The sequence below is a fragment of the Paraburkholderia bryophila genome, assembly GCF_003269035.1.
Lineage (GTDB): Bacteria > Pseudomonadota > Gammaproteobacteria > Burkholderiales > Burkholderiaceae > Paraburkholderia > Paraburkholderia bryophila.
On sequence record NZ_QLTK01000010.1, the window covers coordinates 57,672 to 115,342 of the forward strand.

The window sequence follows — 57,671 nt, forward strand, 5'->3', positions numbered from 1 at the left end:
GCTTTCGTAGCCCAATTCTCCAGCTCACCGTTCCACGCAGAGCGTAATTCCAAGTCGCGCGACTCACTTGAGAACTGTGGTCGCTGGAGAAACAGAGAGGGCGTGGCCGAGCGTAACATTGCAAGTGTCACGACTGATTCTCCGAGAAGCGAGGTCTTCGTAATATCGTAAGAATCTTGCTTGTCGCCAAAGAAAACTGTCGATTCGGCTATCGGGAATCCGATTGCATCTGCATGAGAATAAGGCTTTCCATTATTGCCCGTCGACGGCTGCCCCCAAGTCGGAAACGCCGAGTTGATCTTCCTACCAGTGACCTGGACTCTAACCTTCATTGCTGTAAAGGGATCATCAAGCAGGGCATAGCCAATCTTTAGTCCGTCGTCAGACTCCTTCTCTACAAGATGGAAAAGAGCTTCATCGATAATCGACACTATTTTGCTGGCTGATACTCCCTTTGGAAAGAGCGTCTTCCACAGATACCCCGATTTGTAGTGGACGTCGGCGGACATGGTAAGTTTCGCAGCATTCGACTGGAAAAGTTCCCGCGGAATTTTTAGCAAAATCACCCCATTTTGCAACTCTCGCGCAAAATACCAGAGCGTATCCCTGTCACCTCGGAATATAGTTCCGTGGACAACCTCCTTCCGGAGATCTTTGAACGACTGCCACCCTTCCGACGTGTGCAGCCCACCTTTGAGAACCTTCCGTACTTCAGTCGGATGCCCTTCCCGTCGGATAACCTGATCGGCGCGATCTCCATTCAGAATATGTTCGAGTCCAGCCGCGTCTAACGTGTACTCATCGTTAGGACCTAGTCTGTAGTTTCCTTTCGAATCCGGGAGAATAAGCCTCATCTTGTATACCGGAGCCTGCGGCGGCTGGGGCTTTCTTGGTGAAGACGGTCGCAGGGACGCTTTGACTTCTACGTGCCTAATTGTTTTTCGGCGAGAGATTTTGGCCATCGATCGTACGTGTTGGTAAACATAGAGCTCCACAGGTGCCTTTGCAAGGTGGCACCCAAGCCTTGGGCATGACGCCGTTTGACTACCAGCGCGAGCGGTGGGAACACTTATACCTAATCCGTGCGTTTGTATGTAGGCAATGCTTGCGCCCAACACACTCGTTGCCGGTCTCGAGCACTCACTACGTGTCAGACTACATCGAGCGGGCCATTCTTCGCCGGCGCCAGCATCGTTTCGCCCAAGACTATCTCTTCGAAAGGAACATTGAAGACGTGGTGAGCGAGTCGGGTATGGACCTCCGCCAGAAACGATTCCAGCGTTGCAGGATCGGTGATCTGGTCATTCGGGCCAATACTATGCTTCTGAGACACGGCATCGACAATCCGCCCGATCTCCCGCTCCATTCCATCTTTTTGGGCCCTGGCCAGGGCGGCGGCCAGGCGTGCACGCGAATGTGTGACATCGAAGTCTGGGGTCTCCAGCCACGATTGTGGGATATCAACCTCATCCGCAATGCTATCCGACCAGGTGGCGGGATTCAGCGGGTCAGAGACCAAAGCGATTCTTATGTTTGGCGAACCGCCCGATTCGGCCAAGACGAAACGCCAAGAGATTATGTTGTAAAGGGTGAAGTGACCAATGACCCGCCCATTTTCATCGCTGCCAACATAGATAAGGTTGAAGAATTCTCCGTAGCGCGTTTTGAGAGTATCAGCGTGAATCAGCGGCCTTGAATCAAGGAGTACCAGAGCGGAATCCGAGGCTGATTGTCCTGCCTCGTCGTCGGCAATTTTCGCGACATGTTCGCGCGCGACCATGTACGGTGATGATCTCAGCTCGTCATTGTTCACACGCGTGGCCCACAATACGAGACAGGCCTTGAGAAAGGAAGCACACTCGTATGCCCCGCCGAGAGGCATGGCAAAGTGCACGGTGCCCGGTCTACGCGAAGTGACCGTCGCCGAGGCTGCCGCGAGTTTCGTGCGCACATTATCTTCTGTGGTGTGCATCTGGGCAGCGATATGCGGAATGCAAGATTCAAGCTCCTCTCGCGATTGCGCGGTGATCTTGAGATTGAATTGCCCATTGCCGAGCGGGGTGACGACGAAAGGTTTTCCGACTAACGTCGGTGACCCATCACTGTTGATCCTTATGGTTTCGACACCCGCCTGGATGTGCCCCAAACCCGGGGCGGACTTACCGGTGCCCGACTCCAGTTGCAGCTGGTTCCGGAGGATGGCGATCTGGTCGCCCACTGCCGAGTCGATCGTGCCACCAAATTTCTGGTTGCATGCAGAACAGATAACACGCCTCGTCGTTTTCCTGCCGCCAAGCGCATTTAGCAGAATATGCTCGGGCTTGGTCTGCACGTTCAGCTCGTTGGGACAAAATATACAAGTGGACATGAGAAGGAAATTTGATAAAGGCGTGTTGTAGTCGACAATTGTATCCGCCGACTCCTTTCTACTGAAGTCGAACCAGACCGGTACCGTGGTAAACGCCGTTCAAGAATCTGAGCGACACAGTCCGCACCAAATGTCATGGACATCGTGTTGCGGCGGTTGGCCGGGCGTCATCTCGGGTAAGAAGCTCGCCGCGCGATGACGAAGCCCTGCTGACGTGCTATCACCGTCGACTCCAGCGAGGCCCTCGCCTGCCCTGCCGCGCCTAGCCGTTCTTGCATCAGCTGGCCCATTCACGCAGTAGTAGCACGTCCAGCGTCCACCAGAAACTGATCTGGTGCCTGAAAACCGTCTCTATAAAGGAACCACCCTTTCACATTGCGACTTCCTGGAGATCCCATGCACAAACCTGCTCCTGCCGCGTCTACCCGCTGTCCGCACGTCGACATCAAGCTACTTCGCGAACTGGACACGACGCTGGTGAACGAGGTCCACTAACGGGTAGTCAGGAAGCCACTGAAGAACGATTGCGCATTTGCGTCTAGCGTCGCAAGATCATAACCACCCTCCTGAACGATGACTGACGGCAATCCAATGTTGCCTAGCGCCTCGCCAAGCTTGCCGAATCCTTCCGTTGTCACGGCGACCATTGACTGAGGGTCATTTTCGTAGATGTCGAATCCTAGCGCGATGACTAGCGCGTCCGCCTGAAACTGGCTCACGACGCTCAGCGCTTTGTCGAGCTGATCGAAGAAAACTGATTCGGGTGAGTGATGGGGCATCGGAAAATTCGCGTTGTAGCCATGCCCTTCATTTGCTCCGCGTTCATCGTCAAATCCGGCCACGACCGGGTAGAAGTTCGTCGGATCGCCGTGGATGGACACGTACAGCACATCGCTGCGGTTGTAAAAGATTTCCTGCACTCCCTGGCCGTGGTGCATGTCGGTGTCGAGGATCGCCACCCGTGCATATTGCTTGCGCAATATCTCCGCTGCGACCGCTGCATTATTGATGTAGCAAAATCCACCCGCCGCTTCGGCGCGTGCGTGGTGACCAGGAGGACGTGAGAGCGCATACGTTTCGTGCGCACCTTCGAGAACGGCCTGCGCCGCGGCTGCAGCACATTGCGCAGACCAGTAGGCCGACTCATATGTGTGTGGGCCGACAGGACAACTTCCGTCTGCAAGATAGCGACCGGCTTTCCCGAGTATTCCGCGCAACGGATTGCCTTCGCGAATGAACACGTTGGACATGACCTCATCCCCCAGTCCGCGCCGGCGTCTTTCCAATCTCGGTGCGCCGATTCGAGGAATGCCAGGTAAGCTTCGCCATGAGCGGCGGTCAAAACCGATGTTCCGAAATCGGCCGGCTCACGGACCTCGAACTGCATCGCGCGGACGGCTTGTAGCAAACGAACGGCACGCTCCGGAATCTCTTGTGGCTCACGCATTTGGCCACGCGAGAAGTAGGCTCGCGGATGCCCGTTTGATGGCAGGCTCATGCATGCGGCCTGCCCCAATTACCAGCAAGCGCTGTGCGCCAAGGTGCACGGCCGGTGCAAGCGGCGCGCTCTGGCGCATCGAGCCGTCCCCGTACCAGCCTCCGTAGTCGTCATGCTTGATGTGGCAGGCGGGAAAAATAAAGGGGATGGCCGAAGAGGCCAGCAAGTGGTCGTGGTTCAACTGCGAGGGAACACCATGTCGCTGGGTGCGCATCCAAGGCGTGATCGCCTCGCGGGCGTGGTAGAAGGTCACGTGCTCGCCGGTACTATAACTGGAGGCCGTGAGCGCCAGCGCATGTAGATGGCCGGCCGCCAGCATATCGGGCAGACGCTCCATGGGGACGAGACGCCGCACCAACTCGGCAAGCGGTGCATTGTTGAGCAAGGACCGGGGCTTGACGCGCTGCCAGTGCGCCAGTACCCAACCCAGCGACAGCACGGTGAGCCACTGGGCTCCGCTACACATCAATCCGAGCGAGTCTGTCCGGTACACCTGCTCAGCATGAACATTGCTCCACACCTGGCACAGCAAGCCGACCGCATCACTGAAAGCGTCAGCACGACAAGCCAGTGCTGCACTGTTGATGGCACCCGCCGAGGTGCCAATGAAGATATCAAACGGATTGGCGCGCGCTCCGGCTGAACCTGGTGCATCGCGCCGCAGGCAGTCCAACGCCTTTAGAACGCCAACCTGGTAGGCAGCGCGGGCGCCGCCGCCACTAAGCACCAAGGCGGTTAGGGGAGTGTTCATCATGTTGAAGATATCCCAAGGTTATAAACGACATCTCCGATAGGGTCCCGATGTGCGTACATTCGAATTCATTGGCGGTTGCACACTGGTGCGTAGTTCGGCCGCCCTGTCCTGCTCGATGCCCGTGCGTCCTCTGTAGTCAAAGTAGTTCCGACCGCTTGATGTGACGGACACCACCTTGAACAATCCAAGGCCGTTGACGATGCAGCCGTTAAACGACTCCTGCGAAGTACCGGAGATTCCGATTCCCTGATGGCGTACCCGGGCAAGAAGGCCGTGGTTGGATTGCAGAAAATTTCTGCGATGGGATCGGCGACGGTTGCCTGCCCTGCTCGCGACCGCGTGTAGTCGCGCTACCCACTGACCTCACCTGATTCGGCATTGAGGCGCCTGTCGAGTTTCTCCAGAAGCTCTGATTGCATTTCGTGCATCCACCGCTAATCGTCCGCGATGATGTCAGACCGCAGCGCCGTCACAAGGCAATGCATCAGTAGAACATCCGCGAAAAATCCGATTCCGGCCCACGCAATCGCCATGGCGACCTCCCGGGGCGACAAGCCCCCTTTTACCCTCTTGCTTGCCGAGCAGGCCCACCGCAGGACGGCACCATGCGGGGAGCGCACGCCGGGACGGAACCGCCGCCTCACAGCGTAGTCGGCGAAGGCTGGCGGTTGGACGTCCCGATGGAACCGTTTTTTCATGTCACGAGATATGGATGCTCCGTCAATTGCCCGTCGCCCGCCTCGATACTTTCGGGCACGGCACTCGCAAGAATCATTTCATCGGCGTTCGGCGAAGCCTGACTCCGCTTGGGTTTGAACACCGGGTCGCCCTTGCGGATCTCTGCCCCGCTGAACGCGCATCGCCCCGATGTGGGAGCTGCGACCATGCGCCATTCTTGCTCGCCGCAGTGGCCACGACACGCGTCGCTCCAGTCGACCACTAGGCGGTCGGTCTTCGGCCGTTCGAGCAGCGAAATGCGACACTCCTTCACAAAACACTGCGTGCTCTCTGTGTTCCCTTCACACATCACTGATCCCCGTCGGGTCGGGTTATGTCGCGATAAGTTCGGCAAGGCGATAAAAATTCCTAGATGATAAGGATTCCTTATGCAATCAGTGCCTTTTTCATATCACGCGTCACTTCGGGAAAATGTCCACCGGGATTTGACTCCTGCACCCTTATCCCGACACCGCCGGGCGCGGCGGATCTCCCGCACGTTCTATCCAGCCGCCACCCAGCTCTCGATACAAGTCCACGAGGTTTGTCGCCCGATTCAACCGCGCCGAAATCAGCAATTGCTGCGCGGTGTACAAATCGTCCTGCGCAGTCAGCACCGGAAGATAGCTGTCCACGCCATTGCGATAGCGCAGATCCGACAGTTCCAGCCGGCGCGCCTGCGACTTGGTGAACGATTCGAGCGCTGCAATCTGCTGATCGTACGTCCCGCGCGCAGCCAGACCATCCGCCACTTCGCGGAACGCGGTCTGAATCGTCTTCTCGTAGTTCGCGATTTCGATGCGCTTCTGGATCTGAGCCAGATCCAGGTTGGCCAGATTCGTCCCGCCGTCGAAGATGGGAATCGAGATCTGCGGTGCGAACGACCAAGCTGCCGAACCCGGCTTGAACAAAGAGCCGAGCGTCGGCGACAAGGTCCCCAAGCTACCCGTCAGCGAAATCTTCGGGAAAAACGCCGCACGCGCCGCACCGATGTTCGCGTTCGCCGCGAGCAACGAATGCTCCGCCGACGCAATATCCGGACGCCGCGCAAGCAGGTCCGAAGGCAGCCCGGCGGGGATATCGGTGAGCAGGTTCTGACTGTCGAGAGGCAAACCGGCCGGCAGATCGGCAGGCAACGGTTCGCCGACCAAGAGCACGAGCGCATTCTCGGCCTGCGCCCGTAGACGCATTTGCGACTGCAGATTGGCAGTGGCCTGTTGCTGAACGCCCTGAGCCTGACGAACATCGAGTTCGGTACCCACGCCGTTATCGAATTCCAGCTTCGTGATCCGGTACGACTCATCCGCCGTCTTCAGCGTATTGCGCGTAACGGTAAGCAAATCGTCATCCGAGAGCATGGTCAGGTACTGGTCGGCGACGAGCGGCTCACTCGATATCTTAGAGGGCCCGACGGAGCCTAAAGGCGAAGACCTACCTGTTGCCGAGGAACTGAGATTCTGAAACCCCATGTTGCAATTTGTGTCCGCCGTAGCAGTGACTTGTTCCTGCGGCGATACGGGTTCTCAAGATGTTTGTCGGTTTAACCTCATTGCGCGGACGGGCGTGGCATTGAGTTCTCGTTGCCAAAAGCACTTCAAACTGACAATCCGCTCGGCAGCTCGAACCGAGTCAACAGGCCGCAGCCCGTCTGCGTTAAGTCGCAGCGGCACTCGGCCAGTTATCGCGATGTTGTGATGCAACGAAAATCGACCGCGCGCTTTCACCTCGTTGAGCGGTGTCACCTAGGGTAGCTCCGCCGAAATACGACATTTGCCAAAGCGAAACAAGTGGTGACTTTCTTGAACGCGCGCCGCGGTATTGGAATACTCCACTTCCCAATACCGCATCGATATGGTCAACAAAATCCGGGTGATTCCAGGCATTCTCCCAGTATTCCTCCCCTCTCGCCGAAAACATGTTCGCCCGCATATCTGCCACAGGGGCGAGCTGCAGGCCCCAGTGATACCAAGCTAGACCTCGGGCGATGAATGTGCTCAATTTCGCGAGTTTGTCGCCGTCGAACGGCAGCGTCATGCCTTCTTGCCACCCTGTTTCGAGATTCCAGAAAAAGCGCGGACGGGAGCCATTAGCCAGTGCCGCCCGCAGCGCGTCGTTCTTCGACAGCCGAGGTTTCACTTGATTGAGAATCATGTCACCCACGCCCTTCTGCAAGCCACCCATCGGCATCACCGATAGTATGTAGAGCTCCAGTTGCGATTTAGCGTTATTGCATGCCTCACACGCCGGAACCTTCGGTTGATTTCCGCGATCGGCCACTCCGAAAAACTGTCGCGCGATCACATGGTCGGCTGTACTCGACGTTTTTTCGAGACCGCAATATACACAGGTCTTGCCGCGATATTTCTTGCTCATGTGTATCGACTCGCATCTCGTGTAATGGTCGGCGCTCCACCGCGGCATCGTGATGGCGCCGCAGTCGCGCCCGGCTACGCGTCAGGCGCCCTGCATTTTCCGAAGAACCGCAGCTTGAGCTATCAGTATGCCCCTCAGCAGCCCACCGCAATCGTCAGTGTCCGCCTCCCCGCGACTGAAAATAAGCATGCCGTTCCTGGCCTCCACGACGATGGTCGAGGCGTTTTCCTGTGGCAATGGGGGCGCCGGAGATGTTTCGGTCCTAACGACGCCATGTGCATCCGCCCTTCTGGTTTGCTCACGATGCCCTCGGGGCAGGCGCCGCACTGATCAGAATATGGCATTGCAGTCGCGAGCTCCCGGTCTTGAGCGGTGACGACGCAAGCCAGAATACGCTTCTTTAAGCTTGCGTGGCATCTCTTTGCGGCAACAGTTCTTGCGAAAGCGTGTTAAACATTTGGTCTGCACCCCATGCCTGAGCAGCGGTGAACGCCAATTGCCTTTTCTGCAAGCTAGTCAACGCTGCAACTGGCTTGTATGCGATGTCGTGTCCTGCTTCACTCCACGCGTGTTGGAACAGCGTCTTTATCTGAAGCTCAAAAAACTTCGGCATTAGTTTCGCCTCTGCTTCTTCGTTCGGATACACGTCATCCGGCACAGCCAGAATATAGTGCTTACCTACGTAACCGAACTCGCTCTCGGAGTCTGGCAAAACGTCTCGGGCCTCGATCGGAAAAAAATATTTATCGATGACAGACGACACTGCGGCGACATCGTCAAGATAGAAAGTAATTACGCGGGCGCCAATCTGATCCTGAATTTGCTGAAACGGCCGCTGATATTTCCTGACCTCACCGGACAGTTTCGTAGCTTTAGCAAAGAACCGGTCCGGACTCTTTGCTCGAGCCGAAACTCTATCGATCCGAGGCAGATCTCTGATTGCGTCGGTCAAAAAATCGCCAAGGCGCCCCGCCAGGGGTGCAAGGACGCGCTCGTATCGCATACGGTACTCGGCGAGTAACTCATCGTCCGTCACTTAGACCTCCTCAGCCGTTCATCGATAATCTTGCCGGAAGTCGAGTAGGTAACGACCGATGGATCATCGTCCGAGACAGCTTCCTCGAAACAATCTTCGAATTTGGAAACTTGCGCGGACAGCATCGCACCATTGTCCAACTCGACCGACTTATACGCAATGTGGCGGCCGAACTCACCGTGGTCAAATCTGAACTTGCTCTGCAATGTCCGAGCAGGATTCACCGCCGACGTTACAGCCCTCTTCGAAGCCTCCGACAAATTCAAGACATCGCAAAATTCCGCGATCGTCATGACGCGCCGACCGTTGATATTCCTTGCAAGTTGCGCCGCCATGGATATTTCATGGCGCACTTCAGCACTGTTAGTACTCGAAAGCGCTTGACGCAAAGCCATAGCAAGGCGCTTTGTTCCTTGCGCCGAGGTCGACCTAAAATCCGACTTCAGAAAGTCTACGATCCAATAGTCTGCGACCGCCTTCGCACCACTATTGATCTGCCGATCTACCGCATGTCCGCTCCACAAATCGTCGCCGTCGTCCCCACCTTTATACATCACGGCTTTATAGGCATGCGAACTCTTTAGGAACACCTGCTCCACGAACGACACGGTCAAGGCTCCCTGCGCTTTTTCCGCCACGACGCCCTCATCTGCCGGGAATCTGGCAATGACGACTTTGTGGTCGTCAGGTTTGCCCAAGCAGACAAACAACAGTGCCATCCCGGATTGACCGCCGGTCGCGCGCTGAAGGCGATTGGCTAAACTTGAAGCGGCATCCATCCGCCGGGTAGTCAGTATGCGCATGATTTCTGAGCGCGCACCGTTTTGTTGCTCCCCGTCCTCCGGCACAAACATGATTGGTATGTTGCACTCTCCCTCGGCTTGACTGTAGATGCCGTCAAGCATGCGACAGAGCTTCCCGTCATTTATCGGAATCTCCGTGCCGGTGACATCAGCTACGTCAGGCCGATTTTTACCAGGATAAGTCAAAAAACTGAATACCCTCGCGATCTCCATGCCGCCCCCGTTACTTTCTTATGAAGAACGTAATCGTCTACCCTGGGCGAATTTTTGGCAATAAGTACCGAACTCTACGCATCGAGTAAATTTTGGTCACCTCCATGCGAAGTTACGCGCGGAAGGCGCAGCGGGCGGGTTAGCGCCTCGAATACGGATACGTGGTCAATGCACCGTTACGGCACAAATTGCCGCGATCTCTGCGGCTATGCCGTTTGTATAGCACTTTGCGGCGCTGATATCCGAACGCTCGAACCCCTCTTCGCCTGTTTCGCCGCGACGAAGTTACCGTCAATCAGTCTGACGGCAAATTTGGGTTGTACCCCTGCAACAACAGCTGGCATTGCTCGCGGAAAATCGTCCGGGATTTTTGTGATGGGTCGTCCCTGAATCCGACCTGGTTATTGTCCCCGGTCTGCGAATCCAGATAACCTCAAATCAACACTTCTACGTCCGAGAGAACGGGCGAAAGCGACAACTGAACGTCCCCGAGATTCGTGGCTCTTCCTGTGCTCGAATCTACAAGGCACATTAAGTACCTGACTTTCAGACTGAACCCTCGGGGCGACTATGTGGTAGGGCGCCACATCAACTAGTTCCGGCGCGCGACTTGTCGGTCACCTCCCTCCGACGTAATCGGCGCTCGGCACCATGAACGTCGGTTCTATCGGTATATGCGGCAGCGCGCGCTGCCTGATCTGAGCCGGACGATTCCCAGTGCACACGTCAATGAAGACGAAGTCCCCCATTCATTCCGCACGATCGAGAAGAAAAGAATGAAGAAACTCTCGAGTGCCGGGGAGGATTGATAGAACCCGGTGGCCTGCGCCAGACGCTGGAGCCGCCTGCGCCTGCATCAGCTCCTCCTGGTCAGCAGGCCGCGCAGCGGTAACAAAATGACCGATTGCGAATGCATATGCTCACGTAAGCATATCCTCATCATGATTGAGGATATCCTCCAGTGAGGATATCTTTACTTGAGAGTAGTCAGGGTATGCTTAATTGAGGGAAGAAGGATATGCCTTCGGCCCCGCCAGTCAAAACTGGCGTTCCTTCAACCATTCGTACTCAATGGTTCCGATAGACGTTCGGATCGCGGCTCTGTCTTCGCCACCGCGCTGGACTTTCTCAATCCTACCCCGTGGTAGTCCAGTTGTCCCTAGCGTGCCACCGGTCAGACCCGTCCACGCTAGCGGTCACTGGCCGAAGTCTTTTCAATCGAAAAGTTGGCTCTTACGTCGGTCGGCTCGTGCTCGGCGACGCTGTGACATGGCATGTATAGCACTAAATCGAGCATCACGGCGATCAAACTAACTCGGCGAAAACAACAAAAAATGCTCTCTTCAAAATCTCTGTTGCTAGTGCAGAATTTCTTAAAAGATGCCGAAAAATTCGTGGTTGTGCTGAACCAACACTAATGCTCGCAGCAGCTTGGTATTCATCGACGGCGTGTGAGGAGAAAGCATCCCGGCAGTTAACAACGGCATCCGATCACTCGGCGTCGCAGTTAACTTCAATGGCGACTCTCAACGTCCGGGAAACTGAAAAACCGAAAACCGAAAAGCGATTGCGTGCACAACGTCATTTGACGCGACCTTGCAAAAATAAGGCTAATTTCCTACATTGATTCTTACGCTCGATTGAGCGGACGCGCATCTGACATCTGTCGCCGGAACCTTGAAATTCCGTCGGACCCCTTTTTATGAGAGGGTAGTCTGCACGGAGGTCGGGATGCTACAGGTGCGTAAGGTAGTCGAAGACGTGCTGAAACGGCTATTCGCCATCAGCCGCGTCGCACTCGTCAGATATAGGCGCGGAATCTCCATCTATGGCGGCCAGGCATGCCAGCAGAAATGCGGCAGTAAACCGTTTCCGGTTTATCTTCCGATTGATCTGGCCGGCAGTCTCCGTAATCCCGAGTCTTTCAAGACGAAGGGCGAGCCCCTTGTAACTGAGCCCTCGCTTAATCATCGCCGAAACGATGACGTCTCTCGCCCTGCTTTCCCACTCGCCGTACGCCGCCTCGCCGAGCGCGCGATCAGTAGTCGCCATCTAAAGACTTCCTTCCTTCTTGCTCAGCCAAAGCGCCTGCTGCGCTGCTTGACCAATTTTCCCACAACACAGATCGGTCGTATACGACCGATTGCGCGTTCATGGACCTCGCGCATTCCTACACGTCTATATCTCACCATTTTTGTGTAGGACGACATGCTGGACAAGGCCCAACTCACCGATTTGTTCGACCGGCTCGGCACACCCGCCGCCGGGCGGGAGCTCATTCTCAACGCACGGATTCAGTCGCCAGTCCGGCAGGTGATGTCGCGCGGAGGGAATGTCATCACCATCCTGGCCAGCCGGAAAATGGAATGTGAGATTCGCACTGAAAGCCGGCACATCGAATTCGCCGTCGCCGTGACCAAAGAGCATTCCGCAGACGTGCTTGAGTACTACGCACAGCCGTGTGAACTCAAGCTAAAACTGCTGAACGACGCCACCGGTGAAATCCGGACTGTCGCGCACATCCCCGACTATCTCACCATCGCCAACGACGGCTTCACCCTGGAGGAGTGGAAATCCGAGGCTAAACTGGACCGCTTGGCCGAGAAATATCCCTACCGCTATGTGAAGGAGAACAACGGCCAATGGTACGCGCCGCAAATCGAAAAGCAGGTTGCGGAGCTTGGAATCCGCTACAGACTCTGCAGCGAGGAGTTGATCCCGCGCCGGCGAGTTGAGAATCTTCTATATCTAGCCGACTATTTCCTCCCGGGCGCCGAACCGTGCTCCGAAGACACGCTCATCCGATTGAGCACCGCACTTCGGGAACATGGTTCGCTGTCTTTCTTTGAACTACTCGCATCTCCTTACAAGTTCAACGCTGACTTTCTTAATCAGGCGATTGCGGACAACCTCGCAGTCACCGACCTCGATCACGAATCGCTAGCGGAAAAGCGGCAATTCCGACTGTATCGGGATACAGCGTTGCGTGACTTCACGAAGGCCGCCGTACGCTCGGCGGGCCTACCGGGCGAAGACAGCTTCGCATTGAATATCGCCGAAGGCTCAAAATTTCTGTTCGAAGGCCAAGAGCTAACAATGGTCATCGTTGGCGAGGAATTCGTTGTTTGCAACAGGCAGGACGGTTCCAACCTTCAGTTGACTCGGGAATGGATTGAAAACGCTCACGAAAACAAACAGATCAGGGCTGCAAACGGAGAAGAAAAAGCATCCACCGATTTAAGCCGCTTCTCGAAAGAGGACCTTGATCTTGCACTTAGACGCCAGGCGCTTCTCGAATCGCCGTCCGGAGAGTTGAACGTTTCGCCGCGAACAATGCGACGGTGGGTGGCTCGGAAGTTAGTCGCCCTTGCAAACGGCGACAACGAAATACTGGCGTTGGTTCCACATACCGCAGCGAGGGGCAATCGAACACCGCGCCTAAGTGCACAGCAAATTCAAATGATGGACCACGTCATCGACACCGAGTGGCGTAATAGCGCCGCCATCAACTTTAGAGCGTGCTACCGGATGATGGAAGTCGCGTTCGCCGAAGCTGGTGAGACGCCGCCGTCATATCCCACTTTGATCGCCCGAATCAAGGCCCTCAAGACGAACGACGACGTGCGAACGCGTCAAGGTAAGCGAATTGCCTATCAAGAAAACACGTTTATCGATGTTCTGTACTACGACAGTCCAGCACACGGCAGTCGGCCGCTCCAGTACGTCCACATCGATCATACGCAACTCGATATCGAAGTGGTCTCGAGCAAAACGGGCAAGCCGTTCGGGCGCCCGTGGCTGTCTTTGGCAATCGATGCCTGGTCCAGACGCATCGTAGCGATTTACCTCACCTTCGATTCGCCGTCATATTGCTCATCGATGATGGTCGTTCGGGACATAGTACGGCGATTTGGTCGACTTCCGGAATTCATAGTCGTCGATAACGGGAGCGACTTCTTATCTGATGCCTTTAAGTCCTTTCTGCGAGCGATGGGTACGCATTTGCGTTTCCGCCCAGTTGGTAATCCCAGGCATGGCGCAGTATTGGAGCGATTGTTTGGTCGCCTGAATACCGAATACATCCACAATCTCGACGGAAACACCAAAGCGACGAAGAACGTGCGTATGGTCACCGGATCGCATTTGCCCAAGAAACTGGCCGAATGGACACTCCGCGACCTCTACTACGGCATCCAGCATTGGGCTTTCGAATTTTACGATCAGCAGCAGCATCCGGCGCTCGACGAGTCTCCGAAGGAAGCATTCCTGCGTGGGGTGCGCGAGAACGGGAAAAGAGCACAACGACGGATCATCTTCAACCAAGATTTTCTTATTGCAACGTGCCCGCCGGTAGACCGCTCCGGCGTCAGGCAAATCCACGCCCAACGTGGTGTCAAGGTAGACAACCGGTTCTATTGGAATGACGTCTTTAAAACCGCGAAGATTGCGGGAGAAAGTTTACCCGTCCGATACGACCCATGGGATGCGTCCTCTGTCTACGTTCGACTGAAGGACAGATGGATTCGCGCTATTTGCAGAAACCTTCACGGTCTTGGACAGTTGACGGACGTGGAGCAGCGCGCGCTCACGGCCGAGTTCAATCACCGTAGCAACACGGTTGCAGGTGATGAAAAGTCCGCACAACGGCTTCGAGAGTTCATGCAGGTCTTCAAGCCGAAGGGCGCCCTCGCAGTCGAGTTCGAGCGTCAGTCCGAAAACAAGAGCCTCTACAACGATCTACGGTTCGCAAGCATCGAACCCGTTCTCGCGATGCGCCGTGGCGATCTCATCGAGCCCGTGCCCACGCCTTCGAAACCCGCGGCGCCGCCAGACTCAGCGACAGTTCCCGATTCCACAGTTCTGCCGACACCCGAAGTGTCTGGCAATCGTTCCAATGTCAAAGACTTCGACGATTTCGAAGACTTTTGAGGTGTCGAAATGCAAACAGATAAACGGATTCTCCAGCATCGTGCAGGCGAAAACATTCATGCCTTATCGTCCAAACGGATCAAGCACACCCGCGTGGGTGACATCATGACGGAGCTCGACACTCTTATCTATCCAGGAAGCCAGGACAGCATTCTGCTCGTATGCGGTCCCGCCGGAGCGGGCAAGACGACACTGGCAAAGCATATGGTCAACGCTGCGCTAGAGAGGGCGCGCACAGCAATGGAAATGAATCAGGGAGTCATTCCGGCGATCTACGTTGAGGCACCGTCGTCAGGTGAAAATAACTTCTCCTGGCGCTTGTTTTATCAGCGCATCCTCGCCCAACTTGGCGATGACCTAGACTCTCCAAAAATGGCGTACGGAGTCGATCCCGAGTCAGGTCGCGCGATCAGGCCTCGAGGATCAGTCGGCAACACTCTTGCTGCGTTGCGTGCTGCTGTAGAGCGAGGCCTTAAAGCGCGCCAAGTCGAATTTCTTGTTATCGACGAAGCCGCTCACATCATCCGCCAAACGCGAGGTCGTGGCCGACTGGAGATTCAGCTCGATACACTGAAGTCTCTAGCCAACAACAGCGACACCCAGATGATCATGATTGGGTCTTACGACCTCTATCAGTTGGTCTCACTTTCGGGTCAACTCGCACGCCGGACGCACGTACTTCACTTCGAGCGGTACAGAGAAGACCGGCCGGAAGATGTCCAGGCATTTGATCGTTGCGTTCTTGCATTTGAAAAAACCCTGCCAGACCTTTGGGGCGGCCAACTTTCGCGCCACTCGGCGGCGCTCCTCCACAATACGCTGGGATGCATCGGAACGCTCAGCGGCGTGCTAAAGCGGGCAGCGAAGCTAGCAGAGGCAGGTGGAGCTTGGTCGTCGGAGCATTTGGAGCGAGCACTGCTCACCGAAGCGCAACGAGAGCGCATCCTTGATGAAATACTCGACGGCGAGTCTGCTATTGAGCCAAGTCTGATGCGGGTTTTATCCGCGACGAGACGGCACGAATCCAAGTCAAAAGGAAGGACCGTATGAACGACACTGTCCGCATTCGACGATCCTTGCTTCATGCCCTGGAACCCATTGCGGTAGGAACACCGGACGCCGAGAGCCTCCTAAGCTATATCTATCGTCTGGCGATGTCACATTGCGTGTCTGTGCGAGAACTGATAAACAGAGTCACGGAAAGAATGGGCTGGGAGCAGCGAGCCAGATACTCGGTTCAATGGCACAACTTCAATCCGCATTCGACAGGTGAAGTTGCTGAAAAATGGTCGAGCGGATTGTCTGCATTGACGAGCGTCGAGCGGCTCGATAAGTTGACTCTGCTGCCATGGCGCAAAGTCATTTCACAACAAGGGCTTACTGCCAAACCATCCCGTTGGTGTTCGCAGTGTTTCGCCCAAGATCGCTCGGACGGCCGCGACCCATATTTTAGACTCGCGTGGGATCTTGGTGACGTCGACGTTTGTCCAAGGCACGCGACGAGACTTACAGATGTTTGCCCCGACTGTGGTCGCACCAATGTCCGTAACACTATGACGTATGTGGTCCCTGGATGGTGTTCCTCCTGCGGTGCATTTTTGGGTGATGCAAAAGACCTCACGTTGGCAAACTCAGCCGACGTCTGGAAGTCGTCCCAGATCGGCTCCATGCTGGCAACACACGCGAGGCTCCATTCGGCCCTTGGCCCCGAACCCATGATAAGCGGCATTGTGCGACTCGTTTCAAATCTTGATGGCGGGAATAATGCGGCTTTCGCCCGCCGCATCGGTCTTGCCAAAACCACCGTTCACTATTGGCTACAACAAGGCGGCATTCCCTCCATGGCCGGCCATTTGCGCATTGCATCGCAAACCGGCGTGACGCTCGTGGAGCTATTGACCGGGCAAGTCGGAGACGAACCCAGGACATCAGCGGAGATTCCCGCATTGGCGACGCTTTTCCCTGATCGCAAGCAGCGAGCGTCACCACGGACTCATAACGTGGAGCAGATCAATATGCAACTCAAAGCATTAATCCGATCGAATGTCCCAGTTAGCGCGGCCGAAGCTGCGAGGCGACTGAATGTGCACCATCGCCAGCTGTACGTGTTTGCGGATCAAGCAGCCCGTTCGCTGTCCCATAAGTGGACACAGCATAGACAACATCGGGGCATAGAAAGCGCAGAAAGGGCAAGGAAGCTCATCGAGCCGGCTCTGAAAGCCATCGCAGCTGAAGGAAAGTCTGCGAATCTACGTCTCTTGATGCATCGAATCCCCGTTGGAACCCCTGGTATCTTAAAACACGCGATCGCTCTAATAAAAGAGGCAAAACTTAGTACAGGCTCGGATGAGCAAATCCACTCCGAAGACTAATCCCAAATAGATCATCGGTATCCGACGCTTTCGGAGATTTTTGGTTGCCGGAAGGGTTAGCGCTTACAGTTCGAGGAAGGTAGTAGCAAAATGACCATGCCTATTCGAGTCCTCCGTTCTGCTCTTAATCCGCTGCTTCCGCTTGGCGTCGGGGAGCGAGATACCGAGAGCCTGCATAGCTATTTTTTTCGATTAGCACTTTCTCACTGCGTTTCTGCCCCTGAGTTGAAACGGACTGTCACCGCAAAGATGAATTGGCAGATGCCGGGAAAATATCGCTGGAACGATTGCAACTTGAACGGCATGGGGAGTGCGGCCGAGCGCTGGTCTCAGGGACTATCGGAATTGACATGCATTGCGCATCTGGACATGCTTACGCTGCTTCCGTGGCGCAACGTGATCGCTCAAAAGAGCCTATCGTCCACATCGTCACGCTGGTGCTCGGTCTGTTTTGCACAGGATCGCGCGGATGGACGAACGCCGTACCTTCGACTTGCGTGGGATATCAGCGAAGTCACGGTTTGTCCGATACATGAGACACGGTTAACCAACGTCTGTCCAAATTGCGGGCGAAGCAATACAAGAAACAGCACTTCATATGTCGTACCTGGCTGGTGTTGTTCCTGTGGAGATTTTCTCGGGAACTTGGCCGGAGCAGTATCGGTGAGCGCCGCAGAAATTTGGAAGGCGTGTCAAATCGGAGCGATGCTTGCAGCACAATCCAGATTGTCTTCAACACCGACGCGCGACACTTTCATTAAAGGCCTTTTCAATCTTGTCATTTATCTCGATGATGGAAAAAGCGCGGTATTTGCGCGCCGCATTGGCCTCAACAGATCGACCGTGCATTATTGGCTCAAGGAAGGTGGCATTCCCACTATCGCGGCACATTTGCGTATCGCATCGCAAACAGGGCTATCGCTCCAATCCCTATTGACCGGTAAAACTACGGCAGCGCAATCCGCTCCAATCCCGCCGACACAGCTGACGACGCTCTTTCAAGGTCACCGAAAGCGCGCATCACCGAGAAGCCTTGATGTGGGCCAGATCAACGATCAGCTCGAGGCGTTTATCCAATCCGGTGCCTCGCTCAGTGTTGGAGAAGCTGCCCGACGATTGAACGTTCACCCCCGGCAGCTGTATGAGTTTGCGAACCGGAACGCTCGTATCATAGGACAAACGTGGAATCGTCAGCAAAGGAGCCGAGGCGAGGAGAGCCGCAAGAGGGCGGCCGGATTCATCGAAGCAGCCCTTCTCGAGATACTTGCCGAAGACAAAGGCGTGAGCTTGCGTGAGCTGAGGCGCCGTATTCCCAGGGATGTTCTCGGGAGCGTTCGCAATATTTTCACACTGCTCGAAGAGGTGAAAGCGAAACTCGGGACGAGATAGGGCCGTTCAGCATCCACGCTGAACGACGGAGGTCGTGTCAGTACGTTATCGCGTGCATGCGTCTCGGCGGCAAGGGTCGAATACTGCACTCAATTCCTGGCAAGCTGACAACACGTTGAGGTTGTGACCATCGGTAGACTGTAGTTAGTACGACTCTAAAACGGATCCACCATGAGTATCGAAGAGTTCTCGAACATCGAGCATCAAATGGTCCTCGACGCAGAGGAGCGTTACGGTGATTTTTTTACGACCACAAGGGAGATTTCTTTGCTCTTGTCCAACATCATGACGTGGCCTACCAAGGACTGTGACATCTTCATTCGGTTCTTTTCACAGATGAAGAAGTCTCACATGCTCAGTCTGATCGCCTTGGTTCGGCAACACCGTATTCAGGCGAAGATGACGCTAAGATACTTTTTGGAGTCGACCGTACATGCCGCATATTCACTGGTTCATGTCGATACCAACAACTATTTCGACGTAATCGGTGGCAAGAAACACGACCCTCAAAAGGCCTCCCGAGTGGCATATGTGTGGCTCGAAGATAGCTTTCGATCTCACTCCGATGAGATCAAGCGGATGAAAGATTCAATCAATCAGCAGACGGCGCACGCAAACGTTTACAACAGCTTCCACAACTTCCATTATGTTGGCGGCGAGAATGCCTCCATCTACACAAGCTTCTTCGACTTCGATGACGATCATTGGCTCAAGGTGGATCTCTGGGAGTGCGCGCAGGCCGGGTTGATTGCAACGGACCTTATCTTGGCCATCCGAAAGCAACATGGTGGCTTCTTCCCCTCTAGGGAGACGGACAAGCTACCGAAAATGATCGAGGCGGCCGACCGGCTGTTGACCCAACTCGGCGAGGGAGAGAAAGATCCGCAATGACCTGCGAGATCGCCAGTCGCATCCCGTCCCGCTATCGTGCAGACGAATTCATCAATCGCTTGGTCTCGATGGATATTGACGTCACTGGAGACCTGACTAGGAATGAGTCAGACGGAAAGCGGCATAGGTGTAAAGACGCGGCAAGAACTGACAATGGGGCACCGCGTCCGGAAGCGCCTTCGATCCGCAATTCGAACGTCGCTGGTGGAATTACTATGGCACGTCCGGAGGAGACAGAAAAATTCCGCAACGCAGTCTCAGTTACTTACACTCGATCGCCGGACGCCGCGAAACTTTCGCCACGGTCTAGGAACTGGTCTCCATCGCTTTGCCACGTTCATTGTAATCAATGTCGTAATCCGCCGATTCGTCAAATAGATTCCGGACGACGAAATCGTAACGCACTCTGGTCACGTCGATGACACGACTGGATTCTGCTACCCACGAAGCCGACGCAGGGTCGAAGAGGACAAGGTTGTCGCCGTCTCCTACCGTGCTTCTGAACAGTACTCCGTCGAACTCAAGCTGACGAAACACTTCAACGAGAAACTGGGTTACTGTGTAAGCGCTCCGGTTGCTCGGCGGAGCAGCTGTCGAAAAAACCTTCTCCATGGCAATAATGAGCTCCAGCATCTCCAGCTCTTGATCACTTTGCCAAAGCTTCGTAAGGTCGTGCGCTCTGAGGTCCACCACACGTTGTTCACGAGTCAATTCAAAACTGCCTAGCGACACTAGCTCACCCGGATGCGGGCGAATTTCAGCTGCTGCTGTCGCTGCATCGGAGGCGAGATACAGGTACGACACGCCGGGACGATTCGCTCGCCCAGCACTTGTGCTGCCAACCGGAGGTGCCCCAAGGTTCTTGTCCGAATGCGGCTCATAGAAGTAGCTCGGAGGAGCTCCGATCTCGTGGAAATTGGCAGCGCGTGTGCTTGCGCCCAATCTTGCCCTATGCCAACGTTTTCCAGCTGCCAATGTCTTCGCAACATAAGGAGCAACCGGCCTGATCACGGGAGTGTATTCCGCCTCAACAAGGAAGTGGTTTCGCTCCCGCAACGCCCGCCCTGCGCTCTCCAACACATCGCTTTCACCGCTGGAGACCGGCGTTTTCGGCATATACCCGTATATCTCTCGACCAAACGCCGTAAAGATCTGTATCTGCAGCTGGCGTTCGTTGACATCGTCCAGAAAGGAAAGCACAACATCTTCACGATCGACCGGATCTTGTGCCGGATTGATCTTCAGGATTGGATTCGGGTCAATGAAAAACAGGCTTTCCAGGCTGCCGTCACCGAGCTTGGAGTGGTATTGCCATTCACCGAAGTTGTATCTGACTAGAGCCTTGACTGCGAGCAGGAACTCGTCTATCCCGGTATGCACGCAGATAACGTCGGACGCGCCGCATAAGCTACACGTCGATCGCGTCCCGTGTCGCGTGACCAATTGCTTCAAAAGTTGCGCTGTACAGCAGTCGTAACATACAAAGTGCGCCGGTGCGGCAGGAATTGAAGTCACTATCTCTCCGTGATTTGCCGAATTTCAGCGGCAGATCTTATGAAAATGCGCTCTCTTGAACGCGCGTCAATGCATGTACCGACACGTGTAAACGTTCACCCGGTTCCGAACATTGTAGTGTCCACAGAACCACCCGGCGAGCCACTGCCTCAATATTGTTTGATCGTTCAAAGCTGCTCTCGGTTGCTTTTCTCGATTGACACGTCATGGCATGAGCGAACCGTGCCAACCATCGCTCTAAAGGATATCCGCGGCAGGCAATGCGTTGATGGGTAGTCTCCGGCTGATGATTGCATTCAGCGCGAACGATGCAATTGGACAGTGAATCGCTGTCCTATTGAGGAACGCATGCAGAGAATGAACCACTCACCGGTGCCACGGCGAATACATCGTTACAGACGGCAGGATTATAGCTACCCCTGCGAAAGCGTCATGTCTACCGATGGGGCGGATGCAACCAGGTCACGCAGATCGCACTCAAAATAAGTTGCCTTTAAAAGGCCGCTTATTTTATATAACAATTTCGAAAATCAGATCTGAAATAAAAGAAAGATTCCAAGGGCGGTAAAAATCGGCTTAACTGATGGTAACGTTCAATCATTGGGCCGGCCGCTTTCAGGCGTTCATCGCTGTATCAAACACACTCCCGCACTTAGGCGCCGCGCTATTAAATTATTTTTGGAGTTAGAATATCATGTCCACTGCGATTATTTCAATCGGCGGCGCAATTGTCAGCGTGATGGACCACGGGTACCGTCGATGGTTTTTTAATCGAAATGATAGGGTTATCCGAAATCCATGCTCGGGACAGGAAAACATTGAGTACCTGTATGTCACAACGGCGGAGGAATTACGGGACCGCCTCGATACCTTTGGATACAATCGCAGGTCACTCGAAGGTGAGTTTCGACAATATGAGAACAAAGTGGAACACTTCACCAACCTCCCATACCTCTGTGACAATCCGAAAGAAGCATTTAATCGCGCCCACTCAGTGGAATTCGCAACGATTGACGATTGGCTTGGAGCACTAGGAGCAGCGCGTGCGAAGAGTATATATGATTGCGACCAATACACCCTTCCACGCTTCCAGAAATACGAATCTTCGGACCCATTCGTTGACATCGAACTGTTGTCTGAATGCGTGACTAACTATGATCATTTTGACGACTCTCCTTCTATGTTGCCGACGCATAATCGGACCGGATTTCCTTGCGCGAGCCTGGAATGCATGGCAGTCGCCATGCTTGAAGTAGTATCCGACAATGCGGAGTGCATTCTGAATGTCACTGAACTCGTCAAGGGCGGCGATGTGTACTGTTTCGATGATCTCATTGCCGCCCGGAGCGAGCATGCACTCGCGAGCCGATGAGGTATCGGCTACAGGATGCTGACTGTCGGCCCGGGGCTCCATCGGTGACTAGGGAAGTATTTTTTATTTCACCGTTCGTCGATGAACAAGTTTGGGCAAACCACCGTTCCCGCGGGCATCCGGGCTGCGCTAGATGTCCAACCTGGGATGTGATGCAGGGTGGCACCCTGCGGGTCCGGCCGAAAACGAGGCCAATCGTGCACGCCAGGACCAGCAACGCCGCATAGATTTCTTCAAAGCGTCGTACGTCGGCTTGCTTGCCACGCCGGGGTGGACGCTATGTTTGTCTTGGTCGCCGTGACTAAGATCACCGATTGCGTCAGTCATTTCGATGGCTTCTCGACTGGCAATCGGATACGCAGATCCAAGAGACGAACACTCAATGCTAGAACGCCACCCATCATGTCTTGCACGCGCTTAGCTTCATATCGAAGGAGCGACATCAACTCGTCCAGATCGATGCGCTTCCCGTTATCGGGGTGGTCCCATTCTCGGTGTTTCGCCAGAGTAATCAATAGACAGCCTGACCGGCTGTTTTCGGCCGCCATGTATTTCTTGACCAACTGGTTGTAGATAGTGTCGCGCAGGTCCCTGGCTGACCTTCCATCTCCGAGCTTGAGTTCTATTACTGCTTCACAATCGGACGCGACGGAGCGCAGACGAATATCCGTCTCCTTCTCATCTGCCGTAACAGCCTCCTGATCGACCTTGTAGACCCCGTTCGCCAAGTGAATCAGTTCGCGCGCAATCTCACGACGCATCACCTTTTCGTCTGAGATGCCCGACCACGCCTCTCTCGGCGACACATCTCGCAGCAAGAGGTCGTCGAGGTCAGCCAATCGATCGTTCAACGTAGCGAACATCGCCTCATTCGTCGAGGCCGGGGCTTCGCCTGTCCTGTCCAGTGTAACGGCTTGTACCTCGTCTAATGCGACAGCATCGATTTCTTGCGCCCAATGCTCCTCTGCGACGGAGAGTATCCGGTCCCTAAAATGGGCGCACAACGGGTCATCCGCCATTTCGAGTTTCGCTGCCCAGCCGTCCTCACCTTCAGCGCCGAAAAGCGCTCCTACGATCTCATTTCGCGCACGTTCAGCATGATCCCGGCCGTCCGGCGAATAGCTACCCTCGTGATGAATATCGTCATCCGGGCGAACGTGACGATATGAAAGACGAAGCAAACGCAGGAGTAGGCGTGGAGTAAAGGTCGCGCACCGTAAATTGATTGCGTCATGGCGATCTCCGAAGAGAACGCTGAACCACGTGACTGCTTCGCTGCGCGGCCCCGGCTCAACATTGAGTAACCGCCGCTCTAGCTCGGCCACCCCGAGTTCGGGATCGATCCGCATTAGCGTTGCCAACCAAAGGAAGTTGAACTCAGTCGGAAGATTGTCTTGCAGACGCTGGCGCGCCATGGCTAGCAGGCGCAAGCGGATATCTTCATCGCCATGTTTCAGCATCACGTCAATTGCCTGCCGAAGTCTTTGGAGCAGGCCGGCGTGCTTGCCGGAGTCACCGGCATAGTCACCCTTCTCGTCTAACCAAGCTTGTAGCCGCGGAAGAAACAGCTTGGGGATCAAGGCAGGCGCGTAACTGACGCTTTGTAGCAGTATTGACTGAACGTCGCCCGGGCACTGCGTCAGCTCCCAAGAAAGCTCCTCCCCGACTATCGCGTCCACCGAATTTGGATGAGTCTTAACAACGCTCTCCAGCCAAGCAGGCAGACCGTTGAGTTCGATGAGAGCAAACCGCGCAGCAAGCTTTGCTTGCTCGTCGGTAAGTCTGAGAGTCCAGTCAGAATCCTCTGCTTCAGCATAGATCGCAGCGAGACCGAGCTGCCAACGAACAAGGTAAGTCCTGCGTTGGTCAGCCGCTCGTTCACTCACAAGCGTCGGAAGTTCCTCACGCCAAATATTCATCAAAATGCGACGCAATCGGTCCGCTGTTTCTTTGTCGAACTGCTCTTCGATAAGACGTCGGTTCCAGCCTGATGCTCGGCTGTCCGCGCCATCCTGGCTCATTGCACGCCAAAGATTCCAAGCTGTATGCCAGCTGCGTTCAGAAGAGAAAGCGCTCTCCGGGCGCTGGGAAACCTCGCGCCAGAATAGGATCCAACTTACACGGGCTTTGGCAGCTCGGCGCTCGCGCTGCGTTTTTTGCTCGGCCGCCTTCTTCTCCAACCGCTCAAGCTCTTTGTTCCGCTTTGGCGGCTTCATGCATTCATCAATTACGGCGAGAAGTTCCGGTTGCCCCGTAACGCGCGTCTTCAGCTCCAAAACATGGTCTTGCCACTGTTCTGGGTGCGGGCAAAGGCGCAGCGCTGCCTGCAGGAGTAAGGCCCTGTCAGCTGTCGGACGAGCTGTGTCACAGAGAGTTTCCTTAATCCATGGTAAATCTCGAACGACATCCAGCGCGATGGGACTGTCATGAAATATGACTTCTACGAGGCGTTCCCGTGCATCAGTGATAGCGTGAAGGGATTGAATCAAAGCGTCCGTCGTCCAGAACAGGCTAGCATTGTCTTCAGCATCAAGAAGAGTTAGTCGCTTTCTAAGCGCCTTGTGTGCGTCGTCGTTACCGCTTTCTCGATGGTGAAGTCGAAGAGCAAGAACGCTCGCACGAAGCCATTCACCTTTACTGCTCATTGCAAGCCCGCGCACGCAAACTGCAGCGAGAGTGCCGCTAAGATGCTGGCGATTGCTGACGATGTGCGGCCATTCCTTGCTCCATCTGAGCCCATCAGAAACAAGTCTCACTAGCCCGTCGCGGAGCGACTCAAGTTTTGACGGATCGAGTTCGGCGCGCTCAACCAAACGAGGTAGCTGCCAAGCCATGTTGTCAACACTGCGCTTACTTTTTTTCCATCGTCCCAATGTCTGACAGAATTGGATAACGGAAAAGTCTCGCGGGAACATCCTGACGACGGCTCCGCGCGCCACTTCTTCTGGCCAATGATCATTGTCAGTAGCGACCGCGTGTGCAATTTCCGGCAGCCGTGGATCCTCGAGCGCCACCATTGCTTCGAGCGCGATTACCCGTTCTAACGGATCCGCATTTGCATCACAAACGGATGCGTGAGCAATGTCGGCGCATTCGCCCATCCGTCCCGTTTCGATCAGAGAGAGTAGCGTGCATCGAACATCGGAATTTTCGACCCCTTTATCCCAGAGCTGGCTAACTTCACGCGCAAGTTCCGGTGATGCGAAGCGATGAATCTGGACATGGGGAACCTTCAGCCCGCGCCACCCGCCCTTGCCGTAGCGTTCAACATATGCTCGAAGTGCTTGATTTCGCTGCGTAGGGGTCAGCGATTCAGGATCGCCCTCATTGAGAAGAACTGCAGGTTCGTTGTCTCGCAACATCTCGAATATTGCGTTGTCCGTTATCGCTAGCCAGCCGGCCACGGGCCGTTTCGAGGGACGTACAATTAGCTTGCCTTTAGTCTCGGCAAAAAGCAGCCGCTGCATCGCCCGAAAAGGCATCCCTCGTTCGCGTAGAGCACGAAGCCTTTGCGCTGCAAGGTAATCCGCTACGGACCGGTGATGAAAACGGACACGTCCATAAGAGGCAAAACCGAACAAGGGCCTTTCAAGCAAGGCTTTTCGCTCATTAGGCTTCCAATCAGAGAGGATGATCGCTGGCTCAAGCGCGGCGTCACTATGGATCGCGTCAGCCGCCGCACTGTGCCGGATAGTTAGACGGCGCGTGACGAGCATCGCCAGTGCGAGCCGGCTGGCGCCCTCAAGTGCCCTATCCACGGAAAGCTCGGCAGCCTCCGACCTGTCGTCCCGCGGCTGCAACTTGATGCGCACATTGGCTGCCACTTGGTCGTGATGAGTCCGGATGCGCTTATGCTCTCGCCAGTCCGCGCATAGCTCGATCAAATCCTGGGGCCGTCGTGCGAACTCCTGTGCGTTCCTCCTCTGCAAGTCATTTAACAACGCCGCGGGGCTCTCGACACCTTGGACGCGGGCGAAGTCAACGATTTGCGCATCCGATAGTGGCATCAGCGCGACCGTGCGCCAATCAGCGACCTCCTCGTCCCCGTTGCTATTCTGTTGTTTCTTTTCAGTCCGCATCGCGATCTTCGCGAATGCTTCTTCGTTCGACTCCGTCGATGACACCGGAGGAACGGGCAGCAAATGGCGAACAAGCTCTTCATCGAATGCTATTGGCCGCGTTGTGATGACGATTCGGGCTCGGCCCAGTTGGCTACCAATGCCCTTCTTGAAACGCTTCAGCGCGCGCTCGAACGATCCCAAACTTAATTGCAATTCGTCAATCGAGTCCAAAAAAAAGGTCGCTACGTCGGATTGGGATGAAAGCCAAGCGTCAAGGCGAGCTTCCTCCTCGTCATCCAGAAGACTCCGCAACTCTCCCGTCGCAAGGCCAGCAAGCTCGACGAAAAAAGCCGGCTCGCCGGCGTCCGATAACAGACGAGCTTGACTACGACACTCAAAGGTCTTGCCGGCACCTGCCTCGGAGATAATCAGAACGCGCCGTGAGCGCAGGAGATCGTTCCAGGTGGCTCCCCGTGACCAGCCCAGACTAACCAAGAACGACTGCTGGTCCGCCTCGCTTAGTTTGCCTTCCGGGATGCTTTGGAAAATTCGTTCGATCATATTCCGGTTAGTTGGTCGCTCTATGAAGTCCCCTCTTGTGCCTCCATCCCTGGAAGCTCCCCGCGGCGGATTTGTCCCGCGCAAATTTGCGTGAAAGTGTACTCCCATCGCCTGGTGTATCTAACGGCTCAGCATGCCCGCTCAACGAAGCACCGCTCTATTGAACACATGCGTTCTCAGAACAGCGTTGCCCGCGTCTTGAGAATTCATCGTTTGCAATGCGCGACGCGCATTGATATTCCGCGCGAAGGCCGGACGTTTCGTGACCCGCTCTGGCCGACAGCTACGCACCCGTAGTGGCGGAGTTCGCCGCTAGACAAACGCGTGTGGGGACGCTGCTACGAGGCAAATCGAATGACGCCTCGCGGCTGTCCGCATGGACCTCAGCGGAATAGTTGACTAGTAGGTCACCAACTCCAGTTCCTTCAAGCGGATTCCCATGGCTGTCGGGGATAGGCCGAAAAAATGAGCGAGGGATTCGAACCGCCGACCGTTGAAAGCTGTCGCGCGCGCGACAGCGATAGGAAACGCAAGTGATCCTTGCTTCGACGCCATCAGATCAGGGACTCCCCCATAACCGGCGACGTGAAAGGCAGTGTCTTCGTTGAGCACGAGCGGAATATTCGCGAAGCGCTCCTGAAAGTAGTACTTCACCGTTGGCGCCGGTGCCAACCACACGGCTGCAAAATAGTCGGCTTCTTCCTCAATCAGATCACGCGGTCCCATATTCTCCCCAGTCACCGGCCGATCGCGGTGGCGCCTCATCTCCGGCCGGGACTCGTGCAGCACGAGATGACCAAGTTCATGCGCAGCGGTGAAGCGCTGGGTTTCGAATTTCAGCTCACTCGAAACCATTACGATCCCCTGCTCGGTGTCGATCATCCCCGCAGTCTGAAACTGGCGGCCGGTATGGGCGCCCGGCATGGATTCGCGAACCTCGTACGAGTATCCGTACTTCTCGATTGCAACATCGGGGGAGAACAATTGGGGATACGGCGGAAGCCCGCAACGATACCGAAGCTTGGCACCCTGGATGATCTCATGGTGCATGCCACGGACGATCTTCTCGATCTCAGCACGCCTATTCGCAGCAATCATGGGGCCTCCACAAAGGGAGTAGTTATGCCCAGAAGATAACATCTAATCTACATGTGGTGCCACAAATTAATTTAGACACCATATATAGTATTTAAATAGGTCTCGAACACCAATAATGGAGTTTCTTCATCGAATGCCTTGTTTTGTCGGCAGGGCTGAGGTTCGAAGGGAGGGGGTGTTACTTCTTGGCTAGTGCCGGCGACAAGAAGTGAAGTCGGCTTGATGCGGAAGGTCATACCAGAAAGATGCGGGCCGAAATGCAAAAACCGCGCTCACATGAGCGCGGTTTTAACATTCAAAGGGTCGCCGGGTCGGCGCCAGCGGTTGTACTGCGTCCTACCACTAGTTGCCGATAAAGCAAAACATGGCCGATTGTTCAATAAAGCGTAACGCGTCCAAATGGCCACTTTATGCTTAACGGCACATTCGAAGTCTCGAAACCCTTTTTGCGTTCATGGTGGGCCGGGTCGGATTCGAACCGACGATGTCCTTTCGGAGGCGGATTATGAGTCCGCTGCCTGCAACCAGCACGGCGTCCGGCCCAAGAAAAAGACCCGGTCTTGAAGGCCGGGCCGATTCATTGATTGGCCGACATACTACACGAAAAAGGGGCCTCCGCAACCGCTTCGCTATGGCGAAACAACCGGGAAGCCCCTTCAAACCGCTACATCGATTACGACACGCAACCAGCGCCGATCAATTCCCTTCGAGGAACGATTTCAGCTTGTCCGAACGGCTTGGATGACGCAGCTTGCGCAGCGCCTTCGCCTCGATCTGACGGATCCGTTCACGCGTCACGTCGAACTGCTTGCCGACTTCTTCGAGCGTGTGATCGGTGCTCATCTCGATACCGAAACGCATGCGTAGCACCTTCGCTTCGCGCGGCGTCAGCGAGTCGAGCACGTCTTTCACGACGTCGCGCATGCTGGCATGCAAAGCCGCATCTGCCGGCGCCACCGTGTTCGTGTCTTCGATGAAGTCGCCCAGATGCGAATCGTCGTCGTCACCGATCGGCGTTTCCATGGAGATCGGTTCTTTCGCGATCTTCATGATCTTGCGGATCTTGTCTTCCGGCATTTCCATCTTTTCGGCCAGCGTTGCCGGATCCGGTTCGAGACCGGTTTCCTGCAAAATCTGACGCGAAATACGGTTCATCTTGTTGATCGTTTCGATCATGTGAACCGGAATCCGGATCGTGCGCGCCTGGTCGGCGATCGAACGCGTAATGGCCTGGCGAATCCACCACGTGGCATACGTGGAGAACTTGTAGCCGCGACGATATTCGAACTTATCCACCGCCTTCATCAGGCCGATATTGCCCTCTTGAATCAGGTCGAGGAACTGCAGACCACGGTTCGTGTACTTCTTCGCGATCGAGATCACGAGACGCAAGTTCGCCTCGGTCATTTCGCGCTTGGCCTGCCGCGCCTTCAGCTCACCGGCCGCCATTTGACGGTTGGTTTCCTTCAGATCCTTCAGCGGCAGGACGACACGCGCCTGCAGGTCCAGCAGACGTTGCTGCTGTTCGCGGATAGCCGGAATGTTCCGCGTGAGAATCGCGCTGTAAGCGTGACCCTCGCCGACAATCCTGTCGGCCCATTCGAGATCCGTTTCGCTACCCGGAAAACGCGCGATGAACTCTGCACGCGGCATGCCGCACTTGTCGACGACCGTATGCAGAATCTGACGCTCGACCTGACGCACTTCGTCCACTTGCGCGCGCAACGTGTCGCACAGCCGCTCGACCGTGCGCGCGGTGAAGCGGATTGTCATCAGTTCGTTCTGGATCGTTTCCTGAGCCTTCAGATACGACTTGGACTTGTAGCCTTCTTTCTCGAACGCGCGACGCATCTTGTCGAACCATTCGCTGATGAGGGCAAACTTCTCGAGCGAGGCACGCTTGAGCGCTTCCATCTGCGCTGCGTTGGCGGTGGCTTGCGCCGTGCCGTCGTCTTCTTCCTCGTCTTCGTCGGACTCTTCCTCGACTTCTTCGTCGTCGCTCTCGATCGCTTCCGCCTCTTGTGCGGAAAAGCCGTCCGCGTCTTCCGCGTCGGCGTCGATCAGGCCGTCGACCAGTTCGTCGATCCGGATTTCCTCGTTCGCGACCCGCTCGGCCATGGCGAGAATGTCGGCGATCGTGGTCGGGCAGGCGGAGATCGCCATCACCATGTGCTTCAGACCGTCTTCGATCCGCTTGGCGATTTCGATTTCACCTTCGCGCGTGAGCAGCTCGACCGTGCCCATTTCGCGCATGTACATGCGGACCGGGTCGGTGGTGCGGCCGAATTCGGAGTCGACCGTGGAAAGCGCGACTTCGGCTTCCTCTTCCACTTCGTCGTCCGACGAAGCGGCGGGGGCGTTGTCGTTGAGCAGCAGCGTTTCAGCGTCCGGGGCCTGTTCATACACCGCCACGCCCATGTCGTTGAACGTGCTGATGATGCCTTCGATCGCCTCGGTCTCGGTGAAGTTGTCCGGCAGGTGGTCGTTGATTTCAGCGTACGTGAGGAAGCCGCGCTCCTTGCCGAGCTTGATCAGCGTGCGCAGTTTGGAACGACGTTCCTCGAGTTCCTCGACCGTGCCCGGCTGCGACGACGCGAACGCGTCTTTCAGCAGCGCTTTTTCCTTTGCACGACGGTCGCGAGCCTTGACCTTTTCCACTTTGGCCGGAGCCGCGGCGGCAGGGGTTTCTTCGCTTTGGGTTGCTTCGTCATCGACGGGCACTTCATTCAGCTTTTTCGTCATGGAGTTCGCCGTACCGGCTGTAGTCTCGACTCGCGGCTGGTGGACGCCAGCCGGTTGAACCGTGGATACTGGAACCTCGCGGACTGCCGCATCGTCCTGCGCGACAACCGCTTCCCTTGCGCTTCTGACACCCGGCCGCTTCGTGACCGGTGGTGATACCACTCTCGCTGCCTCAACCTGCTCCGCTCGTGCAGCGGAACTGGTCAAGGATTTCTTCCCCGCAACCGGTGCAACTCTGACGGTAGACGTTTTTCTGGCGGAAGAATCTAGCCTGGCCTCGGTGACCTTTCTGGTCGGCTCCTTCGAGCCTGTGCCTGCCGCTTTATTTCCGCCCGTAGTCTTTGCCATCGCATCGCCCTTCGCCTGTTGGCCTTTGCTAGGAAAACCCTTTGAAAAACAAACCGCTGGAAACTTTTTATTGTAGCACTTCGACCCTTCTCAACCCGCCTAGAGCCCGAGCTGGCGCTTCATGTCGGCCCGCTTCCGGTTCAATTCCGACAATTCCGCAAACTCCTCCGGCGTGTGCCGGGATTGCCGCGAAAGCTGCTCGAGACGATCGCAATAAGCGTCGTACCGCATCTTCAGGATCGCGGCTTTCAATTCCTCGCCGACAATCCGCTCCTGCTCGCGCCGCTCCTCGATAACGGTCGCATCCTCCGGGTCCTTCAGCAGCAAATCCCGGACATTTTCATCATAGTCTAGAATTTTGCGAAAGATTTCCTCGAAAGTTGGGGCGTTTGCGCCGTTTCGCAATAGATCCGACAACAACTGAAACTCGGCCGAATCCCCCAGCGCACGCGCGTGCGTCGTCACTTCTTCGAACAGCTCGCCGTGCCGCGTCACCGACAGAAGCGCCTGCTCGGCATCTTCATCGAGCACCGCCACCGTGCGCGGATACATCACCAGATTGCGCAGCGTTTTTTCCTCGATTCCGGTCACGCTGCGCCGGTCTTTGCGAGCCGGCGCCGAGCGGGCGGCCGCCGCGATCCGCGAATCGACTTCGCAAAGGGCTGCCACTTCGTCGAACGGCACGTCGAGCCGGTCGGCGAACATATGCATGATCTGGGCGCGCAACGCATTGGCCGGCAGCGCCTGCAGCAAGGGCTTGGCGTCGAACAACGCGCGCGCCCGGCCTTCCGGCTGATCCAGCTCCTTGCCGGTCAGCACCTCGTTGAGCATGAACTGCGACAGCGGCATGGCGCGCTCGACCTGCTCCGCGAACGCTTCGGTGCCGAATTCGCGCACGTAGCTGTCCGGATCGTACTCGGACGGCAGAAACAGGAAACGGATGGTGCGATTGTCGGCCGCGTGCGGCAAGCAAGCGTCCAGCGCACGCCGCGCGGCGCGCCGTCCTGCCGAATCGCCGTCGAAACTGAAAATGACCGTATCGGTCTGACGCATCAATTTCTGCACATGAATCGGCGTGCAGGCCGTGCCCAACGTCGCGACCGCGTTCTGGAACCCCAATTGGGCCAGCGCGACCACGTCCATATAGCCTTCGACCACCAGCACGTAATGCTGTTCGCGAATCGCCAGACGTGCCTCGAACAGCCCGTACAACTCGCTGCCCTTGTTAAATAGCGGCGTTTCGGGCGAATTCAAATATTTCGGCTCGCCGCTGTCCAACACCCGCCCGCCGAAGCCGATTACCTGCCCTTTCACGTTGCGTATCGGGAACATGATCCGCTCGCGAAAGCGGTCGTAACGGCGGTTCTGACCCTGCGCATCCGACTTTTCGCTGACGATCACCAAGCCCGACTCGACCAGCGCGTCATCCCGATAGTTAGGAAATGCCGGTTCGAGGTTCTGCCAGCCGTCCGGCGCGTAACCGAGTCCGAAGCGGGCCGCGATCTCACCGGTCAAGCCGCGTTTCTTCAGATACTGAATCGCGGTCGGCGCACTGCGCAACTGCTTGCGGTAAAAGTCGCAGGCCGTTTGCATGACTTCGGAAAGCGCCGTGGTAACGGCTTTGGACGCCGCCGGCGCATAACCGCCACCCCCGCCGCCATACCCGGGCGACGGCTCGTTCGGCACGGTCAAGCCGACCGATTGCGCCAGATCGTTGACGGCCTCGGGGAACGACGAGCCAACGTGCTCCATCAGGAACCCGATCGCCGTGCCATGCGCGCCGCAACCGAAGCAGTGATAAAACTGCTTAGTCGGACTAACCGTAAACGAAGGGCTTTTTTCGTTGTGAAACGGACACAGCCCCATGAAGTTCGCGCCGCCCTTTTTGAGCTGCACATACCGGCCAACCACGTCGACGATATCGACGCGGTTGAGCAGGTCCTGCAGAAATGACGGAGGAATCACAGTAAATGACGCTACCTGAAAAGCTCAAGGCTGCGCGCGCCACCCGCCGAGCGTCGGTGCGCGCAGACCCGATAGACGGAAATTACTTCGCGAGCGCGGCCTTGACTTGCGCCGAAACGGCGGTCATGTCGGCGCGGCCCGCCAGCTTCGGCTTCAGCACGCCCATGACCTTGCCCATGTCCTGCGGGCCGGCGGCGCCGGTTTGCGCGACTGCGGCCTGAACTTCGGCAACGATCTCCGCTTCGGACATCTGCTCCGGCATATAGGCGGACAGAATCGCCATTTCGGCCTTTTCCTTGTCGGCCAGATCCGCGCGGCTGGCGGCTTCGAACTGGCTGATCGAGTCTTTGCGCTGCTTGATCATCTTGTCGATGACCGCCGTGATCGCGGTGTCGTCGAGCGTGATGCGTTCGTCGACTTCGCGTTGCTTGATCGCCGCGAGCAGCAGGCGGATCGTGCCGAGACGCTCGGTTTCACGTGCCCGCATGGCGGCTTTCATATCGTCGTTGATCCGGTCCTTGAGACTCATCACTCACCTGAATGCGTTGAAATTTAACAATCCGGCCGGGCCGACCGCATCAACACGAATACCCGCTTGGGACTGCTTCCTCAAGCGGGTTGGCGCGATATGCGTAATGTGTGCGACCCTGCCGGCTGGCCCGAAGGGGCCGTGTTTTCCGTGACGGCGCTTGCAGCGCCTTCACCGGTTGGATGTCGCCGCTCCGTTCGACGGGAACCGCGGCAACGCCAGAATCAGTAGAACTTTTTTGGCAGCATCTGGCTTCGCAGATGCTTGAAATGACGCTTCACCGCAACCGCCTTCGTACACTTGCGCTCAGCCGTAGGCTTTTCGTAAAACTCGCGAGCGTGAAGGTCGGTCAACAAGCCGATTTCTCCCAGAGTGCGCTTGAAACAGTGCATGGCAATGTCAAAAGGCTCGTTGTCTTTTTACGCGGGCGGTCGTCATTTTTCAATAACGAGACTTTGTAAAGGTTCAGGAGTATAGCAGAGCTTTCTCACAAAGCTAATGCGCCGTCAAGCCCCCTGAACGTACTCCGCGGCGGCCTGGCCGGCCGCCACGCCTGACGCCCACGCCCACTGAAAATTGTAGCCGCCGAGCCAGCCGGTCACGTCGACCGCCTCGCCGATGAAGTACAGGCCTGGGGCGCGCGCGCTCATCATCGTCGCCGAGGAAAGGTCGCGCGTATCCACGCCGCCGCGCGTCACTTCGGCTTTGCGATAGCCTTCGGTGCCGTTTGGCATGAGCGTCCAGCGCGACAAGGCCTCACCCACACGTCGCAAGGTCTTGTCTGGCAGATCGGCGACGCGCGCGTCGGCGGGAATCTGATGGGTTTCCAGCCAAACGTGCGCGAGACGTTGCGGAACCCATTCCGACAGCAGATTGGCAATCTGGCGCTTCGTACCGGTTTTGGCCTCCAGCAACGCGGTGGTGGCATCTTTTTCCGGTAGCAGATTGATGTGAATCGGCTCGCCGGGCTGCCAGTAGCTTGAAATCTGCAGCACACCCGGACCGGATAGACCGCGATGCGTCAGCAGCAGATCTTCGTTGAATTCCGCGCCGGTCTTCTTGTTGCCGGTCGCGAGTTGCACCTCCAGCGAAACGCCCGACAGCGCCGCGAACGGCTCCCAGTCGGCTGCCGCGAAGGTCAGCGGGACCAGCGCCGGACGCGTGTCGATCAGCTTGTGGCCGAATTGTTTGGCGAGGCGGTAGGCGAAATCCGTCGCGCCGATCTTCGGGATCGACAGACCACCGGTCGCGATCACCAGCGCGCGCGCCGTGATCGGACCCGACTGGGTGTCCAGCACGTAGCGACCTTGCGCGTCCTGCCGCACCTGCTCGACCGACAGCGGCGTGCGCCACGCGACACGGCCCGCGTCGCACTCGGCCTTCAGCACGTCAATGACGGCGTCGCTGGACTGATCGCAGAAGAGCTGCCCTTTGTGCTTCTCATGCCACGTCACGTGATGCCGCTTGAGCAGCGCCATGAAGTCGCGCGGCGTATAGCGCGCCAGCGCCGAGCGGCAAAAATGCGGATTGGCCGACAGATAGTTCGCCGGCCCGGCATACAGATTGGTGAAGTTGCACCGGCCACCGCCGGAGATGCGGATTTTTTCCGCGAGACGCTGTGAGTGGTCGATCAGCACCACGCGACGGCCGAGTTGCCCGGCGACGGCCGCGCACATCATGCCGGCCGCGCCTGCGCCGATTACCGCGATATCGAAGGATTCCATGGGGCCGCATTGTACCTGCGCGTCTGCGGCGGCTTGTCGGCACTGCTATACTTTCAGGCTGGTCTTTTCATTTTCCCGGCCGCGTGCCTGGCGGCCTCTGCGCGTCGTATCTGCAGTGTCACGCGCGGCCGTGGCCGTTCAAACCCAACTATCCATCATGCTCGTTCTCGGCATCGAAAGCTCCTGCGACGAAACCGGTCTCGCGCTCTACGACACAGAGCGCGGCCTGCTCGCGCACGCGCTGCATTCGCAAATTGCGATGCATCGGGAATACGGCGGCGTGGTGCCGGAACTGGCGTCGCGCGACCATATCCGGCGCGCGCTGCCATTGCTGGAAGAGGTGATGGAACGCGCCGGCGCGGTGCGCAGCGACATCGACGCGATCGCCTACACGCAAGGGCCGGGGCTCGCGGGCGCGCTGCTGGTCGGCGCGAGCGTAGCCAATTCGCTGGCCATGGCATGGGACAAGCCGACTATCGGCATCCACCATCTCGAAGGGCATTTGCTGTCGCCGCTGCTGGTGGACGAGCCGCCGCCGTTTCCGTTTGTCGCGCTGCTGGTGTCCGGCGGGCATACACAATTGATGCGTGTAACAGACGTCGGCGAATACGAAACGCTCGGCGAAACGCTCGACGACGCGGCCGGCGAAGCCTTCGACAAAACCGCCAAGCTGCTCGGCCTCGGTTATCCTGGCGGCCCCGAGGTGTCGCGCATGGCTGAGTTCGGCACGCCCGGCGCGGTGGTGCTGCCGCGCCCCATGCTGCATTCCGGCGACCTGGACTTCAGCTTCAGCGGCTTGAAAACCGCCGTGCTCACGCATGCAAAAAAGCTCGGCGGCGCGAATATCTGCGAGCAGGCGAAAGCCGATCTGGCGCGTGGTTTCGTGGACGCAGCGGTCGAAGTGCTGGCGGTGAAGTCATTGGCCGCGCTGAAAAAGACCAAGCTGAACCGGTTGGTGGTGGCCGGCGGCGTGGGCGCGAACCGGCAACTGCGCGAGGCGCTTTCCGCCGCAGCGAAGAAACGCAATTTCTACGTGCATTACCCGGATTTGTCGCTATGCACGGACAACGGCGCGATGATCGCGCTGGCCGGCGCGTTGCGGTTGCAGCGCTGGCCGGATCAGTCGGGCAAAGACTACGCGTTCACGGTGAAGCCGCGCTGGGATCTGACTTCGCTCGCACGCTAAGCGGGGAAGCTCGGCGCACAAAAAAAGCCGCTCTTTTCATCAGAGCGGCTTTTTCATTGGCGACCCGCATGGGTCGACTAACGTATCAGACCGTCCGCTTATCTCGCTCGATCACCGCATACGCGCTGTGATTGTGAATCGACTCGAAGTTCTCCGCTTCGAGCACATACGCGACGATCCGCTCATCAGCATTCAGACGCTGCGCGACGTCGCGCACCAGATCTTCGACGAATTTCGGATTCTCGTAGGCGCGCTCGGTGACGAACTTCTCGTCCGGGCGCTTCAGCAGACCCCACAGTTCGCACGACGCTTCTTCTTCAGCGACACGAACCAGTTCTTCGACGGCCACGTCGCCGGCCAGTTCGGCGTTGATGGTGACATGCGAGCGCTGGTTGTGCGCGCCGTACTGCGAGATCTTCTTCGAACACGGGCACAGACTCGTGACCGGCACCAGCACTTTCAGGAACAGGCGCGTCGCGCCGTTGCGGGTCTCGCCGGTCAACGTGACTTCGTAGTCCAACAGGCTTTGCACGCCCGACACCGGCGCGGTCTTGTTCACGAAATACGGGAACGACACTTCGATACGGCCAGCCTCGGCCTCGAGCTTTTCCAGCATCGCGGCGAGCATCGTGCGGAACGTGGCCGACTCCAGCGGCGCCTTGTTCTCTTCAAGCAACGCAACGAATCGCGACATATGCGTGCCCTTCTGGTCGGCGGGCAGATGCACGTCGAGATTCCACGTGCCGACCGTCGGCTGGATGTCGCCGCCTTGCGTGCGCACCGTCAACGGATGACGCACGGCCTTCACGCCGACCCGCTGAATCGGGATCTGACGCGTGTCGGGCGTGCTTTGCACGTCGGGCATCACAAAGGCGGGATTCATCTGATTCATTGTCTTGTCCTTTCCAGAAAACGCCGGGCCGCGCAGGTTTTTCGCTTCGCAGAAAATCACCGTGGAGTGCTGCCGCGTTCTGTCGCGAAGCAACAGTACGGGGGCGCTCGGCGGCCGTGCGGATCAGATCGCGCAACGGCGAACGCCGGCCCCGGCCGGCGTTGGATGATGGGCCCGATGGCCCATCGATTCAAGTTGGAGATTGCTATGACCGCAATAGCAACGCGGCTCGAGTGACGAGCCGCGCCGCCTGATGCGACGCATCATTGACGCCTTAGGCGACGCGCTTCACCGACGACTGACCGCCGACCGCGCCGCTCGACAGAAAGCGCTCGCGAATCGACTTGGCGATGCCCGCGGCGTCGAGACCGCACGCGGCGAGCAGCTTGCCCGGATCGCCATGATCGATGAACTGATCGGGAAGACCCAGTTGCAATACCGGCCGCAATACATCGCTTTCGAGCAGGGCTTCGACGCAGGCCGATCCCGCGCCGCCCATCACGCAGCCTTCTTCGACCGTGACGATCGCGTCGTGCGTTTCGGCAAGCTGGCGGACCAGATCCGCGTCCAGCGGTTTCACGAAGCGCATGTTCGCGACCGTGGCATCCAGTTGTTCGGCCGCGACCAGCGACGGCGCGACCATGGTGCCGAACGCCAGAATCGCGATCCGCTTGCCTGCGGGTTGCGAAGTCTCGCGACGGATTTCGCCCTTGCCGATCGGCAGTACAGCCATCTGCTTGACGGTCGCCACACCCGTGCCCGCACCACGCGGATAGCGCACGGCCGTCGGGTTCGGCTGTTGCAACGCCGTGTGCAGCATCTGGCGGCATTCGTTTTCGTCCGACGCGGCCATCACCGTCATGTTCGGAATGCAGCGCAGGAACGCCAGGTCGTAAGCACCCGCGTGCGTCGCGCCGTCCGCGCCGACCAGACCCGCGCGGTCAATGGCGAACACCACCGGCAGATTTTGCAGCGCCACGTCGTGGATCAACTGATCGTAAGCACGTTGCAGGAAGGTCGAGTAAATCGCGACCACTGGCTTCATGCCGTCCGCGGCGAGGCCGCCGGCGAAGGTGACCGCGTGTTGCTCGGCGATACCGACGTCGAAGTAACGGTCCGGGAAACGCTTCTCGAACTCCACCATGCCCGAGCCTTCACGCATGGCCGGCGTGATGCCCACCACGCGGGGATCGAGCTCGGCCGCGTCGCACAACCATTCGCCGAACACCTGCGTGTAGGTTTTCTTGGACGGCGTGGTGGCCGGCTTGATGCCTTCCGCCGGATTGAACTTGCCCGGGCCGTGATACAGCACCGGATCGGCCTCGGCCAGCTTGTAGCCTTGCCCCTTCTTCGTCACCACGTGCAGGAATTGCGGACCGCGCAATTCCTTGATGTTCTGCAGGGTCGGGATCAGTGAATCGAGGTCGTGACCGTCGATCGGGCCGATGTAATTGAAGCCGAACTCTTCGAACAACGTGGCCGGCACGATCATGCCCTTCGCGTGCTCTTCGAGCTTGCGGGCCAGATCGAGCATGGGCGGCGCGACGCGCAGCACGCGCTCGACACCGGCGCGCGCGGCGGCGTAGAAACGGCCCGACATCAGTCGCGCCAGATGGCGATTCAGCGCGCCGACCGGCGGCGAAATCGACATGTCGTTGTCGTTCAGGATCACCAGCAGCGGCACGTCGTCTTCGACGCCGGCGTTGTTCAACGCCTCGAAGGCCATACCGGCCGTCATCGCGCCGTCGCCGATCACGGCGATGCCCGTGCGGTTTTCGCCCTGCAGCTTGCTCGCGATCGCCATGCCGAGCGCGGCCGAGATCGACGTGCTGGAATGCGCGGTGCCGAAGGTGTCGTATTCCGACTCGTCACGCTTCGGGAAACCCGAGATGCCGCCGAGCTGACGCAACGAGTGCATCTGGTCGCGGCGGCCGGTCAGGATCTTGTGCGGATAAGTTTGATGACCGACGTCCCAGACGATCCGGTCACGCGGCGTGTCGAACACATAGTGCAGCGCAATGGTCAACTCGACCGTGCCGAGGTTGGACGAAAGATGGCCGCCCGTTTGCGATACGCTGTCGAGCACAAAGGCGCGCAACTCGTCGGCAAGCGGTTGCAGTTGGCGGCGATCGAGGCGGCGCAAGGCCGCCGGGTCGTCGATGGTTTTCAGCAAGTCGTACATCGTCGTTCCATTGTAGGAAAACTTACGCGCCCGCACTTCATACATGCACCTGGGGAAAGATGCGCGGCGGCGGGCTTTCGCGTTCAGCTAACCCGGTTCACCACCAGGTCGGCCAATTCGGCAAGACGCTGCGCGCGTGCGCCAAACGGCGCCAGTGCAGCATGAGCGTCGCTGCGCAGCTGCGCTGCGAGCGTACGCGAAGCGTCGAGCCCAATAATCGACACGTAGGTCGGCTTGCCGTCCTTCGCGTCTTTACCTGCAGTTTTGCCAAGCGTTGCAGAGTCGGTCGTGACGTCGAGAATATCGTCGACGACCTGAAACGCGAGGCCGACAGCGGCCGAATACGCGTCCAGCGAACGCATCGCGTCAGCGTCCGGCGTCTCGCCTGCCAGCGCGCCCATGCGCACCGCGGCGCGCAGCAACGCGCCAGTCTTCATGCGGTGCATGGTTTCGAGCTGGGTGCGCGTCAGCGTATGACCGACGCTGGCCAGGTCGATAGCCTGACCGCCGCACATGCCGATCGAGCCGCTCGCCAGCGCCAGTTCGCGCACGAGCGAAGCCTGCTGTGCCGGTGCCAGAACCGCCGACGTCAACGCAACGAACGCCTGCGACTGCAGCGCGTCGCCGACCAGCAATGCCGTGGCTTCGTCGTACTGGACGTGTACCGTGGGCTTGCCGCGCCGCAGCGCGTCGTCGTCCATGCAGGGCATGTCGTCGTGCACGAGCGAATAGACGTGGATCATTTCCAGCGCCGCCGCCGCCGCATCGAGGCATTCGGCGCGCGCGCCGGTCAGTTCGCCGGCCGCGTGGCACAGTAGCGGGCGAACCCGCTTGCCGCCGCCCAATACCGCATAGCGCATGGCTTCATGCAATTTAGCCGGCTCGGTGGTCTCGGTCGGCAAGTAGTGTTCTAGTGCCGTTTCGACGCGCTCGAGTACCGAGCGCATCCATGGTTCGAATGTCATAGGTCGTCCCCGCTCTCAGTAGCGGCTGTGCCTGCGCTATTCATGGGCAGCGGTTTGAGCGTCTCACCGTCGAGCACGCGCACTTGCTGCTCGACCTTTTCGAGCTGCTGCTGACAAAACGCCACGAGCGCGGCACCGCGCCGGTAGGCGGTCAGCGATTCCTCGAGGCTGAGATTGCCGCTTTCCATGCGCGCCACCAGCCCTTCCAGCTCGGCCTGGGCGGCCTCGTAGTTCTCGGGCAGCGGCGTGGTGTCGACGCCTTCAGCTGGGGCGGCAGCAGCCTCTTTCGATGCGGTCTTCGCCATGAATAGTCGCAAAATTAAAACAAGTCGGACATTCTACGGCAAAAGCGACATTTCCGATCCGCTCGCCACCCTCCGCTGAGCCTTTCCCCTACGTTTCTCCCCCATTCGCCCTGCGCGCGCCAGTCGAGTGTCGCAGAAAAGAATCTTCAGGTCAGCGCAAAAAAACCACGAACTTCCTCGACATTTTTGATCCAAATGAACTACTTACGTGCCCCGTACCAGGGGAAACGGGTATAATCTCCGGCTCCCTAAATCGAATCTTCGATGGTTGGGTTGTTCACTGCTTTCACGTCTTCACGGGAGTGGGAATGTCCAATCTGAGCAATGCATTGCAGTTGCGGTCTGTCCACAGCCAGCTGCCAGTCACGGCTTACTTTGACGAAGCGCTTCTAACGCGCGAAATCGAAACCCTTTTCAAAAAAGGTCCTCGTTACATCGGCCACGATCTCATGGTGCCCGAAGCGGGGAATTATTTTGCCTTGCCCAGCGAGAGCGAGGGGCGGTTGCTCGTCCGTAACCAGCAGTCGCAAGTCGAACTGTTGTCGAACGTGTGCCGCCATCGGCAAGCCATCATGCTCAACGGCCGCGGCCGGACAGAGAATATCGTCTGCCCGCTGCATCGCTGGACGTACGACCTGAACGGTCAGCTCCTCGGCGCGCCGCATTTCGCAGACAACCCGTGTCTGAATCTGGGCGCCACGCCGCTGCAGAACTGGCAAGGCCTGCTCTTCGAAGCGCAGGGGCGTGACGTCGCGCGCGATCTGGCACGCCTCGGTCCCAGCAAACACTTCGATTTTTCGGGCTTCATGTTCGATCACGTCGAAGTGCACGAGTGCAACTACAACTGGAAGACCTTTATCGAGGTCTATCTGGAGGACTACCACGTCGCGCCGTTCCATCCGGGCCTCGGCAGCTTCGTCAATTGCGACGACCTGACCTGGGAATTCGGCGACTGGTACAGCGTTCAGACAGTCGGCGTGCACAAGGATCTGGAACAGCCGGGCAGTCCGACGTACCGCAAGTGGCACGACGAGGTGCTGCGCTTCCGCGGCGGCAACCCGCCCGAGTTCGGCGCGATCTGGATGGTGTACTACCCGGGCATCATGATCGAGTGGTATCCGCACGTGCTGGTTGTGTCTTGGCTGATTCCGCGCGGCCCGCAGAAAACCACCAACGTGGTGGAGTTCTATTACCCTGAAGAAATCGCGCTGTTCGAACGCGAGTTCGTCGAAGCAGAACGCGCCGCCTATATGGAGACCGCCAGCGAAGACGACGAGATCGCCGAGCGCATGGACGCTGGCCGCCGCGCGCTGATGGAGCGCGGCGAGTCGCAGGTGGGTCCGTACCAGAGCCCGATGGAAGACGGCATGCAGCACTTCCACGAGTTCCTGCGGCGCGAACTCGGCACGATCTGATCGGCGTTTAGGCGGAATATGATCTGCTAACACCCAAGCGGCGCCAACACTAGGAAAGACGGACTTCGGTCCGTCTTTTTTTGTTTAGACTAACGGGATAGCTCGGCCATCCGCTCGCGGCGTCACGCCGCTGAACGGAGCCGCCATCGCCCGTATGAAGGAGACGTCATGCCGCACACTCACTACACCACGCTGATCTCCGCGACGAATCTCGCGGAACGGCTCACCGATGCGCCGGGCAGCGTGTTCGTCATCGACTGCCGGTTCGATCTGGCCGACACGGAAGCGGGCGAGAAAGCCTATCTGGCCGGGCATCTGCCGGGCGCGCATTACCTGAACCTCGATCGCGATCTGTCGGGACCCAAGACCGGCGCGAACGGGCGTCATCCGCTGCCGGATCGCGCCCGTCTCGTGGAGACGCTGGAGTCGCGCGGGCTGAAGCAAGGGCAGCAGGTTGTCGCCTATGACTCCCAGGGCGGCATGTACGCCGCTCGGGCGTGGTGGCTGCTGCGCTGGCTCGGACACGACGCGGTCGCGCTGCTCGACGGCGGCTTGCAAGCCTGGGAGGCCGCCGGTTTGCCGCTCACGCAAGACGCGCCAGCGCAAAATACCGGCGACTTCAAGGCGAGCGCGCCGCTGGCCGTCACGGTCGACGTGCAAACAGTCGAGCGCAATCTCGCTTCGAAGGAACGCGTGGTGGTCGACGCCCGCGCGGCCGATCGCTATCGCGGCGAGAACGAGACGCTGGATCGCGTCGGCGGCCACATCCCGGGCGCGCTCAACCGCTTCTTCAAAGACAACTTCACCACCGACGGCCGCTTCAAACCCGCACACACGCTGCGTGAAGAATTCCACGCACTGTTAGGCGATACGTCGCCGGAACATGTGGTGCTGCAATGCGGCTCGGGCGTAACGGCATGCGTCAATGCCGTCGCGATGGAAGTCGCCGGCCTGCATGGTGCGGCGTTGTACGCGGGCTCGTGGAGCGAATGGAGTGCGGACCCGAAGCGGCCGATTGGGACCGGGCCGAATCCATAAGCGAAAGTAGCCGCGAACTGCCGGTTGGTTTGGCAACAAAAAGCCGTCGCCGCTCTAGAGCGGCAACGGCTTTTTCATCATGTCGTCGAGTTCCGCGCCCTATGCCACGCCATGCTGCCGGAACCACACCAGTGCGCGCCGCCAGCCATCCTCGGCATCGGCTTTCTTGTAGCTCGGCCGATAATCCGCGAAAAACGCGTGCCCCGCGTCGTCATACACCACGAACTGCGACCCGCGCCCCGCCTCCGGACCCTGCGCGATAGCCTGCTTCATCTGCTCGAGCGTGTCCTGCGGAATGCTCTGATCCTGGCGCCCGTACAAACCAAGCACCGGTGCATGCAACTGCGCCACTTCGTCGAGGGGATTCGCGGGGTTCATGGCGGTTTTCTGCCCGGTCACGCGGCCATACCAGGCCACACCGGCCTTGAGCCGCGGATTGTGCTCGGCATACAGCCACGCAATCCGGCCACCCCAGCAGAAGCCATTCACGCCGAGGCGGTTCAGATCGCCGCCATGCTCGCCCGCCCAGGCGACGGTCGCGTCCAGATCGCCGATCACCTGATCGTCGGGCACCTTGCTGACCAGTTGCTCATTGAGCTGCTGCATGCTCGTGTAAACGGTGGGGTCGCCCTGCCGCTCATACAGATTCGGCGCAATCGCCAGATAGCCCTGCTTCGCAAAGCGCCGGCACACGTCGGCGATATGCTCGTGCACACCGAAAATCTCGTGCACGACGATGATTACAGGCAGATGCGTCTTGCCCTTCGGCTGCGCGCGGTATGCCGGCACCAGCGTGTCGCCGGAACGCACGGCCACTTCGCCGGCTTCGAGGCCGTCGCTATCGGTATGGATGGTTTGTGCCGACACCGGCAACACGGCGGCCGCGAATCCGGTGCCGAGCGCGGCTTTGATGAAGGTGCGTCGATTGAAGGGAACGTGCGGGACCAGGCTGTCGATCTCGGGTTTCAGCATGCGGCGCTCCTTGGTGGCATAAGGTTGCGTAAGGGAAGCAACAGGATACGCCTGACACGCTTCCTGTTGCAGATGCAACCTTCGCGCAGCGAAGGGCGCGGCACCCGCCGCCCCGCCCTCGCAATCGCCTTGCCCGCCGTTGCCTTCAGTGCAGCTTGACCCGCGGCAGCGTAGTCCGTCGCAACCAGTGCGCCAACGTATCGAGCACCATCCGCGCATAGCCGTGCAACGCGGCAATATGCAGCCGATACAGCGACATGTACATGAACCGCGCGAACAGCCCTTCGATCAGCATGTTCCCGCCGATCACGCCGCCCATCAGATTGCCGACCGCGCTGAAATGTCCGAGCGACACCAGCGAGCCGAAGTCGCGATAGGTAAATTCCGGCAGCGGCTTGTTGTCGAGCCGCGCGGCGAGCGCCTTCATCAGAAAGCTGGCCTGCTGGTGAGCGGCCTGCGCGCGCGGCGGCACGTTACGCTCGTTACCAGGCCACGGACACGCGGCGCAATCGCCAAGCGCGAAGACGTTGTCGTCGATCTCGGTTTGCAGCGTACGGCGCACGACGAGTTGCCCCAGACGATTGACCGGCAGGCTGTCGAGTTGGCTCAGAATGGCCGGCGCCTTGATGCCCGCCGCCCACACCGTGAGGTCAGCGCGCACGGTCTTGCCGCTCGCGGTGCGAATCATGCCGGGCGCGACTTCGGCCACGGTCTCGCCGATCATCAGCTTGACGCCGAGCTTGGTCAGCAACTCGGCGGTGGCTGTCGAAACACGCTCCTGCAAGGCAGGCAAAATACGCGGCCCCGCTTCGATCAGCACAATGCCGACGTCATGCCGCGGATCGAGCTTATGCAAGCCGTACGCGGACAACACCTGCGCGGTGTTGCGCAATTCCGCCGACAGTTCGACGCCGGTCGCGCCGCCGCCGACAATCGCCACCTGAATGCGCGGCTCGCTGGGCACACCCACTTCCGGCACCGCTTCGACGGGCTCATGCACCTGATGCTCGGCGCGCATGCACGCCGCGATCAGACGTTTGCGGAAGCGCTCGGCCTGGCCGACCGTATCGAGTGCCAGCGAAAACTCCGGCGCGCCTTTCACGCCGAAGAAAGCCGTGGTACTGCCGATCGCGATGATCAGCGTGTCGTATTCGAGTTCGCGTTCGGGCAGCAGCTCGGCGCCGTCGTCGTCGAGCACCGTGCTGAGCGTGAGACGCTTATTGGCGCGGTCCAGACCGGCCAGTTCGCCCTGCTGAAACTCGAAGCCATGCCAGCGCGCTTGCGCGGCATATTCGAGTTCCTGCGTGAACGGGTCCATGCTGCCGGCCGCCACTTCATGCAGCAGCGGCTTCCAGATATGGGTGGGATTGCGGTCGACGAGCGTGACTTGCGCCCGCACGCCGCCTTTGTTCTTATGAGGCGCATAGCGATCGCCCAGACGCGTCGCTAATTCCAGCCCGCCCGCTCCCCCGCCAACGACGATAAATCGATGCATTGAACTCTCCGTGTTTGCCGATCGGTTATGCGTCGCACGGCGCGTCGCAACGCGCCGTCTTTCAACGATTGTCCGCGAGCAGCACGGGTTGTCACAAGCTATCAATGCGCATATGTGACATGCGCACGACGATATCGCTTCCCGTCACAACTGCGTCAATGCGCCTCTTCCCAATTCAGCCCGGCGCCTACCTCGGCAACCAGCGGCACTTTCAGGTCGGCAACGCCGCACATCAATTCGGGCAGGCGCTTGCGCACCTCGGACAATTCGGCGTCCGGCACTTCGAGGATCAGTTCGTCGTGCACCTGCATGATCATGCGCGTGCCGATCTTCGACTCTTCGATCCACTTCTGCACCGCGATCATGGAGAGCTTGATCAGATCGGCGGCCGTGCCTTGCATCGGCGCGTTAATCGCGGCACGCTCGGCGGCCTGACGGCGCGGACCATTGCCGCCATTGATTTCCGGCAGCCACAGACGGCGGCCGAAGACGGTCTCCACATAACCCTTGGCCTTCGCGCTAACTCGCGTTTCGTCCATATAACTCGCCACGCCCGGATAGCGCGCGAAATAGCGGTCAATGTACAGCTTGGCGGCGTCGCGCGTAATGCCGAGGTTCGACGCGAGGCCGAACGAGCTCATACCGTAGATCAGGCCGAAGTTGATGACCTTGGCCACGCGCCGCTGATCGTTCGACACTTCGAGCGGCGTCACGCTGAAGATTTCCGCTGCGGTGGCGCGGTGAATGTCTTCCCCTTGCGAGAACGCGCGCAGCAGCGATTCGTCGCCGGAAATGTGCGCCATGATGCGCAATTCGATCTGCGAATAATCCGCCGACACCAGCTTGTGGCCCGGCGGCGCGATGAATGCCTCGCGAATCCGGCGGCCTTCGCCGGTGCGTACGGGAATGTTCTGCAGGTTCGGATCGTTCGATGCGAGACGCCCGGTGACCGCCACGGCCTGCGCGTAATTCGTATGCACGCGGCCCGTGGTGGCGTTAACCATGCGCGGCAACTTATCGGTGTAAGTCGATTTGAGCTTCGACAAACCACGATGTTCCAGCAGGATTTTCGGCAGCGGATAGTCTTCGGCGAGCTTTTGCAGCACTTCTTCGTCGGTGGATGGTGCGCCGCTCGGGGTCTTCTTGACGATCGGCAATTCCAGCTTCTCGAAGAAAATCTGGCCGATCTGTTTCGGCGAGCCGAGATTGAATTCACCGCCAGCCAGCACGTACGCTTCGGCTTCCAGTTGAATCAGACGCGCGGCGATTTCACTGCTTTGCAGCCGCAGTTTTTCCGCGTCGATCAGCACACCGGTGCGCTCCATCTTGCGCAACACGCGCGAGGTCGGCACTTCGATATCGCGGTACACGTACTCCAGCGCTTTCTCCGCGGCCACTTGCGGATACAAGGCCTGATGCAGCCGCAACGTGATGTCGGCGTCTTCCGCGGCGTATTCCGCGGCCTGCTCCAAAGCGACCTCGTCGAAGCCGATTTGCCCCGCGCCCTTGCCCGCGACTTCTTCGTACTTGATCGTCTTGATGCCGAGATGACGCAGCGCGAGGCTGTCCATGTCGTGCGTGCGGTGCGATTCGACCACGTACGATTGCAACAGCGTGTCGTGTTCGATGCCGCGCATTTCGATACCGTAGTTGGCGAGCACCTGTTCGTCGTACTTCAGATGCTGACCAACCTTCTTATGGTCGGCGCTTTCGAGCCAGGGCTTGAGTCTGGCGAGCACCTCGTCGCGCGGCAATTGCACGGGCGCATCCGGGCCGCGATGCGCGAGCGGCACATACGCCGCGCGCCCGGCCTCGACCGACAACGACAAGCCCACGATCTGCGCGGTCATGGGATCGAGCGATGTGGTTTCGGTATCGAACGAGGTCAGTTCGGCCGCGTTGATCGTCTCGAACCACGCGTCGAATTGCTCCCACGTCTGCACGGTGTCGTAGTGCCGCTCGTGATCCACCGACAACGCCGGCTCCACGTCCACTTGCGGACCCTCCACGACCTCGGCGATTTCCACTTCGCGCAACCAGGTCTTGAAGCCGTGGCGCGCAAATACGTCACGCAGTTCCTCACGTGACTCCGGCCGGCTTTGCAGGCTTTCCTCGATCGACACGATGTGCTCGGTCAGATTGCAATTGCGATCGACGGTGACGAGTTTGCGCGCCATCGGCAGGAAATCGAGCGCACGGCGCAGATTGTCTCCTACCGCACCTTTGATTTCGTCCGCGTGTGCGACGATGCCATCCAGCGAATCGAACTGCGTGAGCCATTTAAGCGCGGTTTTTGGCCCGCATTTCTCGACGCCCGGCACGTTGTCGACCGTATCGCCAATCAGCGACAGATAGTCGATGATGCGTTCCGGCGGCACGCCGAACTTGGCGATCACGCCGGCGCGGTCGAGCTTTTCGTTGGTCATCGTATTGATGAGGGTGACATGATCCGACACGAGCTGCGCCAGATCCTTGTCCCCAGTCGACACGATCACGTTCATGCCGCGCTGCTCCGCTGCGGTGCTGAGCGTGCCGATCACGTCGTCGGCCTCGACGCCTTCGATCATCAGCAGCGGCCAGCCGAGCGCACGCACCGCCACATGAATCGGCTCGATCTGACGTGACAGATCGTCCGGCATGGACGGACGATTTGCCTTGTAGTCCGGATACCAGTCGTCGCGAAACGTTTTGCCCTTGGCGTCGAACACGCACGCGCTATACTCTGCCGTGACTTCCTTGCGCATGCGCCGCAGCATGTTGATCATCCCGTAGAGCGCACCCGTGGGACCGCCCTCGGGTCCGCGCAGATCAGGCATCGCATGGTAGGCCCGGTACAGATAACTCGAACCGTCGACCAATAGCAGGGTCTTACCTTCAAGGCTTCGTTCTTCAGGCATTATGACTAAGAGAAAAGTGATTCCGAGTCTGCGATCACTCGCAGATCAAGAGCGCGCTACGGCCAAGAAGGCCCGCGCATCGTGGCAGATGTTCACGATTATGGCAGAGTTTATCGAGGCGACCGAGTACCTCTCGGAGATTCGCCCGGCTGTCAGCATCTACGGTTCAGCGCGTCTGAAACCGAACTCGCCTTACTACAAACTCGCCACGCAAATCGCGCGCAAGCTGTCGGACGCCGGCTTCGCGGTGATCTCGGGCGGCGGCCCCGGCATCATGGAAGCGGCCAACAAGGGCGCGCATGCCGGCAAAGCGCCGTCGGTGGGCCTGAACATCGAACTGCCGCACGAGCAATCGGGCAATCAGTGGCAAGACATCTCCCTGCGTTTCCGTCATTTCTTCACGCGCAAAGTCACGTTCGTGAAGAACTCGGACGCCGTGATCGTGATGCCGGGCGGCTTCGGCACGCTGGACGAACTGGCCGAAGTGCTCACGCTGATTCAAACCAAGAAGTCGCGCCATGTGCCGATCATTCTGGTGGGCGCAGAGTTCTGGGAAGGCCTGCTCGCGTGGTTCAAGAATTCGCTCACACCCATGGGCCTGATCAATCCGACGGACATGGACCTGATGCAGGTAATCGACGATCCGGACCAGGTGCTCGAAGCGGTGCTGAAGTTTTATGAGGACCGTGAAGAGACCGAGCCGCATCCGGCCAAGTCAGATGAAGACCGGATGTTCTATCTGTAAGGCGTTGGATTGTTCCGCGTTTGCTTCGTGCTCCGGTGCGGAGCGAATGCCGCTTGACGTCACGCAACGCGATACCATGCATTCGTGAACGCTAACGGGCGGCCTCCAGGCTGCCCGTTTCCGTTATATCGGTCTGATCACCCTGCGCCTGCAGCCATTCGCAGAACAGCGCCACCAGCGGCGCCTGCGCAACCTCCCGCCTCGCCACCCACCAATAGCCGCGCGCGTCGATACGCGGACCGGCCAGCGGCACCACGAGCCGCCCCGATACCAGTTCGTCCGCGAGCAGCGGCAGCGGGCCGAGCGCCACGCCGAGACCATCTACCGCGGCCTGCAAGGCCAGATAGAAGTGGTCGAACGACTGCTTCTTCGGGACTTTCACCGTCACCCCAGCCGCCGATAACCAGTTGCTCCACGCATCCGGCCGCGTGTCGGAATGCAGCAGCACGTGCCGCGCGAGATCGTCCGAGACCTTGATCGGCGAGCGCTGCAACAGCGCGGGACTGCAAACTGGAATCTCGCTTTCACCAAGGAAATGACCGCTCACGCAGTTCGGCCAGTGAGCCGGGCCGCGCCGTACCGCGACGTCGAAACTCTCCAACGTATCGACGGGCGCGTTCGACGTGGATAGCCTCAACTCCACATTCGGCACCTTGCGCTGGAATTGATGCAGACGCGGCAGCAGCCACTTCATCGCGAAGGTAGGCAGCGCATTCACGCGTAGTACCTGTACGACGCCGGTGTCGCGCAGTTGATCGGTGGCGAGCGCGATGCTGTCGAACGCGGCCTGCACGGTGGAGAGATAACGGCGGCCGTCCTCGGTAAGACGCACGCGTTTGCCGTGACGGTGGAACACCTGCACGCCGAGCCACGTTTCGAAAGCCGCAACCTGACGGCTGATTGCACCGTGCGTCACATGCAATTCGTTTGCGGCAGCGGTGAAGCTTTCATGCCGCGCCGCGGCTTCGAAGGCGCGCAGCGCCGGAAAGGGAGGAAGGTTACGGGCCATGCTTGTGATTCTAAGTCACAAAGCCGCGCCGAAAAATCGTTTTGCATGCAGTCCGTTCGGCGTTAACCTGCTGAGCTTGAACTGGAAGCTTAGCGATATGGATCACGACCTCACCTCATCCGAGACCGGCCTCGCGCCGACGCCCACGCTGCGGGAAATTTTCGGCGGTTTTCTCGGCCTTGGGCTGATCTCTTTCGGCGGCGCGCTGCCGTTGGCGCGGCGCGCGCTGGTCGAACAACGCCGCTGGCTGAGCAGCGAAGAATTCACCGACCTGCTGGGGCTGTGCCAATTCCTGCCGGGCGGCAATGTCATCAATCTGTCGGTGGCCATGGGCATGCGTTTTCGCGGCGTGCCCGGGGCGCTGGCCGGTCTGCTTGGGTTGATCGCAGGGCCTTCGCTGGTGGTGATCGGACTCGGCGTGCTGTACGAACATACGCAGAACGACCCGCACGTTCGTCATCTGTTTGCCGGGCTTGCCGCTGCGGCGGCAGGGCTGTTGATCGCGATGGCGGTGAAGATCGTGCTGCCGTTGCGTGGCAAACCCCTGGCCGCGCTAATTGCCGTGCTCGGTTTCATCGCGATTGCGATCTTGCGGCTGCCGTTGCTGCCGACCATGCTGGTACTCACACCGCTCAGCATCTACATCGCGTCGAGGAGCGCACGATGAACGACACGCTCATTGCTCTCGCCGTCATTTTCAGCCAGCTTTCGCTGCTCGCATTCGGCGGCGGAAATACGATTCTTCCGGAGATGCAGCGGCAAGTGGTGGACGTGCACCATTGGATGCCGGCCAGCGAATTCAGCGCGCTGTTCGCGCTCGCTCAGGCCGCGCCGGGGCCCAATCTGATGATCGTCACGCTGGTGGGCTGGCACGTGGCCGGTTGGGCGGGGATGCTGGTGACTTCCGTGGCGAAGTTCGGGCCGTCATCGCTCGTGACGATACTGGCGTTGCATGCCTGGGAGCGGTTTAAGGACCGTCCGTGGCGGCGTTATGCGCAGTTGGGGCTGGTGCCGGTCACGGCGGGGATTGTCGCGGCGAGCGCGGTACTGATCGCCAAGGCCTCGGATCCGACGGCGATTGCCTGGGGGATTACTGCGTTGACGGCGGCGTTGTCGTTGAAAACGCGAGTTCATCCGCTGTGGCTGCTGGCGGCAGGGAGTTTGATCGGGTTGACGGGGTTCGGGCAGATGTGAGGCCCGAACCCGCGAGAAGCCCGCCGAGTCTGACTTACTGAAACGCCACTTCCGCAAAACTCCGCAGCTTCCGGCTATGCAAGCGATGCAGCCCGTTCATCCGCAATAGCTCCATCGCCTTCACGCCGATCTGCAAATGCTGGTCGACCTGCGCGCGATAAAACTGGTCGGCCATGCCGGGCAGCTTCAACTCGCCGTGCAGCGGCTTGTCCGACACGCAAAGCAAGGTCCCGTAAGGCACCCGGAAACGGAAACCGTTCGCGGCAATCGTCGCGCTTTCCATATCGAGCGCGACCGCACGACTTTGCGACAGCCGCTGCACCGGCTCGCGATGATCCCGCAACTCCCAGTTGCGGTTATCCACGCTGGCCACCGTGCCGGTACGCATCACCCGCTTAAGCTCGACGCCGTCCAGTTGCGTAATCTGCGCGACCGCGCGCTCCAGCGCCACCTGCACTTCGGCGAGCGCCGGAATCGGCACCCACAGCGGCAGATCGTCGTCCAGTACATGATCCTCGCGCACATAGCCGTGCGCCAGCACATAGTCGCCGAGACGCTGCGTATTGCGCAGACCGGCGCAGTGGCCGAGCATGATCCACGCATGCGGACGCAGCACGGCGATGTGATCGGTGATCGTCTTCGCGTTCGACGGCCCGACGCCGATGTTGACCATCGTGATGCCGCTGCCGTCCGCGCGCTTCAGGTGATACGCCGGCATTTGCGGCAGACGTGGCGGCGGCGTGCCCTCCTGCGCCTCTTCGCCGAGATTCTCGTTGTACGTGATCACGTCGCCGGGTTCGACGAACGACGTGTATTCGCTGCGATAGGCGCGCAGTTCTTCGTCGTCGGTATGGGCCATCATCGTGCGACCGAGTTTGACGAACTCGTCGATATAGAACTGGTAGTTCGTGTACAGCACGTAGTTCTGGCAATGCGTGGGTGACGTCGCCGTATAGTGCTTCAACCGATGCAGCGAGAAATCCACCCGCGCCGCCGTGAACAGCGCGAGCGGATGCGGCTCGCCCGGCAACGGCTCGTACGTGCCATTGACGATGCGATCGTCGAGCAACGCGAGGTCGGGCACGTCGAACACGTCGCGCATCAGGAACAGGCGCTCGCGATCCAGATCGCCTTCGAGGTGGATGCCCTCGGCGAACGCGAAGTGAATCGGAATCGGCTGTTCCGACACGCCCACTTCGATCTTCACATGGTGATTCTTGGCCAGCAGACGCAGTTGCTCGCGATAGTAATTGCCGAACAGATCCGGCCGCGTCACGGTCGTCTCGAACATGCCCGGACCCGCGACGAAACCATACGAGCGACGCGAGTCGATGTGCGTGTTGACCTCGGTGCGCACGCGCACGAACGGGTAGCAGGCGCGCACCCGGCGTTCGAACAATTCGTTGCGGCGATAGCGCGCAAAAGCGTCGCGCAGGAACGAGGTGTTCGCTTCGTATATCGCCGAGAGGTAGGTGACGGCCTCGGTGGCGTCGTCGAAGGATTCGGTTGGGAAGCTGCTGGCGGGAGTCTGCACCGCGCGTTGATTGGTATCGTTGTTCATCTTCATTCGCCTCGATTGATGCGACGACATTACCACGGAACCCGCGATCGCCAAATGCCCCTGCAGCGCGTGCAACCCCGGCCTTCGCATGTCCGGCAAGATTGCGCGCGCGCCGCGCGAAAGCAGCGCAAAATAAGGCGATCACGCCCGTAGGCCTGGCTGGATTTGCTAGAATCGGGCCACCATATTGGAGAATCACCATGAAGCCGCTCCTTCCCGTCGCCGTTGCACTGGCTCTCGCCTTTGGCAACGCCGCGATGGCTGCCCAGCCTGTCGATGACACTCCGGCCCCCGGCGCACCCCAGTCGGCCAACGAACGTGCCGGCTTGCCCGACCTGGAGAAGATCAATCGTCCGGCCGCCGAGGTCAGTTCGAAGGTCGAAATCAATGTCCCGCGTACCCCGAGCTTCTACGAAAAAAGCGGCAACGGCACCGAAATCACCGAATACCGCGACAAAGGCAAGCCCGTCGAAATCAATGTGCATTCGAACCTCGGCACCCGCTATCAGATGAGCGCGCCGCTCGACACATCGCCGAAAGTGCGCGACAACGGCCAGGCCAGCACGCGTTTGCCGTCCGTGCATTTGAGTTATTGATGGTTTGAGACGTCGCGGGCGTGACGGTCCCGTGCGGACTGCCGGAGCCGGATGCGCATGTGTTGCGCAGCGTCTCCTTGGGCTTTTAGCCTGCTTGCCGAACGGACTTCACTGAGGCGCCACGGCGTTGAGTGCGATACCGCGCTCGCCTGACGGCCCTGACGGACCGAGTGTTCGGCACCGCGTCCGCCACCGCGTGCTGTCTTTGCTGCAGTCGCCGTTTTCACCCCTGTTTTTGCCGCTGTCTTGCCGCCGCTTTTGCCGCACCTCGCACTGGCCGTACCAAGCCAGCCCGACCAACCTGATCCGACGTTTCCCGCATGGCTGTCTTCACCGCTGTCACCGAATCCCAACTAGCTGAATGGATGTGCCACTACGATCTCGGCGACGTCGTCGAGTTGCGCGGCATTTCATCCGGCATCGAGAACAGCAACTTCTTTCTGACGACGACGCGCGGCGAATACGTCCTCACGATTTTCGAAAAACTGACGGCCGACCAACTGCCGTTCTATCTCGACCTCATGCAGCATCTGGCCGCGCATCGCGTGCCGGTGCCGGACCCGCTGCCGCGCGAAGACGGCACGCTGTTCGGCACGTTGAGCGGCAAGCCCGCGACCATCGTCACCAAGCTGGAAGGTGCCCCGGAATTGTCGCCAGGCGTCGAACACTGCGTCGAAGTCGGGCAGATGATGGCGCGCATGCACCTCGCGGGTCGCGACTATCCGCGCTATCAGCCGAATCTGCGCAGCCTGCCGTGGTGGCAGGAAACCGTGCCGACCGTGCTGCCGTTTCTGGAAGGCGAGCAGCGTGATCTGCTGGTATCGGAACTGGCGCATCAGGAAGCCTTCTTCGCGTCGGCCGATTACGCCGCGCTGCCCGAAGGCCCCTGCCACGCCGACCTGTTCCGCGACAACGCGATGTTCGCTCATGCCGCGCCCGACACGGGCCACGAAGTGCGCCTCGGCGGCTTTTTCGACTTCTATTTCGCCGGCTGCGACAAGTGGTTGTTCGACATCGCGGTCGCCGTCAACGACTGGTGCGTCGACCTCGCCACCGGCAAGCTGAACGAAGAACGCACCGAGGCCATGCTGCGCGCCTATCAGACCGTACGGCCGTTTACCGTCGAAGAAAACCGCCATTGGGGCGACATGCTGCGCGCCGGCGCGTACCGCTTTTGGGTCTCGCGCCTGTATGATTTTCATTTGCCGCGCGCGGCGGAACTGCTTAAACCGCACGACCCCGGCCATTTCGAGCGCATTCTGCGCGAACGCCTTTCCGGCGTTGCACTCCCAGGCATTCATACCTCATGCAACTGATCGAAGTCCCCGCGAAAACCGGCTACGTATGGTTCCGGCAGGGTATCTGGCTGTTCCGCAAGAACCCGCTCGCTTTCCTGACGCTGTTCTTCACCTATCTGCTGGTGATGACGCTCGTGGCGCAGATTCCGGTGATCGGCGGCGTATTGCCGCTCGCGTTCATTCCGGGCGTCGCGGTCGGCTTCATGGCCGCGTGCCGTAACACAATCGCCGGCAAGCCGGTGTTCCCCACCATTCTCGTGGATGGCTTTCACTCGTACGGTCCGGTGGTCGCCAAACGCCTGCTGGTGCTCGGCGTGCTGTACGTCGTCGCCATGGCGCTAGTGCTGGCCGGTTCGGCGCTCGCCGACGGCGGCATGCTGCTGAAGGTCATGCTCGGCGCCGCCACCATGGATCAGGACGCGATCGCCAACAGCAATATCCCGCTCGCGATCCTCACCGCCTTCGCGTTCTACATTCCGGTGGCGATGATTTTCTGGTTCTCGCCGATTCTCGCCGCCTGGCATGACGTGCCGCCCATGAAGGCGATGTTCTTCAGCGTGGTGAGCTGCTGGCGCAATCGCGGCGCGTTTATCGTATTCGGCGCGCTGTGGTTCGCTGCCTCGACCACCGTATCGCTCGGCTTGTCCGCGCTGATGCAGGCGCTGGGCGTGGCCGACTTCGCGTTCGCGGTGCTCATGCCCGCCACGATGATCGTCTTGACCATGCTGTATTGCTCGTTTTACGCAACCTATCGCGGCTGCTTCGGCGTGCAAACTCCCGAAACGCCGGATCTGCCGACCACCCCGGCGGCTTGATCTAGCCTGACTGGAAGCTGTCCACATGCGGGCGCCGTTCTGGCGCCCGCCCTCCCCGTCGTTCCCAACACTCGTCAACACATGTCGATCTGCGGCACAATAGTTTGTGCGCAATCTATTTGTGCGCTATTCCAGACGAGACTCATCATGACCCAGCGCCCCGCTTTGCCCTTCACACTCGACGAGCAACTTTGCTTCGCGCTCTATTCGACCTCGCTTGCCATGACGAAGGCCTACAAGCCGCTGCTCGACAAGCTAGGCCTCACCTACCCGCAATATCTGGCCATGCTGGCGCTGTGGGAGAGCGACGACGTCACCGTCAAGGACATGGCCGCGCGCCTGAATCTCGATTCGGCGACGGTCACGCCGCTGCTCAAGCGCCTCGAGTCGCAAGGCCTGCTGGAGCGGGTACGCGGCGTCGACGATGAACGTCTGGTGTACATCCGCCTGACCAAAGCCGGCACGGCCCTAAAGCGCCAGGCGCGCGAAGTGCCTGCCGAAATCTTTTGCGCGACCCAGCAATCGCCGGAATTCCTTCTGCGTCTACGCGACGATCTGACACGTTTGCGGACTACGCTCAACGATTACATGGACCACTAGTCAGCCCGGTACACGGCCCCGCTATCGGGTCGATTTGAAATTTCATTTGCACGCTAATGATTTGTGTACTATCTTAATCACATGTCGCTTCCAAAGCGCTCCGCCAGAACGGCGGGCAAACCGCGGCAACCATGCAGATCCTGACAACCCAGATTAAGGAGCAGCACCATGAACATTCTCTACAAGACCAGCGCAACGAGCACCGGTGGCCGCGACGGCCGCGCCGTATCGGCGGACAACGCTTTGGACGTTAAGCTGGCAGCGCCGCGCGAACTCGGCGGCAACGGTGCGGCGGGCACGAATCCGGAACAACTGTTCGCGGCTGGTTACTCGGCCTGTTTTTTGAGCGCGATGAAGTTCGTCGCCGGTCAGCACAAGCAGGCTTTGCCGGCTGACACGCAGGTCACCGCGGAAGTCGGCATCGGCCCGAACGACAATGGCGGTTTCGCATTGGACATCGAACTGCGCGTTTCGCTGCCGGGTCTCGAGGCAGCCGCCGCGAAGGAACTGGTCGACGCCGCGCACCAGGTTTGCCCGTACTCGAACGCCACGCGCAACAACGTCGCGGTTCGCCTGCAAGTCGCCTAAGCCGCGACCTCGGCGAATTGCTGAAGCATGGCGCGGTAAGCCGCGCCGTCGCGAGTGGCGCCCGCTCCCTGCAGAATAGGAGCGGGCGTTTTGTCGTTGATGGACGCGGCACGCAATATGCGGCGACAATCCGATCCGCTAACCTGCCGCGCTGACGCTCGCACGCCAAACCGCCCGTTGAACGCACAGCGCGACCCTTCACCCGACTTTTCTCGCACCCGATGACACGCGTCCGACGACTGAACGACTCCTTCGAAACCGGTCTGGTCTGGTTCCGCCGCGACCTGCGTCGCACGGACAACGCCGCGCTTTACTACGCGCTCAAACATTGCGAGCGCGTGTGGTGCGTGTTCGTGTTCGACACGACGATCCTCCAGCCGCTCGTCGACGCTTGGCAGGCGCGTCATCCGGATACACCCGTGCAGGACCGCCGCATCGAGTTCATTCTGGCGACGCTGGGCGAACTGGACGAGGCGCTGCGCGCCGAGGGTGGCGGCCTGATCGTGCTGTACGGCGATCCGGCCGATCTGGTGCCGAAACTGGCCGATCAACTCGATGTCGAGGCGGTGTTTGCGAATCACGATTACGAGCCCGTGGCGATCGCGCGCGACGAAGCGGTGCAGGAGCGTCTCGCCGACGCCGGACGTTCATTGCTAACCT

41 protein-coding genes, 1 tRNA gene and 4 pseudogenes (2 of these 46 cut by a window edge) are annotated in these 57,671 nt (G+C 58.8%); 18 read left to right on the top strand and 28 right to left on the bottom strand.

Going from position 1 to position 57,671, the window contains the following annotated elements; translation table 11 throughout:
- From BX591_RS16950 to BX591_RS17000, 10 genes and pseudogenes are all read right to left on the bottom strand, one after another.
- Positions 1 to 509, bottom strand: partial view of a hypothetical protein gene (locus BX591_RS16950; RefSeq protein ID WP_146749779.1) — the 5' end (the start) only. Its footprint begins 1,117 nt before the window's first position; the window shows 509 of its 1,626 coding nt (coding positions 1–509); its start codon is at positions 507 to 509; its stop codon lies off the left edge, out of view.
- A gap of 641 nt (positions 510 to 1,150) precedes the next feature.
- Positions 1,151 to 2,368 (bottom strand): HNH endonuclease, encoded by a 1,218-nt coding sequence (locus BX591_RS16955; RefSeq protein WP_111932542.1) that lies wholly within the window; start codon positions 2,366 to 2,368, stop codon positions 1,151 to 1,153.
- Positions 2,369 to 2,859: 491 nt separating this feature from the next.
- Positions 2,860 to 3,866: pseudogene (locus BX591_RS16960) on the bottom strand (histone deacetylase family protein).
- Positions 3,859 to 4,620: pseudogene (locus BX591_RS16965) on the bottom strand (patatin-like phospholipase family protein); the annotation flags it as partial. The pseudogenes BX591_RS16960 and BX591_RS16965, both read right to left, overlap by 8 nt.
- A gap of 694 nt (positions 4,621 to 5,314) precedes the next feature.
- Positions 5,315 to 5,647 carry a DUF3331 domain-containing protein gene (locus BX591_RS16975; RefSeq protein WP_111932545.1) on the bottom strand — a complete coding sequence of 111 codons (333 nt, stop codon included), beginning with the start codon at positions 5,645 to 5,647 and terminating at the stop codon, positions 5,315 to 5,317.
- A 169-nt stretch (positions 5,648 to 5,816) separates the two neighbouring features.
- Positions 5,817 to 6,725, bottom strand: a pseudogene (locus tag BX591_RS16980) (efflux transporter outer membrane subunit); the annotation flags it as partial.
- Between the two features lie 265 nt (positions 6,726 to 6,990).
- Entirely contained in the window at positions 6,991 to 7,710 is a 720-nt protein-coding gene (locus BX591_RS16985; RefSeq protein ID WP_111932546.1) for an HNH endonuclease, read from the bottom strand.
- A gap of 400 nt (positions 7,711 to 8,110) precedes the next feature.
- Positions 8,111 to 8,746 carry a GTP pyrophosphokinase gene (locus BX591_RS16990; protein WP_111932547.1) on the bottom strand — a complete coding sequence of 212 codons (636 nt, stop codon included), beginning with the start codon at positions 8,744 to 8,746 and terminating at the stop codon, positions 8,111 to 8,113.
- Positions 8,743 to 9,762: a hypothetical protein gene (locus BX591_RS16995; protein ID WP_111932548.1), complete on the bottom strand. Its 1,020-nt coding sequence runs from the start codon at positions 9,760 to 9,762 to the stop codon at positions 8,743 to 8,745. Before BX591_RS16995 ends, BX591_RS16990 begins: the two co-directional genes overlap by 4 nt.
- A gap of 1,773 nt (positions 9,763 to 11,535) precedes the next feature.
- Positions 11,536 to 11,814 carry a DUF6471 domain-containing protein gene (locus tag BX591_RS17000; RefSeq protein WP_111932549.1) on the bottom strand — a complete coding sequence of 93 codons (279 nt, stop codon included), beginning with the start codon at positions 11,812 to 11,814 and terminating at the stop codon, positions 11,536 to 11,538.
- 156 nt (positions 11,815 to 11,970) lie between these two features.
- On the opposite strand from BX591_RS17000, the gene BX591_RS17005 reads away from it, so the two are divergent.
- From BX591_RS17005 to BX591_RS17025, 5 genes are all read left to right on the top strand, one after another.
- Positions 11,971 to 14,691, top strand: coding sequence for a DDE-type integrase/transposase/recombinase (locus BX591_RS17005; RefSeq protein ID WP_111932550.1), 2,721 nt, complete (start codon positions 11,971 to 11,973; stop codon positions 14,689 to 14,691).
- 9 nt (positions 14,692 to 14,700) lie between these two features.
- Complete coding sequence (locus tag BX591_RS17010; RefSeq protein WP_111932551.1) at positions 14,701 to 15,741, top strand: ATP-binding protein; 1,041 nt, start codon at positions 14,701 to 14,703, stop codon at positions 15,739 to 15,741.
- Positions 15,738 to 17,063, top strand: a complete 1,326-nt coding sequence (locus BX591_RS17015) for a TniQ family protein (RefSeq protein ID WP_111932552.1) — start codon at positions 15,738 to 15,740, stop codon at positions 17,061 to 17,063. The genes BX591_RS17010 and BX591_RS17015 overlap by 4 nt, the downstream gene beginning before the upstream one ends.
- 90 nt (positions 17,064 to 17,153) lie before the next feature.
- The gene (locus BX591_RS17020; protein ID WP_111932553.1) at positions 17,154 to 18,452 is read left to right on the top strand and encodes a TniQ family protein; all 1,299 of its coding nucleotides are present in this window, start codon (positions 17,154 to 17,156) and stop codon (positions 18,450 to 18,452) included.
- 171 nt (positions 18,453 to 18,623) lie between these two features.
- Entirely contained in the window at positions 18,624 to 19,343 is a 720-nt protein-coding gene (locus BX591_RS17025) for a hypothetical protein (protein WP_111932554.1), read from the top strand.
- Positions 19,344 to 19,649: 306 nt separating this feature from the next.
- Here the strand turns inward: BX591_RS17025 and BX591_RS17030 are convergent, their stop codons facing one another.
- Entirely contained in the window at positions 19,650 to 20,723 is a 1,074-nt protein-coding gene (locus BX591_RS17030) for an RES family NAD+ phosphorylase (protein ID WP_111932555.1), read from the bottom strand.
- Between the two features lie 829 nt (positions 20,724 to 21,552).
- Between BX591_RS17030 and BX591_RS36125 the strand changes: the two genes are divergently transcribed.
- On the top strand, positions 21,553 to 22,230 hold the full coding sequence (locus BX591_RS36125; protein WP_146749781.1) for a HEPN/Toprim-associated domain-containing protein: 678 nt from the start codon (positions 21,553 to 21,555) through the stop codon (positions 22,228 to 22,230).
- 323 nt (positions 22,231 to 22,553) lie between these two features.
- On the opposite strand, the gene BX591_RS17040 is transcribed toward BX591_RS36125, so the two are convergent.
- From BX591_RS17040 to BX591_RS17075, 8 genes and pseudogenes are all read right to left on the bottom strand, one after another.
- Positions 22,554 to 26,852 carry an NACHT domain-containing protein gene (locus BX591_RS17040; protein ID WP_111932557.1) on the bottom strand — a complete coding sequence of 1,433 codons (4,299 nt, stop codon included), beginning with the start codon at positions 26,850 to 26,852 and terminating at the stop codon, positions 22,554 to 22,556.
- 399 nt (positions 26,853 to 27,251) lie between these two features.
- Entirely contained in the window at positions 27,252 to 27,950 is a 699-nt protein-coding gene (locus BX591_RS17045; protein ID WP_244146952.1) for an ImmA/IrrE family metallo-endopeptidase, read from the bottom strand.
- Positions 27,951 to 28,405: 455 nt separating this feature from the next.
- A tRNA-Ile gene (locus tag BX591_RS17050) sits at positions 28,406 to 28,493 on the bottom strand.
- A gap of 153 nt (positions 28,494 to 28,646) precedes the next feature.
- Positions 28,647 to 31,040: an RNA polymerase sigma factor RpoD gene (gene rpoD, locus BX591_RS17055; RefSeq protein WP_111932558.1), complete on the bottom strand. Its 2,394-nt coding sequence runs from the start codon at positions 31,038 to 31,040 to the stop codon at positions 28,647 to 28,649.
- Between the two features lie 99 nt (positions 31,041 to 31,139).
- Entirely contained in the window at positions 31,140 to 33,005 is a 1,866-nt protein-coding gene (gene dnaG, locus BX591_RS17060; protein ID WP_111932559.1) for a DNA primase, read from the bottom strand.
- Between the two features lie 82 nt (positions 33,006 to 33,087).
- Complete coding sequence (locus BX591_RS17065) at positions 33,088 to 33,534, bottom strand: GatB/YqeY domain-containing protein (protein ID WP_111932560.1); 447 nt, start codon at positions 33,532 to 33,534, stop codon at positions 33,088 to 33,090.
- 224 nt (positions 33,535 to 33,758) lie between these two features.
- Positions 33,759 to 33,972, bottom strand: a pseudogene (rpsU, locus tag BX591_RS17070) (30S ribosomal protein S21).
- Between the two features lie 68 nt (positions 33,973 to 34,040).
- Positions 34,041 to 35,258 (bottom strand): BaiN/RdsA family NAD(P)/FAD-dependent oxidoreductase, encoded by a 1,218-nt coding sequence (locus BX591_RS17075; protein ID WP_111932561.1) that lies wholly within the window; start codon positions 35,256 to 35,258, stop codon positions 34,041 to 34,043.
- 157 nt (positions 35,259 to 35,415) lie between these two features.
- Here BX591_RS17075 and tsaD point away from each other — a divergent pair, with 157 nt between their 5' ends.
- A complete protein-coding gene (gene tsaD / locus BX591_RS17080; protein WP_111932562.1) occupies positions 35,416 to 36,444 on the top strand; it encodes a tRNA (adenosine(37)-N6)-threonylcarbamoyltransferase complex transferase subunit TsaD in 1,029 nt (342 codons plus the stop codon).
- A gap of 85 nt (positions 36,445 to 36,529) precedes the next feature.
- Here tsaD and folE2 read toward each other — a convergent pair whose 3' ends face one another.
- The 4 genes from folE2 to BX591_RS17100 all read right to left on the bottom strand — a co-directional run bounded on the left by folE2 (position 36,530) and on the right by BX591_RS17100 (position 40,788).
- The gene (folE2, locus tag BX591_RS17085) at positions 36,530 to 37,336 is read right to left on the bottom strand and encodes a GTP cyclohydrolase FolE2 (protein ID WP_111932563.1); all 807 of its coding nucleotides are present in this window, start codon (positions 37,334 to 37,336) and stop codon (positions 36,530 to 36,532) included.
- Positions 37,337 to 37,610: 274 nt separating this feature from the next.
- The gene (dxs, locus tag BX591_RS17090) at positions 37,611 to 39,518 is read right to left on the bottom strand and encodes a 1-deoxy-D-xylulose-5-phosphate synthase (protein WP_111932564.1); all 1,908 of its coding nucleotides are present in this window, start codon (positions 39,516 to 39,518) and stop codon (positions 37,611 to 37,613) included.
- Positions 39,519 to 39,601: 83 nt separating this feature from the next.
- Entirely contained in the window at positions 39,602 to 40,483 is an 882-nt protein-coding gene (locus BX591_RS17095) for a polyprenyl synthetase family protein (RefSeq protein WP_111932565.1), read from the bottom strand.
- Positions 40,480 to 40,788, bottom strand: a complete 309-nt coding sequence (locus tag BX591_RS17100) for an exodeoxyribonuclease VII small subunit (RefSeq protein ID WP_111932566.1) — start codon at positions 40,786 to 40,788, stop codon at positions 40,480 to 40,482. The genes BX591_RS17095 and BX591_RS17100 overlap by 4 nt, the downstream gene beginning before the upstream one ends.
- Before the next feature lie 308 nt (positions 40,789 to 41,096).
- Between BX591_RS17100 and BX591_RS17105 the strand changes: the two genes are divergently transcribed.
- Entirely contained in the window at positions 41,097 to 42,203 is a 1,107-nt protein-coding gene (locus tag BX591_RS17105; RefSeq protein WP_111932567.1) for an aromatic ring-hydroxylating oxygenase subunit alpha, read from the top strand.
- 168 nt (positions 42,204 to 42,371) lie between these two features.
- Positions 42,372 to 43,241 (top strand): sulfurtransferase, encoded by an 870-nt coding sequence (locus tag BX591_RS17110; RefSeq protein ID WP_111932568.1) that lies wholly within the window; start codon positions 42,372 to 42,374, stop codon positions 43,239 to 43,241.
- 99 nt (positions 43,242 to 43,340) lie between these two features.
- Here BX591_RS17110 and BX591_RS17115 read toward each other — a convergent pair whose 3' ends face one another.
- The 3 genes from BX591_RS17115 to polA all read right to left on the bottom strand — a co-directional run bounded on the left by BX591_RS17115 (position 43,341) and on the right by polA (position 48,605).
- Complete coding sequence (locus tag BX591_RS17115; protein ID WP_111932569.1) at positions 43,341 to 44,213, bottom strand: dienelactone hydrolase family protein; 873 nt, start codon at positions 44,211 to 44,213, stop codon at positions 43,341 to 43,343.
- 145 nt (positions 44,214 to 44,358) lie between these two features.
- On the bottom strand, positions 44,359 to 45,708 hold the full coding sequence (locus tag BX591_RS17120) for an NAD(P)/FAD-dependent oxidoreductase (RefSeq protein ID WP_111932570.1): 1,350 nt from the start codon (positions 45,706 to 45,708) through the stop codon (positions 44,359 to 44,361).
- Between the two features lie 155 nt (positions 45,709 to 45,863).
- Positions 45,864 to 48,605 carry a DNA polymerase I gene (gene polA, locus BX591_RS17125; RefSeq protein WP_111932571.1) on the bottom strand — a complete coding sequence of 914 codons (2,742 nt, stop codon included), beginning with the start codon at positions 48,603 to 48,605 and terminating at the stop codon, positions 45,864 to 45,866.
- 1 nt (position 48,606) lies between these two features.
- Between polA and BX591_RS17130 the strand changes: the two genes are divergently transcribed.
- Positions 48,607 to 49,350, top strand: coding sequence for an LOG family protein (locus BX591_RS17130; RefSeq protein WP_074766765.1), 744 nt, complete (start codon positions 48,607 to 48,609; stop codon positions 49,348 to 49,350).
- A gap of 91 nt (positions 49,351 to 49,441) precedes the next feature.
- On the opposite strand, the gene BX591_RS17135 is transcribed toward BX591_RS17130, so the two are convergent.
- Positions 49,442 to 50,359, bottom strand: a complete 918-nt coding sequence (locus BX591_RS17135; protein ID WP_111932572.1) for a transcriptional regulator GcvA — start codon at positions 50,357 to 50,359, stop codon at positions 49,442 to 49,444.
- 97 nt (positions 50,360 to 50,456) lie between these two features.
- Here BX591_RS17135 and BX591_RS17140 point away from each other — a divergent pair, with 97 nt between their 5' ends.
- Positions 50,457 to 51,026: a chromate transporter gene (locus BX591_RS17140; RefSeq protein WP_111932643.1), complete on the top strand. Its 570-nt coding sequence runs from the start codon at positions 50,457 to 50,459 to the stop codon at positions 51,024 to 51,026.
- Complete coding sequence (locus BX591_RS17145) at positions 51,023 to 51,553, top strand: chromate transporter (protein WP_111932573.1); 531 nt, start codon at positions 51,023 to 51,025, stop codon at positions 51,551 to 51,553. The genes BX591_RS17140 and BX591_RS17145 overlap by 4 nt, the downstream gene beginning before the upstream one ends.
- Positions 51,554 to 51,587: 34 nt before the next feature.
- Here BX591_RS17145 and BX591_RS17150 read toward each other — a convergent pair whose 3' ends face one another.
- Positions 51,588 to 53,114, bottom strand: coding sequence for an AMP nucleosidase (locus BX591_RS17150; protein ID WP_111932644.1), 1,527 nt, complete (start codon positions 53,112 to 53,114; stop codon positions 51,588 to 51,590).
- 200 nt (positions 53,115 to 53,314) lie between these two features.
- On the opposite strand from BX591_RS17150, the gene BX591_RS17155 reads away from it, so the two are divergent.
- The 6 genes from BX591_RS17155 to BX591_RS17180 all read left to right on the top strand — a co-directional run.
- Positions 53,315 to 53,710 (top strand): hypothetical protein, encoded by a 396-nt coding sequence (locus BX591_RS17155; protein WP_035561139.1) that lies wholly within the window; start codon positions 53,315 to 53,317, stop codon positions 53,708 to 53,710.
- A 320-nt stretch (positions 53,711 to 54,030) separates the two neighbouring features.
- Positions 54,031 to 55,026, top strand: a complete 996-nt coding sequence (locus tag BX591_RS17160; protein WP_111932574.1) for a homoserine kinase — start codon at positions 54,031 to 54,033, stop codon at positions 55,024 to 55,026.
- Positions 55,017 to 55,823 (top strand): BPSS1780 family membrane protein, encoded by an 807-nt coding sequence (locus tag BX591_RS17165; RefSeq protein ID WP_111932575.1) that lies wholly within the window; start codon positions 55,017 to 55,019, stop codon positions 55,821 to 55,823. The genes BX591_RS17160 and BX591_RS17165 overlap by 10 nt, the downstream gene beginning before the upstream one ends.
- A gap of 147 nt (positions 55,824 to 55,970) precedes the next feature.
- Positions 55,971 to 56,423, top strand: a complete 453-nt coding sequence (locus BX591_RS17170) for a MarR family winged helix-turn-helix transcriptional regulator (RefSeq protein ID WP_111932576.1) — start codon at positions 55,971 to 55,973, stop codon at positions 56,421 to 56,423.
- 168 nt (positions 56,424 to 56,591) lie between these two features.
- Positions 56,592 to 57,011, top strand: a complete 420-nt coding sequence (locus BX591_RS17175; protein WP_111932577.1) for an organic hydroperoxide resistance protein — start codon at positions 56,592 to 56,594, stop codon at positions 57,009 to 57,011.
- Between the two features lie 221 nt (positions 57,012 to 57,232).
- Positions 57,233 to 57,671, top strand: the beginning of a protein-coding gene (locus tag BX591_RS17180) for a cryptochrome/photolyase family protein (protein WP_111932578.1). 1,061 nt of this gene lie beyond the right edge of the window; the window shows 439 of its 1,500 coding nt (coding positions 1–439); its start codon is at positions 57,233 to 57,235; the stop codon falls past the right edge of the window.

Bases quoted from the DNA above. Each gene is read 5' to 3' on its own strand.
- dxs (WP_111932564.1), bottom strand. From the start codon at position 39,518: ATGTACGACTTGCTGAAAACCATCGACGACCCGGCGGCCTTGCGCCGC.
- BX591_RS16985 (WP_111932546.1), bottom strand. From the start codon at position 7,710: ATGAGCAAGAAATATCGCGGCAAGACCTGTGTATATTGCGGTCTCGAA.
- folE2 (WP_111932563.1), bottom strand. From the start codon at position 37,336: ATGAATCAGATGAATCCCGCCTTTGTGATGCCCGACGTGCAAAGCACG.
- BX591_RS17170 (WP_111932576.1), top strand. From the start codon at position 55,971: ATGACCCAGCGCCCCGCTTTGCCCTTCACACTCGACGAGCAACTTTGC.
- BX591_RS36125 (WP_146749781.1), top strand. From the start codon at position 21,553: ATGTCCACTGCGATTATTTCAATCGGCGGCGCAATTGTCAGCGTGATG.
- BX591_RS17140 (WP_111932643.1), top strand. From the start codon at position 50,457: ATGGATCACGACCTCACCTCATCCGAGACCGGCCTCGCGCCGACGCCC.
- BX591_RS17005 (WP_111932550.1), top strand. From the start codon at position 11,971: ATGCTGGACAAGGCCCAACTCACCGATTTGTTCGACCGGCTCGGCACA.
- BX591_RS17115 (WP_111932569.1), bottom strand. From the start codon at position 44,213: ATGCTGAAACCCGAGATCGACAGCCTGGTCCCGCACGTTCCCTTCAAT.
- rpoD (WP_111932558.1), bottom strand. From the start codon at position 31,040: ATGGCAAAGACTACGGGCGGAAATAAAGCGGCAGGCACAGGCTCGAAG.
- BX591_RS17015 (WP_111932552.1), top strand. From the start codon at position 15,738: ATGAACGACACTGTCCGCATTCGACGATCCTTGCTTCATGCCCTGGAA.
- BX591_RS17165 (WP_111932575.1), top strand. From the start codon at position 55,017: ATGCAACTGATCGAAGTCCCCGCGAAAACCGGCTACGTATGGTTCCGG.
- BX591_RS17130 (WP_074766765.1), top strand. From the start codon at position 48,607: ATGACTAAGAGAAAAGTGATTCCGAGTCTGCGATCACTCGCAGATCAA.
- BX591_RS17100 (WP_111932566.1), bottom strand. From the start codon at position 40,788: ATGGCGAAGACCGCATCGAAAGAGGCTGCTGCCGCCCCAGCTGAAGGC.
- BX591_RS17020 (WP_111932553.1), top strand. From the start codon at position 17,154: ATGACCATGCCTATTCGAGTCCTCCGTTCTGCTCTTAATCCGCTGCTT.
- BX591_RS16955 (WP_111932542.1), bottom strand. From the start codon at position 2,368: ATGTCCACTTGTATATTTTGTCCCAACGAGCTGAACGTGCAGACCAAG.
- BX591_RS17160 (WP_111932574.1), top strand. From the start codon at position 54,031: ATGGCTGTCTTCACCGCTGTCACCGAATCCCAACTAGCTGAATGGATG.
- BX591_RS17025 (WP_111932554.1), top strand. From the start codon at position 18,624: ATGAGTATCGAAGAGTTCTCGAACATCGAGCATCAAATGGTCCTCGAC.
- BX591_RS17135 (WP_111932572.1), bottom strand. From the start codon at position 50,359: ATGGCCCGTAACCTTCCTCCCTTTCCGGCGCTGCGCGCCTTCGAAGCC.
- BX591_RS17010 (WP_111932551.1), top strand. From the start codon at position 14,701: ATGCAAACAGATAAACGGATTCTCCAGCATCGTGCAGGCGAAAACATT.
- BX591_RS17120 (WP_111932570.1), bottom strand. From the start codon at position 45,708: ATGCATCGATTTATCGTCGTTGGCGGGGGAGCGGGCGGGCTGGAATTA.
- BX591_RS17065 (WP_111932560.1), bottom strand. From the start codon at position 33,534: ATGAGTCTCAAGGACCGGATCAACGACGATATGAAAGCCGCCATGCGG.
- BX591_RS17175 (WP_111932577.1), top strand. From the start codon at position 56,592: ATGAACATTCTCTACAAGACCAGCGCAACGAGCACCGGTGGCCGCGAC.
- tsaD (WP_111932562.1), top strand. From the start codon at position 35,416: ATGCTCGTTCTCGGCATCGAAAGCTCCTGCGACGAAACCGGTCTCGCG.
- BX591_RS17150 (WP_111932644.1), bottom strand. From the start codon at position 53,114: ATGAACAACGATACCAATCAACGCGCGGTGCAGACTCCCGCCAGCAGC.
- BX591_RS17075 (WP_111932561.1), bottom strand. From the start codon at position 35,258: ATGGAATCCTTCGATATCGCGGTAATCGGCGCAGGCGCGGCCGGCATG.
- BX591_RS17000 (WP_111932549.1), bottom strand. From the start codon at position 11,814: ATGGCGACTACTGATCGCGCGCTCGGCGAGGCGGCGTACGGCGAGTGG.
- BX591_RS17040 (WP_111932557.1), bottom strand. From the start codon at position 26,852: ATGATCGAACGAATTTTCCAAAGCATCCCGGAAGGCAAACTAAGCGAG.
- polA (WP_111932571.1), bottom strand. From the start codon at position 48,605: ATGCCTGAAGAACGAAGCCTTGAAGGTAAGACCCTGCTATTGGTCGAC.
- BX591_RS17110 (WP_111932568.1), top strand. From the start codon at position 42,372: ATGCCGCACACTCACTACACCACGCTGATCTCCGCGACGAATCTCGCG.
- BX591_RS16995 (WP_111932548.1), bottom strand. From the start codon at position 9,762: ATGGAGATCGCGAGGGTATTCAGTTTTTTGACTTATCCTGGTAAAAAT.
- BX591_RS17145 (WP_111932573.1), top strand. From the start codon at position 51,023: ATGAACGACACGCTCATTGCTCTCGCCGTCATTTTCAGCCAGCTTTCG.
- BX591_RS16975 (WP_111932545.1), bottom strand. From the start codon at position 5,647: ATGTGTGAAGGGAACACAGAGAGCACGCAGTGTTTTGTGAAGGAGTGT.
- BX591_RS17155 (WP_035561139.1), top strand. From the start codon at position 53,315: ATGAAGCCGCTCCTTCCCGTCGCCGTTGCACTGGCTCTCGCCTTTGGC.
- BX591_RS17105 (WP_111932567.1), top strand. From the start codon at position 41,097: ATGTCCAATCTGAGCAATGCATTGCAGTTGCGGTCTGTCCACAGCCAG.
- BX591_RS17095 (WP_111932565.1), bottom strand. From the start codon at position 40,483: ATGACATTCGAACCATGGATGCGCTCGGTACTCGAGCGCGTCGAAACG.
- BX591_RS17045 (WP_244146952.1), bottom strand. From the start codon at position 27,950: ATGATTGCTGCGAATAGGCGTGCTGAGATCGAGAAGATCGTCCGTGGC.